At 54.1% G+C, this 57671-nt stretch carries 51 protein-coding genes (1 of these 51 running past the window's edge); 13 read left to right on the top strand and 38 right to left on the bottom strand.

All coding sequences use genetic code 11. From position 1 onward, the window contains the following. A protein-coding gene (locus AC2A1E_RS01670) for a nickel/cobalt transporter (RefSeq protein ID WP_484382277.1) crosses the window boundary here: on the bottom strand, nt 1-318 show its beginning. The gene continues 699 nt to the left of window position 1, outside the view; only the first 318 of its 1017 coding nucleotides appear in the window; its start codon is at nt 316-318; its stop codon lies off the left edge, out of view. Continuing rightward, nucleotides 309-944 (bottom strand): DUF1007 family protein, encoded by a 636-nt coding sequence (locus AC2A1E_RS01665; RefSeq protein ID WP_484382276.1) that lies wholly within the window; start codon nt 942-944, stop codon nt 309-311. Before AC2A1E_RS01665 ends, AC2A1E_RS01670 begins: the two co-directional genes overlap by 10 nt. Nucleotides 945-1122: 178 nt before the next feature. Between AC2A1E_RS01665 and csiE the strand changes: the two genes are divergently transcribed. Further along, on the top strand, nt 1123-2376 hold the full coding sequence (csiE, locus tag AC2A1E_RS01660; RefSeq protein ID WP_484382275.1) for a stationary phase inducible protein CsiE: 1254 nt from the start codon (nt 1123-1125) through the stop codon (nt 2374-2376). Here the strand turns inward: csiE and AC2A1E_RS01655 are convergent. Then, nucleotides 2373-3518 carry a 3-phenylpropionate MFS transporter gene (locus AC2A1E_RS01655; protein WP_484382274.1) on the bottom strand — a complete coding sequence of 382 codons (1146 nt, stop codon included), beginning with the start codon at nt 3516-3518 and terminating at the stop codon, nt 2373-2375. The two genes, csiE and AC2A1E_RS01655, sit on opposite strands and share 4 nt — an antisense overlap. 160 nt (nt 3519-3678) lie before the next feature. Continuing rightward, nucleotides 3679-4932, bottom strand: coding sequence for a serine hydroxymethyltransferase (gene glyA / locus AC2A1E_RS01650; RefSeq protein ID WP_484382273.1), 1254 nt, complete (start codon nt 4930-4932; stop codon nt 3679-3681). A 305-nt stretch (nt 4933-5237) separates the two neighbouring features. Here glyA and hmpA point away from each other — a divergent pair, with 305 nt between their 5' ends. Beyond that, nucleotides 5238-6428 carry an NO-inducible flavohemoprotein gene (hmpA, locus tag AC2A1E_RS01645; protein ID WP_484382272.1) on the top strand — a complete coding sequence of 397 codons (1191 nt, stop codon included), beginning with the start codon at nt 5238-5240 and terminating at the stop codon, nt 6426-6428. Between the two features lie 40 nt (nt 6429-6468). Here hmpA and AC2A1E_RS01640 read toward each other — a convergent pair whose 3' ends face one another. From AC2A1E_RS01640 to AC2A1E_RS01600, 9 genes are all read right to left on the bottom strand, one after another. Next, nucleotides 6469-7653 carry a c-type cytochrome gene (locus AC2A1E_RS01640; protein ID WP_484382271.1) on the bottom strand — a complete coding sequence of 395 codons (1185 nt, stop codon included), beginning with the start codon at nt 7651-7653 and terminating at the stop codon, nt 6469-6471. Next, on the bottom strand, nt 7650-9557 hold the full coding sequence (locus AC2A1E_RS01635) for an NAD(P)-binding protein (protein WP_484382270.1): 1908 nt from the start codon (nt 9555-9557) through the stop codon (nt 7650-7652). The genes AC2A1E_RS01640 and AC2A1E_RS01635 overlap by 4 nt, the downstream gene beginning before the upstream one ends. Before the next feature lie 190 nt (nt 9558-9747). Continuing rightward, nucleotides 9748-11172: an aminobutyraldehyde dehydrogenase gene (patD, locus tag AC2A1E_RS01630; protein WP_484382269.1), complete on the bottom strand. Its 1425-nt coding sequence runs from the start codon at nt 11170-11172 to the stop codon at nt 9748-9750. Nucleotides 11173-11210: 38 nt separating this feature from the next. Next, nucleotides 11211-12017, bottom strand: a complete 807-nt coding sequence (locus AC2A1E_RS01625; protein WP_459401689.1) for an ABC transporter permease — start codon at nt 12015-12017, stop codon at nt 11211-11213. Continuing rightward, nucleotides 12007-12945, bottom strand: coding sequence for an ABC transporter permease (locus tag AC2A1E_RS01620; protein WP_484382428.1), 939 nt, complete (start codon nt 12943-12945; stop codon nt 12007-12009). The genes AC2A1E_RS01625 and AC2A1E_RS01620 overlap by 11 nt, the downstream gene beginning before the upstream one ends. A gap of 7 nt (nt 12946-12952) precedes the next feature. Beyond that, nucleotides 12953-13981: an ABC transporter ATP-binding protein gene (locus tag AC2A1E_RS01615; protein ID WP_484382268.1), complete on the bottom strand. Its 1029-nt coding sequence runs from the start codon at nt 13979-13981 to the stop codon at nt 12953-12955. A 177-nt stretch (nt 13982-14158) separates the two neighbouring features. After that, nucleotides 14159-15304 (bottom strand): putative ABC transporter substrate-binding protein YdcS, encoded by a 1146-nt coding sequence (gene ydcS, locus AC2A1E_RS01610; RefSeq protein ID WP_484382267.1) that lies wholly within the window; start codon nt 15302-15304, stop codon nt 14159-14161. A gap of 56 nt (nt 15305-15360) precedes the next feature. Then, on the bottom strand, nt 15361-16824 hold the full coding sequence (locus AC2A1E_RS01605) for a gamma-aminobutyraldehyde dehydrogenase (protein ID WP_484382265.1): 1464 nt from the start codon (nt 16822-16824) through the stop codon (nt 15361-15363). Nucleotides 16825-16934: 110 nt separating this feature from the next. Next, nucleotides 16935-17858, bottom strand: a complete 924-nt coding sequence (locus AC2A1E_RS01600; protein ID WP_484382264.1) for a LysR substrate-binding domain-containing protein — start codon at nt 17856-17858, stop codon at nt 16935-16937. Between the two features lie 201 nt (nt 17859-18059). Between AC2A1E_RS01600 and AC2A1E_RS01595 the strand changes: the two genes are divergently transcribed. Next, the gene (locus AC2A1E_RS01595; protein ID WP_473188158.1) at nt 18060-18230 is read left to right on the top strand and encodes a hypothetical protein; all 171 of its coding nucleotides are present in this window, start codon (nt 18060-18062) and stop codon (nt 18228-18230) included. On the opposite strand, the gene AC2A1E_RS01590 is transcribed toward AC2A1E_RS01595, so the two are convergent. The 7 genes from AC2A1E_RS01590 to purL all read right to left on the bottom strand — a co-directional run bounded on the left by AC2A1E_RS01590 (nt 18227) and on the right by purL (nt 29617). Next, entirely contained in the window at nt 18227-18844 is a 618-nt protein-coding gene (locus AC2A1E_RS01590) for a Fic/DOC family protein (protein ID WP_484382263.1), read from the bottom strand. The two genes, AC2A1E_RS01595 and AC2A1E_RS01590, sit on opposite strands and share 4 nt — an antisense overlap. 124 nt (nt 18845-18968) lie before the next feature. Beyond that, nucleotides 18969-19307, bottom strand: a complete 339-nt coding sequence (gene glnB, locus AC2A1E_RS01585; RefSeq protein WP_004847623.1) for a nitrogen regulatory protein P-II — start codon at nt 19305-19307, stop codon at nt 18969-18971. A 13-nt stretch (nt 19308-19320) separates the two neighbouring features. Next, on the bottom strand, nt 19321-20943 hold the full coding sequence (locus tag AC2A1E_RS01580) for an NAD+ synthase (protein ID WP_484382262.1): 1623 nt from the start codon (nt 20941-20943) through the stop codon (nt 19321-19323). 241 nt (nt 20944-21184) lie between these two features. Further along, nucleotides 21185-22522: a two-component system response regulator GlrR gene (gene glrR, locus AC2A1E_RS01575; protein WP_459401683.1), complete on the bottom strand. Its 1338-nt coding sequence runs from the start codon at nt 22520-22522 to the stop codon at nt 21185-21187. Between the two features lie 5 nt (nt 22523-22527). After that, nucleotides 22528-23409, bottom strand: a complete 882-nt coding sequence (gene qseG, locus AC2A1E_RS01570) for a two-component system QseEF-associated lipoprotein QseG (RefSeq protein WP_484382261.1) — start codon at nt 23407-23409, stop codon at nt 22528-22530. A 3-nt stretch (nt 23410-23412) separates the two neighbouring features. Next, nucleotides 23413-24849, bottom strand: coding sequence for a sensor histidine kinase (locus AC2A1E_RS01565; RefSeq protein WP_459401681.1), 1437 nt, complete (start codon nt 24847-24849; stop codon nt 23413-23415). An 874-nt stretch (nt 24850-25723) separates the two neighbouring features. Then, nucleotides 25724-29617, bottom strand: a complete 3894-nt coding sequence (gene purL / locus AC2A1E_RS01560) for a phosphoribosylformylglycinamidine synthase (protein ID WP_484382427.1) — start codon at nt 29615-29617, stop codon at nt 25724-25726. Between the two features lie 276 nt (nt 29618-29893). Between purL and mltF the strand changes: the two genes are divergently transcribed. After that, the gene (gene mltF, locus AC2A1E_RS01555; protein ID WP_484382260.1) at nt 29894-31354 is read left to right on the top strand and encodes a membrane-bound lytic murein transglycosylase MltF; all 1461 of its coding nucleotides are present in this window, start codon (nt 29894-29896) and stop codon (nt 31352-31354) included. Here the strand turns inward: mltF and tadA are convergent, their stop codons facing one another. Continuing rightward, a complete protein-coding gene (tadA, locus tag AC2A1E_RS01550; protein WP_459401679.1) occupies nt 31355-31861 on the bottom strand; it encodes a tRNA adenosine(34) deaminase TadA in 507 nt (168 codons plus the stop codon). Between the two features lie 240 nt (nt 31862-32101). Here tadA and AC2A1E_RS01545 point away from each other — a divergent pair, with 240 nt between their 5' ends. The 4 genes from AC2A1E_RS01545 to AC2A1E_RS01530 are packed head-to-tail and all read left to right on the top strand — an operon-like array spanning nt 32102 to nt 36822. Further along, nucleotides 32102-33433, top strand: coding sequence for a vWA domain-containing protein (locus AC2A1E_RS01545; RefSeq protein ID WP_484382426.1), 1332 nt, complete (start codon nt 32102-32104; stop codon nt 33431-33433). 55 nt (nt 33434-33488) lie between these two features. Further along, a complete protein-coding gene (locus AC2A1E_RS01540) occupies nt 33489-35033 on the top strand; it encodes a sensor histidine kinase (RefSeq protein WP_484382259.1) in 1545 nt (514 codons plus the stop codon). Then, on the top strand, nt 35030-35719 hold the full coding sequence (locus AC2A1E_RS01535) for a response regulator transcription factor (RefSeq protein ID WP_484382258.1): 690 nt from the start codon (nt 35030-35032) through the stop codon (nt 35717-35719). The genes AC2A1E_RS01540 and AC2A1E_RS01535 overlap by 4 nt, the downstream gene beginning before the upstream one ends. Before the next feature lie 50 nt (nt 35720-35769). Continuing rightward, nucleotides 35770-36822: a DUF2157 domain-containing protein gene (locus AC2A1E_RS01530; RefSeq protein ID WP_484382257.1), complete on the top strand. Its 1053-nt coding sequence runs from the start codon at nt 35770-35772 to the stop codon at nt 36820-36822. Between the two features lie 47 nt (nt 36823-36869). Here AC2A1E_RS01530 and yfhb read toward each other — a convergent pair whose 3' ends face one another. Continuing rightward, nucleotides 36870-37526: a phosphatidylglycerophosphatase C gene (gene yfhb / locus AC2A1E_RS01525; protein ID WP_484382256.1), complete on the bottom strand. Its 657-nt coding sequence runs from the start codon at nt 37524-37526 to the stop codon at nt 36870-36872. Between the two features lie 32 nt (nt 37527-37558). After that, entirely contained in the window at nt 37559-38452 is an 894-nt protein-coding gene (gene murQ / locus AC2A1E_RS01520; protein WP_484382255.1) for an N-acetylmuramic acid 6-phosphate etherase, read from the bottom strand. 213 nt (nt 38453-38665) lie between these two features. On the opposite strand from murQ, the gene AC2A1E_RS01515 reads away from it, so the two are divergent. After that, a complete protein-coding gene (locus AC2A1E_RS01515; protein WP_484382254.1) occupies nt 38666-39517 on the top strand; it encodes a MurR/RpiR family transcriptional regulator in 852 nt (283 codons plus the stop codon). 43 nt (nt 39518-39560) lie between these two features. Here AC2A1E_RS01515 and AC2A1E_RS01510 read toward each other — a convergent pair whose 3' ends face one another. Further along, entirely contained in the window at nt 39561-41042 is a 1482-nt protein-coding gene (locus tag AC2A1E_RS01510; RefSeq protein ID WP_484382253.1) for a GMC oxidoreductase, read from the bottom strand. A gap of 600 nt (nt 41043-41642) precedes the next feature. On the opposite strand from AC2A1E_RS01510, the gene AC2A1E_RS01505 reads away from it, so the two are divergent. After that, on the top strand, nt 41643-41903 hold the full coding sequence (locus AC2A1E_RS01505; RefSeq protein WP_484382252.1) for a YfhL family 4Fe-4S dicluster ferredoxin: 261 nt from the start codon (nt 41643-41645) through the stop codon (nt 41901-41903). Nucleotides 41904-41966: 63 nt separating this feature from the next. On the opposite strand, the gene acpS is transcribed toward AC2A1E_RS01505, so the two are convergent. The 11 genes from acpS to rpoE all read right to left on the bottom strand — a co-directional run bounded on the left by acpS (nt 41967) and on the right by rpoE (nt 51592). Then, nucleotides 41967-42347 carry a holo-ACP synthase gene (acpS, locus tag AC2A1E_RS01500; protein ID WP_484382251.1) on the bottom strand — a complete coding sequence of 127 codons (381 nt, stop codon included), beginning with the start codon at nt 42345-42347 and terminating at the stop codon, nt 41967-41969. Continuing rightward, nucleotides 42347-43078 carry a pyridoxine 5'-phosphate synthase gene (pdxJ, locus tag AC2A1E_RS01495; RefSeq protein ID WP_484382250.1) on the bottom strand — a complete coding sequence of 244 codons (732 nt, stop codon included), beginning with the start codon at nt 43076-43078 and terminating at the stop codon, nt 42347-42349. The genes acpS and pdxJ overlap by 1 nt, the downstream gene beginning before the upstream one ends. 74 nt (nt 43079-43152) lie before the next feature. Further along, nucleotides 43153-43884 (bottom strand): DNA repair protein RecO, encoded by a 732-nt coding sequence (gene recO, locus AC2A1E_RS01490; protein ID WP_459401668.1) that lies wholly within the window; start codon nt 43882-43884, stop codon nt 43153-43155. A gap of 8 nt (nt 43885-43892) precedes the next feature. Beyond that, entirely contained in the window at nt 43893-44801 is a 909-nt protein-coding gene (gene era, locus AC2A1E_RS01485; RefSeq protein WP_459401667.1) for a GTPase Era, read from the bottom strand. Continuing rightward, complete coding sequence (gene rnc / locus AC2A1E_RS01480; RefSeq protein ID WP_037395344.1) at nt 44798-45478, bottom strand: ribonuclease III; 681 nt, start codon at nt 45476-45478, stop codon at nt 44798-44800. Before rnc ends, era begins: the two co-directional genes overlap by 4 nt. Before the next feature lie 240 nt (nt 45479-45718). Beyond that, nucleotides 45719-46696 (bottom strand): signal peptidase I, encoded by a 978-nt coding sequence (gene lepB, locus AC2A1E_RS01475; protein WP_484382249.1) that lies wholly within the window; start codon nt 46694-46696, stop codon nt 45719-45721. 31 nt (nt 46697-46727) lie between these two features. After that, entirely contained in the window at nt 46728-48527 is a 1800-nt protein-coding gene (gene lepA, locus AC2A1E_RS01470) for a translation elongation factor 4 (RefSeq protein ID WP_484382248.1), read from the bottom strand. A 385-nt stretch (nt 48528-48912) separates the two neighbouring features. Then, nucleotides 48913-49389 carry a SoxR-reducing system protein RseC gene (gene rseC, locus AC2A1E_RS01465; protein WP_484382247.1) on the bottom strand — a complete coding sequence of 159 codons (477 nt, stop codon included), beginning with the start codon at nt 49387-49389 and terminating at the stop codon, nt 48913-48915. Beyond that, the gene (rseB, locus tag AC2A1E_RS01460; protein ID WP_484382246.1) at nt 49386-50333 is read right to left on the bottom strand and encodes a sigma-E factor regulatory protein RseB; all 948 of its coding nucleotides are present in this window, start codon (nt 50331-50333) and stop codon (nt 49386-49388) included. The genes rseC and rseB overlap by 4 nt, the downstream gene beginning before the upstream one ends. Next, nucleotides 50333-50986 (bottom strand): anti-sigma-E factor RseA, encoded by a 654-nt coding sequence (gene rseA / locus AC2A1E_RS01455; protein WP_484382245.1) that lies wholly within the window; start codon nt 50984-50986, stop codon nt 50333-50335. The genes rseB and rseA overlap by 1 nt, the downstream gene beginning before the upstream one ends. A gap of 30 nt (nt 50987-51016) precedes the next feature. Beyond that, entirely contained in the window at nt 51017-51592 is a 576-nt protein-coding gene (gene rpoE, locus AC2A1E_RS01450) for an RNA polymerase sigma factor RpoE (protein WP_424839962.1), read from the bottom strand. Nucleotides 51593-51806: 214 nt separating this feature from the next. Here rpoE and nadB point away from each other — a divergent pair, with 214 nt between their 5' ends. Further along, entirely contained in the window at nt 51807-53408 is a 1602-nt protein-coding gene (gene nadB, locus AC2A1E_RS01445; protein ID WP_484382244.1) for an L-aspartate oxidase, read from the top strand. 33 nt (nt 53409-53441) lie between these two features. Here the strand turns inward: nadB and trmN are convergent, their stop codons facing one another. Then, nucleotides 53442-54221: a tRNA(1)(Val) (adenine(37)-N(6))-methyltransferase TrmN gene (gene trmN, locus AC2A1E_RS01440; RefSeq protein WP_484382243.1), complete on the bottom strand. Its 780-nt coding sequence runs from the start codon at nt 54219-54221 to the stop codon at nt 53442-53444. Between the two features lie 98 nt (nt 54222-54319). Between trmN and srmB the strand changes: the two genes are divergently transcribed. After that, nucleotides 54320-55630, top strand: a complete 1311-nt coding sequence (srmB, locus tag AC2A1E_RS01435; protein WP_484382242.1) for an ATP-dependent RNA helicase SrmB — start codon at nt 54320-54322, stop codon at nt 55628-55630. Nucleotides 55631-55750: 120 nt separating this feature from the next. On the opposite strand, the gene grcA is transcribed toward srmB, so the two are convergent. After that, nucleotides 55751-56134, bottom strand: a complete 384-nt coding sequence (gene grcA / locus AC2A1E_RS01430) for an autonomous glycyl radical cofactor GrcA (RefSeq protein WP_459401658.1) — start codon at nt 56132-56134, stop codon at nt 55751-55753. A gap of 357 nt (nt 56135-56491) precedes the next feature. Between grcA and ung the strand changes: the two genes are divergently transcribed. Further along, entirely contained in the window at nt 56492-57175 is a 684-nt protein-coding gene (gene ung / locus AC2A1E_RS01425) for a uracil-DNA glycosylase (RefSeq protein ID WP_459401657.1), read from the top strand. Between the two features lie 41 nt (nt 57176-57216). Here ung and AC2A1E_RS01420 read toward each other — a convergent pair whose 3' ends face one another. Continuing rightward, nucleotides 57217-57444, bottom strand: coding sequence for a DUF1127 domain-containing protein (locus AC2A1E_RS01420; RefSeq protein ID WP_484382241.1), 228 nt, complete (start codon nt 57442-57444; stop codon nt 57217-57219). Nucleotides 57445-57671: the final 227 nt, after the last annotated feature.

The following is a 57671-nucleotide window of genomic DNA, read 5'->3' as shown; positions in this document are numbered from 1 at the left end:
CCGCGCCGGATGGGTGGCCAGATAAGTGGCGATCACCACTTTGCCGTGGCCAGGCCCAAGCGCATGCAGCACACCGTAGCTCAGGCTGAACAGCATCAAGGCCAGCCCAGTCTGCTGCGGCGCGGCTTTAACCTGTTGCAATAATGCGGCCATTTGCTGATGCAGCTCTTTTTGCCATACCACGCTTTGCGTCAACAGTTGGGGCCAGTACTGCCACGCCAGTTGCGCTCCCGCCGCCAAGACGATAAACAGCACCCACAGCGGCCACAGGCTGAATAGCCAATGGCGTTTAGCGGGCGGAATGAAGTTTACTGACATTGCAACGTCACCCGTTGTGCAAACTGTTGCCCCAGCGCTATGTCCTCACCGGGTGAATCATTCTTATCGAGAGACAATGCATAAGCCTGCAATGATGAATCCGGCTTCGGCGTAACCAGGCTGAACTTGCATCGCTGCGCTATTTCTGGCGGCAGATGCAGCGCTTTTTTATCCTGATAGGCCATATCGACAAAATAGGTGGGATCGTAAGTAGAAATCTCAAACGGCTTACCGGCCAGCGCCTGCGGTTCAGCCAGGGGCATCACAAATTCCAGCACCGCTTTATGACCCTGGCGAGAAAGATGATATTCAGTTGGCAGATTCAGATACTTCACCGGCTTACCATCGCGATAAATATCGGTGAAATAGTGTTGCCCCAGCACATTGGCCATCACTTCTGCCGCCAGTTTCTTCCAGATTTCCGAGTCACTTTTGGCATTTTCCGCGTCATACAGCAGATCTGCCGAGGTCATTTCATCCATAACCCAAACCATTTTCAAACCGATCAATTTCTGATCTTTCGCCACAAAGGTGGTGTTCATATCGATAAAACTGTGTGGATGGGCCACAGCCCCCACGCAGAACAAGCTTAACAAGCCGGCCAACAAGCCACGTAGATTCATCATCAGATCATACTCATTATTGTTATAAAGTAACATAAACCACGCTTCAACCAACCGTAAAGCACAGAAGAACTGTGACGAAAGTTATAAGCCGAACGAAAACCGGAGGCAACAACCGTGCCGCCACAATGCCTTTTGCTATGCTTAAGCAGAATTTAAACATAACCTTCCAGAAGGTGATATGAGCCTAGACACTTCTTCTGTGCCTGAGCTCTCCGGTCAACAACGGCGCTGCAATCTGCTACTGATGCTGTACACGCCGGTGCCTGCGGTACAACTGGAGACTATCAGCCGAATCAATGGCGTCGACCTCCCCACTGCCCGGCAAGATATAGCCGAGGTTGCCAGTGAAATCCAGCGTTTCCACCATCTGGCAATCGGCGGTAATCCCGATGATGGCTACCAGATTCTAGGGAGTACGCTCAACCAGCGCCTTTGCCTGCTGCACTGGCTGCGGCGCGCCTTGCGTTGCAGCCAGGAATTTGTCGAACAGCATTTTGGCCCGCAGCTTCAACAGGCCATCTCACTCAATCACCAGCAAATACCGGCGCTGGAATTGTGCATCAACCAGTGTGAGCAATGGCTTAACCGCTGTTTCGACCAACGCGATAGGCAACTCTTGCAGCACTATCTCTGCTATTGCGCCTGGGATAGCCAACACCAGCATCACCCCGATTTCGACCGAACCCAACATGAGTGGCTACAGTGCAAGCCGGAGCAACCTGCCGCTCATGAACTGCATCAAGCGCTGAGCCGGTTGTTCAACCTGCCTACAGAGACTTGCGAACGCGATTTTCTGGTGCTGATGCTGGTCATGATGAAAAACCACAGCTATAAAAGCAGCGATTCGGCGGAGGATCGGCGCTTGATGGCCGCCATTGAGCGCATGGTGGAACGGTTTCAACAACTCTCCGGTATGAACTTCAGCAGCAGGGAAGAGCTCATCAGCCAGCTGTTCGCCCATCTGGCTCCGGCCGTGGAACGCTGCCGCTTTGCTATCGGCATCGACAATCTGCTGTTGGAAGAGGTGGTGCGTAAATATCCGCGCTTGATGCGTACCACGCAGGGAGCATTAACACCGTTTGAACAGGAATACGGTATTCGGTTTTCACGCGAAGAAGCCGGACTGGTCGCCATCAGCTTTGGTGCTTGGCTGATGCAGGATAATGCATTGCAGGAAAAACAGCTGCTGTTGCTGACGCTGGATAACCCGCAGTTGGAAGAGGAAGTGGAATACCAACTCCGTGAACTGACGCTGTTGCCGCTCAACATCAAATACCTGCCGCTGGCGGATTATCGGCACTCTGGTGCGCCGCCAGGGGTCACTCTGGTGATCAGCCCTTATGCAACGGAAGATCCATCGCTGATTAATATCGAACTGCCGTTAGCACGCCAGCAGCGCAAGGTGCTCCGTGCGCTGCTGGAAAAACCTTAACGATTGCTAGCTGCCGCCGGTGGACGGATAAATAACGCGGGCAGTACCACTGCGGCCATTACCCAGAATACCCCGCCCTGCAAGTGCTCAAACAGGAAACCGGCCAATACGGTCATGATCGCAATACCGCCCCCCATCGCCAATCCAGAATAAACCGCCTGTAAACGGATCACTTCCACCCCCTGACGTGCAGCGATAAAGCGCATCGCCGCCAGATGGCAAACGGTGAAAGTGCCGCAGTGCAGCACCTGCATCAACAGCAAACCCGTAATTTCCGTGGTAGACGCCATCATGCTCCAACGCAGCAGGCCGCACACTGCCGAAAGCAGCAGCAGGTTACGCGCGTTCCAGCGCCGGAACAGGAAATTGCTGCTGGCAAAGATAATCACCTCGGCCACCACACCCAGCGACCACAGGTAGCCAATGGTGGCAGCAGAGTATCCCGCCTCTTGCCAATAGATGGAAGCAAAGCCGTAGTAAGCGGCATGTGCCCCTTGCAGTAAAGTGACGCACAGCAGAAAACGCCATACCGGCCCTTCGCTGAGCAACTCACGCCAGGAACGGGTGATTTCACTCTGGGCACGCGCTTCTCCCTGTGGCATTACGCTGGGTTTCAGCAACATCCCCAGCAGCATCGCCAGTACGCTGAGCAGCAAGCTGTACAAAATCGCATTATGGCCCCAGACGGAAACCAGCTTGCCGGTTAACGCCGAACCGATCACAAAAGCCAGCGATCCCCATAAGCGTACCCGGCCATAATCCATCGTTATCTGCCGCTGCCAAGTAGCAGCCAGCGCATCGGTCAAGGGTACTAGCGGTGAGAAGAACAGGTTGAAGCCGGCAATCACCAGCATCAGCCAGGCCCAGCCGTTACCAAAACAGAAGCCGATGGCAAATGCCAGCGTCAGCAGGGCTAAAAGGCGCAATGCGGTAACGAGATGGGAAGGATCCTTGACGCGCGGTGCAATCAGCAAGCTACCCAGGAAACGCGCCACCAGCCCGGCCCCCAGCAAGATACCGATAGTTTCCGGTGGGATGCCTTCGCCGTTTAGCCAAACACTCCAGAACGGAAGAAAAATGCCATAAGCAAAAAAGTAGGTGAAATAGCTGAGAGCGAGCCAACGCGTTGATTGCAGAACCATGTTCCCTCCGGGGTGAGGGCGATACTTTGACAGAGCTCACACTCTGTAGCAATCTTCATTCACGCCCAAAGGGTTAGAGTGCAAAGCAGTTCACAGTTTGCTGGCAATAAGCGTAAAAAAACCCGCCGCAGCGGGTTTTTTGGTATGCAGCTCAGCGTAATTACGCGTAAACCGGCAGACGCGCACAGATATCGAGCACTTTTTTCTTGGTGCGTTCGATGGTGGCTTCGTCGTTGATATTGTCCAGCACGTCACAAATCCAGCCAGCCAGCTCACGCACATCGGCTTCCTGGAAGCCACGGCGGGTTACCGCTGGCGTACCGATACGGATACCGGAAGTCACAAACGGGCTCTTAGGATCGTTTGGTACACTGTTCTTGTTAACGGTGATATTGGCACGGCCCAGCGCGGCATCGGCTTCTTTACCGGTCAGGTTTTTGTCCACCAGATCCAGCAGGAACAGGTGGTTATGCGTACCACCGGAAACCACTTTGTAGCCACGCGCCAGGAACACTTCTACCATCGCTTTAGCGTTGCTCGCCACTTTCTGCTGGTACACCTTGAACTCAGGCTCCATCGCTTCTTTTAGCGCTACCGCTTTACCGGCGATCACGTGCATCAGCGGGCCGCCCTGGCCGCCAGGGAACACCGCAGAGTTCAGCTTCTTGTAGAATTCTTCATCACCACCCTTCGCCAGGATCAGGCCGCCACGCGGGCCCGCCAGGGTTTTATGGGTCGTGGTGGTCACGACGTGCGCGTGAGGAACCGGGTTAGGGTAGACATCGGCCGCGATCAGGCCAGCCACGTGCGCCATATCCACGAACAGGTAGGCACCGATGCTGTCGGCGATTTCACGCATTTTTGCCCAGTCAACAATGCCGGAAAACGCGGAGAAGCCGCCGATGATCATTTTTGGCTTGTGAGTCTGCGCCTGCTTTGCCAGATCGTCATAGTCGATCTGACCTTTTTCGTCGATACCGTAAGGCACCACGTTATACAGTTTGCCGGACAGGTTGACCGGTGAACCGTGGGTCAGGTGGCCACCGTGTGCCAGGTTCATCCCCAGAATGGTGTCGCCCGGTTGCAGCAGCGCGGTGTAAACCGCAAAGTTGGCCTGCGAACCGGAGTGCGGCTGAACGTTGGCGTAATCTGCGCCGAACAGCGCTTTGGCACGATCGATCGCCAGTTGCTCAACGATATCCACGTATTCGCAACCGCCGTAATAACGCTTGCTCGGATAGCCTTCTGCGTATTTGTTGGTCAGTTGAGACCCCTGAGCCTGCATCACGCGCGGGCTGGTGTAGTTCTCAGACGCAATCAGCTCAATATGCTCTTCCTGACGCACCACTTCCTGCTCCATGGCTGCCCACAGTTCAGCATCATAATCAGCAATGTTCATTTCACACTTTAACATCCGGCATCTCCTGACTTAAATCACCAAATAACTACCCGTTTGGGTTCTGAGCAACAGTGTAAACTGTTTCCCCCTGCCGAGGATAGGTCTTGACAGAGGTTTTTACGCAAACGATTGGCTTTAGGCAGCGCAAGGCTTTGAGCCACTCAATACCCCTTTATTGGCAACGGACTTTTACTCATAATGATTGTGCGGTTTTTTCATGTTTGGTGAATCGCCGACAGACACGGGTATTTACAAGTTTAATTGAAGCCAATAAGATGCATTTAAAATGCATCATTAAAATCACCCCAAGGAGCGCTTCCATGCTGGATAGCCAAACCATCGCCACCGTAAAATCTACTATCCCTCTACTCGTAGCAACCGGCCCGAAACTCACCGCCCACTTCTACGATCGTATGTTCGCCCATCATCCTGAATTGAAAGATATTTTCAATATGAGCAATCAGCGGAATGGCGATCAGCGCCAGGCTTTGTTTGATGCCATCTGCGCCTACGCCAGCAACCTGGAAAATCTGGCGGCGTTGCTGCCAGCGGTGGAGCGCATCGCGCAGAAACATGCCAGCTTCAATATTCAGCCGGATCAGTATCAGATTGTCGGCAGCCATCTGCTGGCAACGCTGGACGAAATGCTCAGCCCAGGCCAGGAAGTGCTGGACGCCTGGGGCAAAGCCTATGGCGTGTTGGCGAACGTTTTTATCCAGCGCGAAGGCCAGATCTACCAGGAAAGTGAAAACAGCGACGGCGGCTGGCGCGATCTGCGTGCATTCCGCATCGTTAAAAAACAGCCAGAAAGCGAAGTGATTTGCAGCTTCACATTGGCACCGGTAGACGGCGGCAAAGTAGCGGATTTCAAACCGGGCCAGTATCTGGCGGTATATATCAACGACAGCAGTCTAGAAAATCAGGAAATACGCCAGTATTCACTGACCGCTGCGCCGAACGGTGAATATTACCGTATCGCGGTAAAGCGTGAGGATCAGGGCGCGGTTTCCAACTTCCTGCACCAGCAGGCCAAAGAAGGCGACATCATTCATATCGCACCGCCATACGGTGAGTTCTTCCTGGAAGTTGAGCCTACCACGCCGGTAGCGCTGATTTCCGCAGGCGTTGGTCAAACGCCGATGTTGGGCATGCTCAATAGCCTGCACAAAAATCAGCATCAGGGTGAGATTCATTGGCTGCATGCGGCAGAGAACGGCGCGGTTCATGCCTTCGCCAGTGAAGTAGCCGAGATCGCCGGGCGCATGCCAAACCTGAGCCGCCATGTCTGGTACCGGGAACCTGGTGCAGATGATATGGCTGAGCGTGATTACCACCGCCGTGGCCTGATGGATCTCAGTCCGTTGCGCCCCACCTTGGAAAATCCGCAGATGCATTACTACTTCTGTGGCCCGGTGCCGTTTATGCAGTTTATTGCCCAGCAGTTGCTGGCGATGGGTGTGGCAGCCGAGCGTATCCACTACGAATGCTTTGGCCCACATAAGGTGCTGTAAGCAGAGTGTCAGGGTGCGATATAAACCGCACCCTGCTGTTTTACTGCGCTTTCAACGCACGTGCCGCTTTCACCTGATCGGCCGTGACTGGCGCAGCCTGATTTCCCCAACTGCCACGGATGTAACTCATCAACTCCGCTGCATCCGAATCGGTCAGCGCCCAACCATAGCCCGGCATAATCACGGTGGTCCCCTGCTGGGTGATTGGGGTATGCGCACCTTCCAGTACCACTCGCAGCGCAGTCAGCGGATTCTCTGCCGTCACCGTCAAGTTGCCTGCCAAGGCGGGAATCACATAATCGTTGCCTCGCCCCGCGTCACCATGGCAGGTTGAGCAATAGTTCGCGTAAGTCTGCCTGCCAGCTTCCAGGGTGCTAATCGCGGCAAACGGTACCTTAGCCGTTTTCGGTTTAGCCACCGTCAAACTATGCAGATATTGCGCAATGCTGTTCAGATCGGCATCGCTGAGATACTGGGTACTGTGAACCACCACATCGCTCATCGGCCCAGCCACCGCCGCATGCTGGCTGCGCCCGGTTTTCAGTAGATCGACCACCTCATCCTGCTTTAGCCCACGGATGCTCGGCGCATACCAGCCGTCCAGTTCTGCTCCGCTTAAGAACTCCGGCGCTTTGCTGTCTAACCCTTTTTCCTGCATTGCCCAACCGCGTGGCGTGTGGCAACTGCCGCAATGGGCAAGCCCTTGCACCAGATAAGCACCACGGTTCCACTCGGCGCTTTGCTTGCTATCCGGTTGATAGGTTTGATCCTCATGGAATAGGCTGTTCCATACCGCCAACGGCCAACGCATGGAGAGCGGCCAACTGATATCGTTTTCCTGATTAGCCACGGGCTGTGCCGCAACCTCCCGCATCAGATAGTCATACAGAGCACGCATATCCTCAGCGCTCATTTTGGCGTAAGAGGTATAAGGCATCGCCGGATATAAACGATGGCCATCTTTGGCAATGCCTTGGCGCATCGCGCGATCGAACTCGGCAAAGCTATAAGCGCCGATACCATGCACCGCATCCGGCGTGATATTGGTGGCATAGATATCCCCCAACGGGGTTGGGAACTTCATCCCTCCCGCCAAGGTCTTGCCACCTGGCATGGTGTGGCAGGCACTACAGTCGCCCGCTTTGGCAACATATTCACCCGCAGACATGGCCTGCGCCGAACCTGCGGCCAACAGCAATATCAGATACAGTGGACGCAGGCTCATGCGCCCTCCTTAGCGGCAACGTTGCCGTAGGCCAGTTCATTCACTGCGCGCCAAGCCTGATCGATGGCCGAGTTGGCATAAGGGCTCCAGTCGGAGTCTGAATTGGCGATCACGATCTTGCCAATCGGTTGCCGTGCCGTGGCGATAATTTTTTTCGATTCATCTTCATCATCGAACATCCCATTAAGGAAATACGAATAGCCGTGTGACCAGCGGTTAACGGTGATCGCCTGAATATCGCGCTGATGATCGAACCCAGCGGAACCCAGCATGCCCTGCAATTGTTCACGGATCATCTGTTCATGCACCTCGAAAGGTGTTCCCAACAATAAGGCTCGCCCTTTGCGTGATTGTTCACGCGGGCTGAGGCCGCTGCCAGCCAAGGTAGGAACATACACCATATGCAGGCCAATCGGCTGATTCGGATCGCGTGGATGCTGATAGCCGCCCATATTCACCGGATAGTCCAGCTTAACGCGGCTGTATGGCGCGGTCGGCGAATAGACCTCATGCACGCCCAGCTTGATAAACGGCTGCCAGTTACTGATCACCACCTTGCTGTAGACCAAGGGGGATTTCACGTTCTGCTTCAGCGCTGCCTGCTGCGCCTGGGGCATTTCCGGCACCAGATAAGGGATCATCATATTATAACCGGCCATCACCACCTGCCCGGCGCGCACCTTAGAAATATTCACCCCGCTGATGTAAGACACTTCTACCTTATCGCCTACGTTAGCCACGTGCAGGCCGGTACTGCTCAGCCGCAGTTTCACCGGCGATTCAGGGCGATCGAGCTGGCTGTAATCAAACTGCGCCATCACGATATCGTTCATGTCGTTGCCCGGTGCAACCGCCGGGATCAGGTGGCGCACCATCAGGCGCGCCAGCGAGGCATTGCCATCAGGGAAATGGAAAACGTAAGGATCGTCGAGATCCGCCTGCGACTCTTCATCCAGCGGCGGCAGGTTCATGCCGTTCAGGCCCGGTAAATCACAAATCCGCGCGTCGCTACAGGAGGTGGCGTCAATGCCAACCGCCTGGAAATCATTGGTAGTCTGTTGGAAATAGCGGATGGCCATTTCGCTCAGCCCCACTTTCTCACGCAGGAATTGGCTGTAACTGTGTTTATCCAACCAAGCGACCTTTTCTTCCTGGCTCATGCCCGGCAAGTAATCCTTGTCGATGGTATGTAAGGCAATCAACGCCTGTCGATCGCTTTCCGGCAGCGGGAAGTCACCGATAAAAGCTTCATAGGAACGGCCGTTGAGGCGATCGCGCGGAATATCATCTGCCACCACCCGGCCCGGATCGCCACTCACCACTTTATCGACGCCAAAGTTTTTGCGATCGAAGTAAACACCACGGCTCAGGTTCAGATCTGGATAGAAGGTTTTATCGAATGACTTTTCCAGATTATCGATACTGACACCCAGTTTTTGCAGTAACCCCAGCGCCACCGGGCTGAAGTTGGAGCGCGGCGACTGTAGCGATTCACTGCCGCCGTAACCAAGGATCATGCCGTTTTCGCTGCTGAATTCGTTACGCTTGGCGTGCCCGCCAAAGTCATCATGGTTATCAATCAGCAAAATGCGCTGTTGCCCACCTTTCATCTGCTGCCAGAAGCAGGCGGCGGCCAGGCCGCTGATACCGGCACCAACCACTACCAGATCGTACTCCTCCTCAACCGGCACCGAACCAAAGTCAAACGCTTTACCATCGCGCCCCAGTTGGTGAGCGCGCTCGAATGAGCCGGGATGATTACCCCGCAAGCCGGTTAAGGCTGGCGGGTAATAGAGGGTTTTGTTGGCGGTTTGCGGCGATGCACGCAGAATTTGCATCGGCGTTAAACCGGCAGCGATGGTAATCGCCACTCCATTAAGAAAATCACGACGAGTGATAGCCATTAATGACATCCTTCAGTTTTTATCAGCCTGAAAACCGCGTTATTTTGCAGAGAAAATTCAATTTATACCCTAAATAATTCGAGTTGCAGGAAGGAGGCAACGCAGCGAATCCCCAGGAGCTTACATAAGTAAGTGACTGGGGTGAGTGAGGAAAGCCAACGCACCTGCAATTTGAAGTATGACGGGTATATCAATGCTTAAACATCACATGACGGATAGCGGTATAATCCTCCAGCCCATACATCGACATGTCTTTGCCATAGCCAGACAACTTCTGACCACCGTGCGGCATTTCGCTGACCAGCATAAAGTGCGTGTTCACCCAGGTGCAGCCGTACTGTAGGCGTGCACTCAGGCGGTGCGCGCGGCCAACGTCACGCGTCCACAGCGAAGAAGCCAGACCATAGTTTGACGCATTCGCCCAGGCCAACACCTGCGCTTCGTCATCAAACGGCGTCACCGTCACCACCGGGCCAAACACTTCGCGCTGTACGATTTCATCTTCCTGACGTGCCCCGGCCAGCAGCGTTGGCTGGAAATAGAACCCTGGGCCATTCACCTTCTCACCGCCGGTCACCACCTGCACATGCGGCAAGGCTTTAGCCCGCTCAACAAAGCCAACCACCCGTTCCAGATGCTGTGCCGTAATCAACGGCCCCAATTCGGTGCTGCTATCTTCCGGTGGCCCAATTTTCAGGCTGGCTACCGCCGCCCCCAAGGCTTGCACCAGGCGTGGATAAATCCCTTTTTGCGCATAGATACGGCAGGCGGCGGTGCAATCCTGCCCGGCATTGTAAAAACCAAAGGTGCGAATACCCTCCACCACTTGCTCCAGATCGGCATCATCAAACACCAACACCGGTGCTTTGCCGCCCAGTTCCATATGCGTGCGTTTAATGCCCGGCGCGGTGTGGGCAATAATATGTTCCCCGGTCGCGATAGAGCCGGTAAGCGATACCATGCGTACCTTATCGTGGCCCGTCAGCACATCACCGACGCTAGCCCCACGGCCAAACAGCACGTTCAGCACGCCCGGCGGGAAAATACCTGCCGCCAGCTCCGCTAGTTTGAAGGTAGTCAAAGGGGTTTGTTCAGAAGGCTTAATCACCACGCAATTTCCCGCAGCCAGTGCCGGAGCCAGCTTCCAGGCCGCCATCATCAGCGGGTAGTTCCAAGGGGCGATCGAAGCCACCACGCCCAACGGATCGCGGCGGATCATCGAGGTATGCCCGGCCAGATATTCACCGGCGGCCAATCCGCTCAGGCAACGGCTGGCACCGGCAAAAAAGCGGAACACATCGGCCACCGCAGGCAGTTCGTCATTCAACACGCAGTGATAAGGTTTGCCACAGTTGAGGGACTCTAATTTGGCAAAAGTTTCTGCGTGCTCGTCAATCACATCGGCCAGTTTCAGCAAATGTTCGGCCCGCTCTTTCGGCGTGGTTTGCCCCCATTCAGTAAACGCAGCATCTGCCACCAATACCGCCTGATCCACCTGTTGTGTGCTGGCTTCTGCTACCAGCACGATGACTTCTCCCGTCGCCGGGTTAATTACCGGCAGCTTCTCACCTTGGCCTGCAACCAGTTGGCCGTTAATCAGCAGTTGGCTTTGCATAAGGTTTTCCTTTAAAAAAATGGACATAAGGGTTCAAACTACTTGCCGCTACCTGCGACGCTTTCCCCACCTTTAGTCAGGTAGTACGCCCCCAGAATCGGGATCATGGTCAGCACCATCACCGACAGCGCCACTACGTTAGTGATCGGCACATCACGCGGCCGACCAAGCTGGTTCAGCAACCACAGCGGTAGCGTGCGCTCATGCCCGGCGGTAAAAGTCGTGACGATGATTTCGTCGAATGACAGAGCAAACGCCAGCATGCCGCCCGCTAACAGTGCCGAGCCCAGGTTAGGCAAAATCACGTAACGGAAGGTCTGCCAACCGTCGGCCCCCAGGTCCATCGAGGCTTCGATCAGACTGTGCGAGGTTCGGCGGAAGCGGGCGATCACGTTGTTGAACACGATCACCACGCAGAAGGTGGCATGGCCGATCACAATGGTCATGATCCCCGGTTCAATATTCAGCGCCTTGAAGGCCGCCAGCAGCGCAATACCGGTGACGATCCCCGGCAAGGCGATCGGTAACAGCAGCAGCAGAGAAATACTTTCTTTACCGAAGAAATCTCGACGGTACAGCGCCGCAGCGGCCAAGGTGCCCAGCACCAGCGCAATGGCCGTCGCCAGGCAGGCGATCTGCACCGAAAGCAGCACCGCATCGATAATATCCTGCCGCCCGGCGGCCACGCTGAACCAGCGCAGCGTCAAACCCTGCGGCGGGAAGCTGAATGCCGCTTCCTCGGTGTTGAAGGCGTAGATGGCGATAATCGCCAGCGGGAAGTGCAGGAAGATCAGGCCGCCCCAGGCAGCCAATTTCAGCCCTAACGGCGCGCGTTCAGAGTGCATCGAAAGCCCCCAAGCGTTTAACAATCGAAAGATAAATCGCAATCAGCACGATCGGCACCAGGGTAAAAGCTGCCGCCATCGGCATATTGCCGATGGCCCCTTGCTGGGCGTACACCATACTGCCGATGAAATAACCCGGCGGGCCCACCAGCTGCGGCACGATAAAATCCCCCAGCGTCAGCGAGAAGGTGAAGATCGAACCGGCAGCAATCCCCGGCACCGCCAGCGGCAGGATCACATAGCGGAACGTCTGCGCCGGGCGCGCGCCCAGATCCGCAGAGGCATGTAACAGCGAAGGAGGCAAACGCTCCAAGGCAGCCTGGATCGGCAGGATCATGAACGGCAGCCAGATATAGACAAACACCAGGAACCGCGCCAGGCCGGAGGTGGACAACGTATTCCCCCCCACGCCGGGAATGCTCAGGATCCCCACCAACAACGGCTCCAACCCCATATGTTGCAGGAACCACTGCGCCACGCCGTCTTTAGCCAGCAACAGCGTCCAGGCATAGGCCTTGACGATATAGCTGGCCCACATTGGCATCATTACGGCGATATAAAAGAACGCCTTCACTTTGCCGCTGGTGTAACGCGCCATGTAATAGGCAATCGGGAACGCCAGCACCGCACTGGCCAGCGACACCAGCACCGCCATGGTGAGCGTGCGCACGATGATGTCGTAATTGGCCGGGTTGAACAGCGCACGCAGGTTGGCGAAGGTCAGATCCGGCGTCACCGTCATGGTGAAATCGTCGAAGGTGTAAAACCCTTGCCATAGCAGCGTCAGCAGTGATCCCAGATACACCGCGCCAAACCACAATAATGGCGGCACCAGCAACAACAGCAGATACAGCGTCGGCTTGCGGTACAGGTAGGTGGAGAGCGCGCGGATTTTGCCACCCTGTGAAACTGGATTCTCGATACTCATCTCCATCTCACCTCTCCTCCAGCAGCGGCACCATCGCCTCACGCGCCCAGCAGGCGGTCACCGGCTGGCCGATCAGGCGCTGCTGTTCAGCCGCCTGCCACTGTGGGTTGGCCTGGCTGACCAGCAATTTCTCACCGCTGTTCAGGGCGACTTCATAACGGGTAGCCGCGCCCTGATAATGGATATCCTGCAATGTGCCCTGAACCTGAATTTCCCCCTGCGCAGCCGTGCTGTGATCCAGCAAGCGAATATGTTCCGGGCGAATCGAGAAGGTAGCGCTCTGCCCCAGCAGACGTTGCGCCAGTTCGCTGCGCACCACGTTGGAGGTGCCGACAAATTCGGCGACAAACGGCGTTCTTGGCCGCATATACAACTCACGCGGTGAGTCCACCTGTTCAATACGGCCGTTGTTGAATACCGCAACGCGATCAGACATCGACAGCGCTTCGCTTTGATCGTGAGTGACAAAAATAAAGGTGATGCCCAGTTGGCGTTGCAGCTTTTTCAGTTCGCCCTGCATCTGCTCGCGCAGTTTCAGATCCAACGCCCCTAAGGGTTCATCCAGCAGCAACACGCGCGGGCGATTGACCAGCGCTCGCGCCAGTGCCACACGCTGGCGTTGGCCGCCGGAAAGATGCGCTGGCTTGCGTTCGGCGGCAAACCCCAGCGCGACGCTTTCCAGCGCCTGCTGTGCCCGCGCCAGCCGCTCACGCTTGGCTACGCCTTTCACCATCAGCCCATAGGCCACGTTTTCCAGCACCGACATATGCGGGAACAGCGCGTAATCCTGAAATACGGTATTCACATCGCGCTGGTACGGCGGCAGGTTGGCGGCCTCTTGCCCGTGAATGCGAATCGAGCCAGAACTGAGTTGCTCAAAACCGGCGATCAGCCGCAGGCAGGTGGTTTTACCCGAACCGGAAGGCCCAAGCATGGAGAAAAACTCTCCATCCTGAATGTCGACAGAAACCCGGTCAACGGCACGAACATCGCCGAAAATGCGCGAAACGTCGATAAACTGTACGGCAATGGTCATGATGCACGCTCCACGTTGATACTCCTAGCTCATTAAAGTTGATTCAGTAGGCGTAGCGAGCGTAGGCAGGTTGGGTGCGGACAGCGCGCAGGCCCCGGAGCGTACACGTAGTACGTGAGGAGGCCGAGCACTGCCCAATCCCAAGATGCCAAGCGCAGTAGCCTAATGAGTTAACTTTTATCTGCCGCCCATAATGGCGATATAGTCCTGCGTCCAACGGCTGTAGGGGACAAACTTGCCACCCTCTGATTGCGGTGTTTTCCAGAAAGCGATCTTGTCGAACTGGTTGAAGCCGTTGGTTTCGCAGCCTTTGTCACCGAGCAGGGTGCTGGCTTTACAGCCTGCCGGCACCGCTGGCAGTGAACCGAACCAGGCGGCAACATCCCCCTGCACTTTTGGCTCCAGCGACCAGTTCATCCACTGATAGGCACAGCTTGGGTGCTTGGCCTCTGCGTGCAGCATAGTGGTATCCGCCCAACCGGTGACGCCCTCTTTCGGGAAAACGGTAGCAATCGGCTGGCCTTCACCTTTCAAAGCATTAGCCTGATACGGCCAAGCGCCAGAGGCCACAACCCCTTCGTTCTTGAAATCGCTCATCTGTACCGAGGTATCGTGCCAATAACGGTGGATCAGCGCGTGCTGGCTACGTAACAGCGTGAGTACCGCCTGATACTGTTCTTCGTTTAATTGGTAGGGATCGGTGATGCCTAACTGCGGCTGGGTCGCTTTCAGGAATAGCGCCGCATCGGCGATATAAATCGGGCCATCATAGGCCTGCACCCGGCCCTGGTTGGTTTTGCCATCGGGCAGATTTTGCTGCTGGAAGACCACCGCCCAACTGTCTGGCGGCGTCGGGAAGGTTTTGCTGTTGTACATCAGCAGGTTTGGCCCCCACTGATAAGGCGTGCCATAAGTTTTGCCCGCCACGGTATACCAAGGCCCGTTCAGCAGACGTGGGTCGATATTCTTCCAGTTAGGGATCAAAGCAGGATTGATCGGCTGCACACGTTTGCCGTAGATCAGACGCAATGACGCATCGCCGGAGGCGGTCACCAGATCATAGCCGCCCTTGGCCATCAGGCTGACCATCTCATCGGAGGTGGCGGCGGTTTTCACGTTCACCGCACAGCCGGTTTGTTTCTCGAACTGGGTTACCCAATCGTAATTTTTGTCCGACTGGCCGCGTTCGATATAACCGGGCCAGGCAATGATATCCAGCCGCCCTTCGCCTTTGCCAAGCGGCTGATCGGCGGCCTGCGCCATGCCGCAAACAACGGTGATACAGAGCGCGGAAAGTGTGGTGACTGCGGTTGTTTTTCCCATCGTAATTACCCCTGTGTTGCGTATCTGAATGTGGCTGATTTTTATAATGTGACTGGCTAGAAAGTGGATTTGAATTTCGCCATCACATGCCTGACAACGCTGTAATCCTGTAATGAATCGCTGGAGAGATCCTTACCGTAGCCGGAGCGCTTCAGGCCGCCATGGGGCATCTCGCTCGCCAGGGTAAAGTGGGTGTTGATCCAGGTGCTGCCGTACTGCAAATGCGCGGCGATGTGCAGCGCGCGATCGATGTTCTGCGTCCAGACCGAAGAAGCCAGACCGTATTCGGAGTCGTTTGCCCAGCTCACCGCCTGCTCCAGCGTGTCGAAGCGCGTTACGCTGACCACCGGGCCAAATACTTCACGCTGGACGATTTCGTCGGTTTGCAGGCAACCCGCCAGTAAGGTGGGTTGATAGTAGAAACCGGGGCCGGAATGGGCTGCTGCACCGGTAATCAGTTCGATATGCGGCTGGCTGAGAGCGCGTTCGACAAAGCTGGCCACGCGATCGCGCTGGCGGCTGCTGATCAGCGGGCCGATCTCGTTGTCTTCATCGCGCTTGCGGGCGAAACGCAGGTTGGCGACCGCTTCGCCCAAGGCATCGACCAGTTTCTGGTAAATACCCGCCTGCGCATAGATCCGGCAGGCAGCGGTGCAATCTTGCCCGGCGTTGTAATAGCCAAAGGTGCGGATGCTGCTGACAACCTCGTCCAGATCGGCATCATCGCAGACGATCACCGGGGCTTTACCGCCCAATTCCAGATGAGTGCGTTTCACGTTTTTTGCCGCAGCCTGCATGATCTTTTGCCCGGTGACGATATCGCCGGTGACGGAAACCAGCCGCACCTGCGGATGCCCCACCAGATGACTTCCCACCCCTTCACCACCGCCATAAACAATGTTCAGCACGCCCGGCGGCAGGATCTCCTGCAAGGCAGGCACCAACGCCAATATCGTCAGCGGCGTATGTTCGGAAGGTTTGAATACCACGGTATTACCTGCGGCCAGCGCCGGAGCAATCTTCCAGGCCGCCATCATCAGCGGGTAATTCCAGGGTGCGATAGAAGCCACCACCCCAAGCGGATCGCGGCGGATCATTGAGGTGTGGCCTGCAATATATTCACCGGCCAGTTGCCCTTGCTGAGTACGTACCGCCCCGGCGAAGAAGCGGAATACGTCGACAGCCGCGGGCAGATCGTCCTTCAACGCCTGATGGAAGGGTTTACCGCAGTTGAGCGCTTCGAGCCGTGCCAAGCGTTCAGCCTGCTGCTCAATGGCATCGGCGATACGCAGCAAGATAGCCGCGCGAAAAGCGGGCGTGGTGCGTGACCAGTGGGAAAAAGCCTGCTGCGCAGCGGCAACAGCATTATTAACCTGGGTAACCGAAGCCTCGGCGATAGAAACCAGCGTTTCGCCGTTGGCAGGATTAACAATCTGCTCATAATGGCCTTCGCCTTCCACCGACTGGCCATTAATGAACTGCTGACAGGACAAACCTGAAACGAGGTGTACATCTGCCATTACGGATCGCCTTGTGACAAAAACGTTAATCAAATGTGATTATTTGGTTTTATCAGCCTAGGCGAGCACGCTGCGGACAACAAATACTAAATACCGAAGGCAGCGTTCGACTAAATCGAATGCTTTAGGCCAGCCACATTCATCTTGCTGTTCTCACGCGCAATGGTGAGGAACGGCGTTACCAATTCCGGCCGGGCGCTGCCCCGCCGCCATGCCAGGCCGATATCCAATGGCTCCAGCAGATCCACCAGTTTGCGCGCCTCGATCATATTGCCCTCCAGCGACCAGGCGCGATAAGCCATATCCGGCAGAATGGCAATCCCCATTCCTGCCGCCACCAGGCTGCGCACCGCTTCGGTGGAGGCAGTCTTCATCGCAATCTCTGGTTTAAGGCCCGCACGCCCCCAAATCCGCCGGGCATGCACATCCATTTCATCCACGTTCAGCTGGATCAGCGGCTGTTTTGCCACGTCGGCTAAACCGATGCTTTCGTGCTCCAGCAACGGATGCAGCGGCGGCAGCCATAGGCGATACGGCGAATGCATCAGCACTTCGGTTTGCAATGCATCACGGTCTTCGATGTTAGACAGGATCAGCACCCCGATATCTATCTCACCGCTCACCAGCAAGTGTTCGATATAGGGCCGCTCGTCCTCAATTACCTGGATCGTCACGTTGGGATAGGCTGATTTAAAACGCTTGAGCAATTCCACCAGAAAATAGCCCGCCACCAGGCTGGTAACGCCGATGGTCAGCTTGCCGGTCAGGCTTTCGGTGCCCAGTTGCAGGCTGCGCTTGGCATTATCAACCGTGGCGAGGATCAGATAGGACTGGCGCAGAAACTGATGGCCTTGATGCGTGAGGTTCATCCCTTTGGCGTGGCGCTCGAACAGCCGGACGCCAATCTCGGTTTCCAATTGCTGGATCGCCAAGGTTAACGAAGATTGTGAGACAAACACCGCCTGCGCGGCAGCAGAGATTGAGCCAGTTTCTGCCACAGCAATAAAATGGCGGATTTGGCGTAACGTCATCATGGCAAAGAAACCTCGGTCAAAACGGTTGTTTTGAGTGTAGGTGCTTACCAGAGAGCTATCGGGAAAAGTGTGCAAAACGCGATGGCGTTCGCTTTTTTAGCATGATAGATAGATCCATAGATAGGCCCAAAATACCGGCACATCTGCATCAGTTTTAACTTATAATGTGTTCTGGTGACTGGATATACTGATGGGATAGTGATGAATAGTGCTAAAAAAACGGTGGTATCTTATATCAAACCTTCCCGTGAACAGATTGTTCGTTCTGTGGTGACTTCCACAGCCATCGAAACAGGTCAATCATCGGATAAAATTGAAGCCTCTCTCAAAATTCAACGTGAAAAATTTGCTCATCTTCGCCTGGGGATTTAATCATTTTCTAGCGCTCTGCTGACCCAATACTTCATCGGTTCATAGTCCATGCCCATTCCTGCATGAATGGCTGATATGTAATGAGTTTTGTTTTGCTCCCAACTTTGGTAATCCAAAGGTTTGAATCCTCCTTGAACAGCCATTACATCAGCTAGAAGCCGTGATAAACGCCCATTACCTTCTCTGAACGGGTGGATCAGTATCAACTCTACGTGGATAACCGCAATTGCCTCTATAACTCCTTCTTTGTTCATTCCTGAGCATGGCGTATATCTAGCGAGATACTTTGTTTCGAATTCACTCAATAGCTTTGGCAACTGTGTAGAAGGCGCAAACATAAAGCCACCTTTACTGATATTCACTGTTCGCTCTTGTCCAGCCCATTTATAGATATTTGCCAGCCAGCGGCGGTGCCAATCTTTTATCATTGAAAAAGTGATTGGCCCCTGAGGAAATTGCTCTTCAAAAACAGCTTGATAAAGCTTCTCCAACAGGACCAATTCAGCGCCATCGATTTCATCAAGGGTAGAAATCCCCAGCCTATTTGACAAGACTTGCTCAGCAGAGTCTTCAGCATACTTTCCTTCACTGCTTGAAACGTCGTATCTGCTCATTGGAGTTCCGATTTGCGATTGCGACCATCGAGGGTAAGAACGGATAATGTTCATCAGGCCAGAATCAATAAAGGCGCAGCAATGCTACGCCCCTATGGCATCAGTCTACTCAAGACCGAACAGATCAAATCGCTTCTTCGTCTTGCTCGCCGGTACGAATACGCACCACTCGCGCTACGTCGAAGACAAAGATCTTACCGTCACCGATTTTGCCGGTCTGTGCGGTTTGCATAATGGTTTCTACGCAGGTATCCACGATATCGTCAGCCACGACGATTTCGATTTTGACCTTCGGCAGGAAGTCGACCATATATTCTGCACCCCGGTACAGCTCGGTATGGCCTTTCTGACGGCCAAAGCCTTTAACTTCAGTGACAGTCATCCCGGTGATCCCAACTTCAGCCAGCGCTTCACGCACGTCATCCAGTTTGAACGGTTTGATAATAGCGTCGATTTTTTTCATCTTTATTCCTTAATTACCAATTTTTACGGCCAAAACCGGAGGTGATCGGGTAGCGGCGGTCTTTACCAAAACTACGGGCGGTAATGCGCGGCCCAACGGCAGCCTGACGGCGCTTGTATTCGTTGATATCCACCAGGCGAATCACCTTACGCACGATGGCCTCTTCAAAACCTTCGGCCACCAGATCGGCGACGGATTTATCGCGCTCAACGTAGCCTTCCAGAATGGCATCCAGAATGTCGTACGGCGGCAGGCTGTCCTGATCGAGCTGATCCGGGGCCAATTCGGCAGACGGTGGACGATCGATCACCCGCTGCGGGATCACGTAAGAGACGGTATTACGGTACTCAGACAGTTTAAACACCAGCGTTTTTGGGACGTCTTTCAACACGTCAAAGCCACCCGCCATATCACCATACAGCGTGGCATAACCCACAGCCATCTCGCTTTTGTTACCCGTGGTTAACACGATGCTGCGGCGTTTGTTAGACAATGCCATCAGCACCACACCACGGCAGCGCGCCTGTAGGTTTTCTTCGGTGGTGTCGCGCTCGGTGCCAACAAACATCGGTGACAACTGGCCCATAAAGGCATCAAACATCGGCTCAATAGAAACAATATCAAACTCGATGCCGAGGATTTCGGCTTCTTCTTTAGCATCGGCAATGCTGATATCCGCCGTGTAGCGGAACGGCATCATTAACGCCTGAACTTTGTCTTTACCCAATGCATCAACGGCAATCGCCAGCGTCAACGCCGAGTCGATACCGCCGGACAGGCCCAGCACCGCGCCTTTGAAACCATTTTTGGTCACATAGTCGCGTACCGCCAGCACCAGTGCTTCATACACCTGCGCCAACTGCGGCAGCTCCGCCGCCGGGGCGGTCATCGGTACCACTTGCAGCCCGTTGAATTCTAACTGCGTGACCTGCTCAGCAAACGCCGCTAGGCGATGGGTCATATTGCCTGCGGCATCAAACACTTTTGAGCAGCCATCAAAAATCAGCTCATCCTGCCCGCCGATCTGATTGAGATACACCAATGGCAGGCCCGTACGCTGGCAGTGGCCCGCCATCAGGGTTTTACGGATATAAGGTTTTTCACGGTTATACGGCGAGGCATTGATCGACAGCAGAATTTCCGCCCCAGCCGCTTTTGCCGCATCCACCGGTTCCGGGAACCACAGATCTTCACAAATCAACAGCCCCAGACGATAGCCTTTCAGATCCACCACGCAGCTTTTATCTCCTGCATGGAAGTAGCGTTTTTCGTCGAACACACCGTAGTTCGGCAGTTGCTGTTTGAAGTAACGCGCCAGCAACTGCCCCGCGGAAAACAGCGACAGGGCGTTATACAGTTTATCGCCTTCACGCCACGGGTGGCCTACCAGGATCGCCACATGGGCCGATGCCTGTTGCAAGCGGCTCAACTGGGTATCACAGCGCTGATAAAAATCGTCACGGTACAGCAGGTCTTCCGGCGGATACCCCGACAGTGCCAGTTCGGTGAACATGACCAGATCGGCTCCCGCCTTCTGCTGCTCTTGCACGGTTTGCAACATGCGTTCCGTGTTGCCTTCAATATCGCCCACCAGCAAATTCAGCTGGGCCAACGCAATGGAAAGTGATCTGCTCATATCTCTCTAGTCTGCCATGCCACAACAAAGGAAAAGGAGTTTCAGACTGCTGACAAAACCCGTTGTTAGGGAGAGCGTGCCGATGGGGTCGTAGCGGCGTAAGCCGCCGGAGCGCCCCTCGGTACGCTAGGCCCGGGTATCTCGGGCTCAAAAACTCTTTGTCATTAACCTCAAACGGAGTTTATACCCTTCCGGCTTGTTTGTTGAGAACCTGCACTAGGCAGGTTGATGAAAGAAAACATCATTCTTTGAAATCGTTGGCGTCCAGTTCGTGGCGCGACAACAATTTATAGAACTCAGTACGGTTACGGCCCGCCATGCGCGCGGCCTGGGTGACGTTACCCTTGGTGATCTGCAACAGCTTACGTAAATAGTGTAATTCAAACTGGTTACGTGCCTCGACAAAGGTCGGCAACGCGGTGTTTTCCCCTTCCAGGGCCTGCTCTACCAGCGCTTCGCTGATCACCGGAGCCGTGGTCAGCGCCACGCACTGCTCGATCACGTTCACCAACTGGCGCACATTGCCCGGCCAACTGGCGGTCATCAGGCGTTTCATCGCATCGGAGGAGAAGCTACGCACAAAAGGCTTATGGCGCAGAGCCGACTCGCGCAGCAAATGATTGGCCAGCAGCGGGATATCTTCCGCCCGCTCATTCAGCGCCGGGATCTTCAGGTTGACAACGTTCAGGCGGTAGTAGAGATCTTCGCGGAACTCGTTTTTCGCCATCGCCTTGGGTAAATCACGGTGGGTCGCGGAAATGATACGCACGTCGATGTCCAGATCGCGGTTGCTGCCCAGCGGGCGCACCTTGCGCTCCTGCAGAACGCGCAACAGCTTCACCTGTAGCGAAAGCGGCATATCACCAATCTCGTCCAGGAACAGCGTCCCACCTGCTGCGGCCTGGAACAACCCCTCACGGCTGCTCACCGCACCGGTAAATGCGCCTTTGGCGTGCCCAAACAGCTCGGACTCCAGCAGTTGCTCGGGCAACGCACCGCAGTTAATGGCAATAAAGGCCTTTTTCGCTCGCGGGCTGGCACCGTGAATCGCCTGCGCCAGCACTTCCTTACCGGTACCACTCTGGCCGTTGATCAGCACGCTGACGTCCGACTGCGCCACCATCTTGGCCTGCTCCAGCAGGCGCAGCATGATTGGGCTGCGGGTCACAAAGTCTTCACGCCAGCTTTCATCACCGGCCGGTATCGACAACGACAGCGCATCATCGATAGCTTTATACAGTGCATCGCGATCGACCGGCTTGGTCAGGAAACTGAATACCCCTTGCTGGGTGGCAGCAACCGCATCCGGGATCGAACCGTGAGCGGTAAGAATGATCACCGGCATACCCGGCTGATACTTCTGGATTTCAGCGAACAGCGCCATGCCGTCCATTTCATCCATCCGTAAATCGCTGATGACCAGGTCGATCTTTTCACGTGCCAGCAGGCGCAGGGCCTCTTGACCGCTTGCGGCAGTAGTAACGTGAAAACCCTCGCTTGTCAGGCGCATCCCCAGCAACTTGAGCAGGCTGGGATCGTCGTCAACCAACAGAAGATTGGCCGGTTTGCGAGCTGTCATTGCGCTTAAGGTTCCTTATGAACAGGTGGCGGTGCGTCGGTTTCTTCCGGTTCTACTGGCACAGCAGTCCCTTTTTCTACCTCAGGCTCAGCCTCTTTGGCTTTAGCTTTGGCCGGCACTGGCGCTGTCGCCGCCCCCTTGCTGGCAGCATCCGCTTTTGGCTGTGCTGCGCTGTTTTCCGGGATTTCACCCTGCATTTGCTTACGCGAAGAGAGCTGGCGTTCGATATCGGTCAGATTCTCCAGCTTGCGTGACGTTTCCTGCAATTGGTTCTGCAAATGAGCCTGGTTTTGGCGAAGCAAGTCTATCTGGTTGTCTGAGCTTTCCTGCAGGTGCTGATAGCGAGCCCGCTCGTCAAACAGTGAGACCTGCAAGGCCTGCTGCTGGCGCCATAGCTGCAACAGTGGGCGTAATGAGTTTGGAAAATCAAGACGATAACTGTTCAGGCGCTCGATAATCTGGCGGCGTTCAGCCGAGGTCGGTTCAGCGCTACCCAGCAGAATGCTTTGTTTGAAAACGCCTTGCCAGTTGCTGCCCGGCAGGGTTTTTACCAATGCACGAGCCTGAGTGGAACCGATACGCTCGGCACAATCCATCACTCGCAGCCAGTAGAGAGGGTTTTCCAACACCTCTTTTTCATCAAGCGGCAGCAGGGTTTCACAAGGTGCAATGCGGTAATCCACGACTTTAATGTCTGGAATGGACTCCTGCTGCTGCTGGGCCAAATCAGTACTGGCGGCACGTTCAACACAACCGGTCAGCAGAAACGGGGCCAAAAGCATCGGGCCCAGAAAAGAGAGTGGGCGCTTGCCGAGCGGTGCACGTTGAGAAACACGTGGTGAACCTTCGGTCTGCGGTAAAGAGGCGCGTTTAGACCATGTGTACATTATTTATTCATTCTCGGCGGTTAATGGCAATTCAATTCGGAAACAGACATCAGCGTCAGCGACGTTGACCAGTTTCAGCTCTCCGCGCATACGGCGGATACAGTCCTGAGCAATGCTCAGCCCCAGCCCGCTTCCTTTTACCGCCCCTTTTCGCTGGTGACTACCTTGGAAAAAAGGCTCAAATATCATGGTATGTTCCGTTTCGGGGATCGGCGTACCGCTATTAGCGACGTCAATCTGCACCCGTTGACCAACTTGGCGACTGCGGATCCAAATGTTACCGGATTCCTCGCCGTAGTGCACCGCATTGGAGTAGAGATTATCCAGTACGCGCATTAATAGCGTAGGTTGTGCCCAGCAGATTTCCGCATCAAGCTTCACCTCGGTGCGAATCATTTTAGCCCGAGCAGGCAAACTGTGGGCAGCGACGACCATATCGACCAATTCTTCCAGCTCGACATTCTCATGTTCTGACGGGCCATCGGCCAGTTTGCGGTTGTAATCCAGCAATTGCTCAATCAGTTGTTGCAGGTGGCGGCTGCTTTGATCGAGGATCGCCACCACTTCTTTTTGATCGGGGGTCAGCGGGCCCGCCACTTCATCCGCCAGCAGTTCGGTCCCTTCCCGCATACTGGCCAGCGGCGTTTTCAGCTCATGGGAAATATGGCGTAGGAACTCATGCCGCTGCGACTCCAGCCATGCCAGGCGCTCACTCAGCCAGATAATCCGTTGCGCTAGCGATCGCAGTTCACGCGGGCCCTTGAACGAGGCAGTCATACCGATTGGCCGCCCTTCTCCCAAACGGTTAATCATACGCTCAACCGCCTTGACCGGCCCGATAATCATGCGGGTAAACAGCACCACCAGTATCACGCTAACCAGAAACAGCAACAGCGCCTGCCAGCCGAAAAATTGACCGCGTTCGGCGATCGCCTGTTGCAACTGCTGACCACGGGAAAAGATCACGCTGCGCGTGGCCTGAACCATTTCTGCGTTGGAACGCGAGAACGACTCCAGCAACAGCGAAGAATCCTTATCGGGGCCGCTGCTCTGGCATTTGATGGTGGCAAGCTGAGTGAGCAGATCGCGCAGTGTCTGGTAGTAACGCTCATCTGGCAGGATCGGCGCATGGGAGTCCAGCATCTGTGAATATTGTTTGCGCTGATTCTGGTAAAGCCGCTCCAGCGTAGGATCGACCAGCACGCAGTACTGGCGATAGCTGCGCTCCATTTCCAGCGCCATGCTGGTCATTGCTTCACTGCGCCTGGCATCCACCAGCGTGGTGCGGTTGATATCTGCCGCCTGCGCACTGAGATGATCCAGGCTCTGGTAGGCTTGATAAGCCAGTACCAGCAACGGTAACAGCACCAATAGAAACGCCATCAGCACCAATTGACGCAGCGAGCGTGGGAATAAACGCCATCTTTTCAAAGAAATCATCTCATTATCTCTAGTCTGCCTTGATGCTAACTGACTCGACGGGGAGAAAAAAGCCCGATGAAGGAGAATCCGCGATCTGGCACGCAAAGAGGGTCGTTTAGCGCACAAGAAAGCCTGTTCTCGCGTTGAATACCGGAAAGCAGAATGGAAAAGAGATTGAGGTGTTTTGCCAGAAGGAGTAAGACAATATAACAACAGCGCGAATGCGGTTTTGATATTGACGCTGGGGCAAAAATGCCCCATCGCAATAAGATGTGTGGATGCCCTTACACCTCGTCCCCAGGGTGATGTAGCACAAGGCTGGCATCGAATAGGACGAATAGCATCCTTAAGTATCCGGAATTGATGAACACATCATCACAGTTGGATACAAGGCGGTGCCTCACTCAACGTGTCGTCCGATGCTTGATAAAGCCGCTTACGCGTCTGTTATCGGTTTAGTTGGACGATAGGCACCATTTCTTTGGCATCATTCGGAGGCTTATGAGGCAGAATTCCGTCTAAATACGGGGCCGTCATAAAAAGTTGAATGAGCAACTGAATGATATAATGCACTACTCGTGCCAAGTTTTAAATTAATTTATTAATTAATTGATTTTATTGATTAATTTATTTTAAACCCATTTAAACCTACCAATCTGGGTTATACCTTATGAGTTATAATCCATCGTACCGTCGCCAAATACCGACAACTTATCCCTGTAAAATTACTCATCAATAAAATCAACACGTTATATGTCTCTTTTTAGAGACACCCAAGATGACGTTTGTCGCAAAAAACCGACACCACCCGTAACCCATTAAAATATAAGACAATAAAAAGGGCGCAATATTTTGCGCCCCAGCCAATTAAGCCTCAAGCGAACAGAGTCAATCAGCCCAGTTGTTTACGCGCGTTGCGGAACATGCGCATCCATGGGCTATCTTCCCCCCACCCTTCCGGGTGCCAGGAGTTGCTGACAGTGCGGAATACTCGTTCTGGGTGCGGCATCATAACGGTGGCGCGTCCATCGTTGCTGGTCACTGCGGTGATGCCGTTCGGTGAACCGTTCGGGTTCGCCGGGTAAGCCTCGGTCACCTGACCGGCATTATCCACAAAGCGCAGAGCCACCAGGCCATGATGTTCCAGCGCCGCCAGATGTGCCGCGTCGCGCACTTCCACATGGCCTTCGCCATGAGAAACCGCGATCGGCATACGTGAACCGGCCATTCCCTGCATAAACAGCGATGGACCGGCAGCCACTTCTACCAGGCTGAAACGGGCTTCAAAGCGATCCGACAGGTTACGCACAAAGCGCGGCCAGTGCTCAGCCCCTGGGATCAGTTCACGCAGGTTGGACATCATCTGGCAACCGTTGCAAACACCCAATGCCAAGGTTTGTGGCCGATGGAAGAACTCGGCAAACTCATCGCGTACGCGATCGTTGAACAGAATCGATTTCGCCCAACCTTCACCGGCGCCCAGCACGTCACCGTACGAGAAACCACCGCAGGCAACCAGCGTGTGGAACTCCCGCAGATCGCGACGCCCTGCCAGTAGATCGCTCATATGCACATCAACCGCGTCGAAACCGGCCCGGTGGAACGCAGCCGCCATCTCAACGTGGGAGTTGACGCCCTGTTCACGCAACACCGCCACTTTCGGACGTGCGCCCTTGGCAATGTAAGGAGCAGCAATGTCTTCATCCGGTGCGAAGGTCAGCTTAACGTTCAGACCCGGATCGCGATCGTCCTGCTTGGCCTGATGTTCCTGATCGGCACACTCTGGGTTATCACGCAGGCGCTGCATCTGCCAGGTGGTTTCAGCCCACCAGGTGCGCAGCGTATTGCGGCTTTCGCTATACACCGGTTTGCCTGCGCAGGCGATCTCAAAGCGATCGCCGCTCTGCGCGCTGCCAATAAGATGTACGTTGTCGGTCAAGCCCTGCTCGGCAAACACCTGCTGCACGGCGGCCAACTGCGCGGTACTAACCTGAATGACTGCGCCGAGTTCTTCGTTGAACAGGGCAGCCAGCACGTCATCACCCAACGCCTGGATATCAACATTCACACCGCAGTGCCCAGCAAAGGCCATTTCTGCCAGCGTAATCAGCAGGCCACCGTCGGAACGATCGTGATAAGCCAGCAGTGCGCGATCTGCCACCAGTCGCTGCATCGCATTGAAGAAACCGGCCAATTGCTCAACGTTGCGTACATCGGCAGGTTTGTCACCCAGTTGGCGATAAACCTGTGCCAATGCCGTCGCCCCCAACGCGTTGTGACCATTACCCAAGTCGATCAGCAACAGCGCGGTATCGCCTTTATCCGTACGCAGTTGCGGCGTCACGGTGTGGCGCACATCTTCAACACGGGCAAACGCGGTGATCACCAGCGAAAGCGGTGAGGTCATCTCGCGTTGTTCATTACCTTCCTGCCAGCGGGTTTTCATCGACATCGAATCTTTACCCACCGGAATGGTGATGCCTAACGCCGGGCAAAGCTCTTCACCCACGGCTTTTACCGCTGCATACAGGCCAGCATCTTCACCCGGGTGACCCGCTGCCGCCATCCAGTTGGCAGAAAGCTTCACGCGCTTCAGCGAACCGATTTCGGTCGCCGCCAGGTTGGTTAGCGCTTCCCCCACGGCCAAACGGGCTGAGGCGGCAAAATCCAGCAATGCCACTGGCGCACGTTCGCCAATCGACATCGCTTCACCGTAGTAACTGTCCAGGCTGGCGGTAGTGACCGCACAGTCGGCCACCGGGATCTGCCATGGGCCAACCATCTGATCGCGCGCCACCATACCGGTTACGGTGCGGTCGCCAATGGTGATCAGGAAGGTTTTCTCCGCCACGGCGGGCAGATGCAGCACGCGTTTCACCGCCTCGGCAAGGGTGATCTCTGCGCGTTGCAGAGCTTCACCTTGCGCCTGCTGGCGCTGAACGTCGCGCGTCATTTTTGGCGTTTTACCCAGCAACACGTCCAGTGGCATATCAATCGGCTGATTGTCGAAGTGACGATCGTTGAGCGTCAGGTGCAACTCTTCTGTGGCTTCACCAATCACCGCATAGGGCGCACGCTCGCGGCGGCAAATGGCATCGAACTGCGCCATCTGTTCAGGAGCCACCGCCAGCACATAACGCTCCTGCGATTCGTTACACCACACTTCGAGCGGGCTCATGCCCGGTTCATCATTGAGGATGTCACGCAGTTCAAAACGGCCACCGCGACCACCGTCGCTCACCAGCTCTGGCATCGCATTCGACAAACCACCGGCACCCACATCGTGGATAAACAGGATCGGGTTGTGATCGCCCAACTGCCAGCAGCGATCGATCACTTCCTGGCAACGGCGTTCCATTTCCGGGTTGTCACGTTGTACCGAAGCAAAGTCCAGATCGGCATCAGACTGACCAGATGCCATAGAAGAGGCTGCACCGCCGCCTAAACCGATATTCATCGCCGGGCCACCCAACACCACCAGTTTGGCACCCACGGTGATTTCGCCCTTCTGCACGTGATCGGCACGGATGTTACCCAGACCGCCCGCCAGCATGATCGGCTTGTGGTAACCGCGCAGTTCAACACCGTTGTGGCTATTGACGCGTTCTTCATAAGTACGGAAGTAACCCACCAGCGCCGGGCGACCAAATTCGTTATTGAACGCAGCGCCCCCCAATGGGCCGTCGGTCATGATATCCAGCGCGGTGACGATGCGATCCGGCTTACCAAAATCCTGCTCCCATGGCTGTTCAAAACCAGGGATACGCAGGTTGGAAACCGAGAAGCCCACCAGACCGGCTTTCGGCTTCGCGCCGCGGCCGGTAGCCCCTTCATCACGGATCTCGCCACCGGAACCGGTAGCGGCACCCGGCCACGGCGAGATCGCCGTCGGGTGGTTATGAGTTTCTACTTTCATCAGGATATGTGCCTCTTCCTGATGATAGTCATAGAGGCCGTTTTCCGGCGCAGCAAAGAAGCGGCCCACCTGCGAACCTTCCATCACGGCGGCGTTGTCTTTATAGGCTGAAAGCACGTAGTCCGGCGTCTGTTCGAAGGTGTTTTTGATCATTTTGAAGAGCGATTTAGGTTGCTGCTCGCCGTCGATGATCCAATCGGCGTTGAAAATCTTGTGGCGGCAATGTTCGGAGTTAGCCTGCGCGAACATATACAGCTCGATATCCGTTGGGTTGCGCCCCAAACCGGTAAACGCATTCAGCAGGTAGTCAATCTCGTCCTGTGCCAGCGCCAGGCCGAGCTTCGCGTTGGCCTGCTCCAGTGCGCTGCGGCCTTGGCCCAGCATGTCGACCGTCTGATAAGGGGCGGGTTGGTGATGAGAAAACAGTTTTTCTGCCTGCTGCAACTCGCTGAAGACGGTTTCCATCATGCGATCGTGCAGCAACGCAGCCAGTGTCTGCCACTGGGTTTCATCAAGCGCAGGCGCGGTGACATAAAATGCCAAACCACGCTCAAGGCGAATCACCTGGGCCAGGCCACAGTTGTGCGCAATGTCGGTGGCTTTGGAAGACCAGGGGGAAATGGTGCCTGGACGCGGCGTGACCAGCAGCAGGCGGCCTTCCGGGGCATGTTCAGCGAGAGAGGGGCCATACTTGAGCAACCGCTGAAGCTTGGCATGTTCTTCAGCACTTAGCGGTGCGCTAACATCGGCAAAGTGGACGTATTCGGCGTAGATATCACTGACCGGGAGTTGAGCGTCCTGGCAGCGGGACAGCAGTTTGGCAATACGAAAAGCCGACAAAGCGGGCGAACCACGCAATATTTCCATAATCAAAGTTCTCTCGTCTTCGAAGCAACTGAACTTCAGTACTTCATTGGGCGCAACAGGGGAAAACGCGCGCCATTATAGAGAATCCGCGCCGCCGACGAAACCGTTTGCGTAGCTATTATTGATAAAAGCGCTTTCCGCTATCGATTTACCATAACGTGTCAATAAAGTTGCACGCTGACGTTTAGTTACGCAAAATGCCCCCAACACTGGTGATTTAACCATGATAAATCCCGTAATCCAGCTAACTGAAAGCGTGCATTTATTTGAGATAACTATTTGAAACGAATAAAAATAAATTACATTCTAATCGGTGTTGTCACCTTGCTTCTGGCACTCGCCCTGTGGCCCAATATTGCTTGGCGCGGTGGCTTGGGTGGCCAACTCGAAGCGATCAAATCACGGGGAGAGCTGCGGATCAGTACGTTGAATTCGCCATTAACCTATTTCACCACCAAGCAGGGGCCGAGTGGCCTTGACTATGAACTGGCAAAAAGCTTCGCCAACTATCTGGGAGTGAAACTGGTGGTGATCCCACACCAGAATATCAACGATCTGTTTGACGATCTGGATGATGATAACGCCGATCTGCTGGCCGCAGGTCTGATCTACAATCCGGATCGTCTCAGCCGCGCCAGCACCGGCCCGGCCTACTACTCGGTTTCCCAGCAAGTGGTTTACCGGCTCGGTACTTCGCGGCCAAAAACCTTTGCCGATATGAAAGGCAAGCTGGCGGTAGCTTCAGGCTCGGCGCACGTCAGCACGCTAAAACAGCTCAAGCAGAATAAATACCCCACCCTGAGTTGGGAAGCCTCGAGCGATCTCACCTCCAAGGAACTGCTGGAACAGGTCGCCGATGGCAAGCTTGATTACACCATTGGTGATTCCGTCACCATTGCTCTGCTACAGCGTATTCACCCACAACTGGCGGTGGCGTTTGACGTGACCGATGAAGAACCGGTGACCTGGTACCTGAAACGCAGCAGCGATAACAGCCTGTATGCCGCACTGCTGGATTTTTACAGCCAAAAAGTGGAGGACGGTACGCTGGCGCGGCTCGAAGAAAAATACCTTGGTCATGTGGGTAGCTTCGATTACGTCGATACCAGAACCTTCCTGTCGGCGATCGACTCAGTGCTGCCTAACTTCCGTTCATTGTTTGAAAAGCATGCCAATGAGATCGACTGGAAGTTGCTGGCAGCCATTGCCTATCAGGAATCCCACTGGAACCCGCAGGCCACCTCCCCGACCGGCGTGCGCGGGCTGATGATGCTGACACGCGCCACCGCCGATGGCTTAGGCGTCAATGATCGGCTTGATCCGGAAGAGAGTATTCAGGGTGGCGCTCTTTATCTGCAACGCCTGATGGCAAAAGTGCCGGACAGCGTACCGGAAGACGAACGTATCTGGTTCGCTCTGGCGGCCTATAACATGGGTTGGGGTCATATGCTGGATGCCCGCAAACTGACCAAAAGCCAGCAGGGCAACCCCGATCGTTGGGTGGATGTCAAACAGCGTCTGCCAATGCTCAGCCAGAAACGCTATTCCCCCTTACTGACCTATGGCTATGCCCGTGGTCATGAAGCCTATAACTACGTGGAAAATATCCGCCGCTATCAGGTCAGCCTGGTGGGCTATCTACAGGAAAAAGAGAAGAAGGCGGCGCAGGAAGCCATGAAACAGACTGAACTGGCGCAAGGTTATCCGGCGGTAGAAGCAAAACTGGCGCTGAACTACTGATTATTCTGGATCTTTCTCGCTACGCAGCGCCTGCTTCAGCGCTTTTTTCTGTTCACGGCGCCAACGGAAGAAGTTGCTGAGCGTCGCGGCGCACTCTTCTGCCAACACGCCCGCCACGATCTCGACCTGATGATTCATACCCGGATGGCGCAGGATGTCCACCAGCGAACCGGCAGCACCGGTTTTCTCATCCGCCGCACCGTACACCAGGCGGCGGATGCGGCTATGGATCATCGCTCCGGCACACATCACGCAGGGTTCCAGCGTGACGTAGAGTGTGGCGTTCAGCAGGCGATAATTTTGCAAGACCGTGCCCCCTTGGCGCAGCGCCATGATCTCCGCATGAGCGGTAGGATCATGGCGGCCAATCGGCCGGTTCCAACCTTCGCCAATCACCTGATTATCCAGCACCAGTAGCGCCCCCACCGGCACTTCACCCTCTTCCTGCGCACGCAGGGCCAGGCTCAACGCCTGCCGCATCCAGTATTCGTCATTATATTCATTCATTACATCAATCCTCGTGCGCTTTTTTGCGGCGGGCATTATACACAGTAGCCCCCTTTTATCGCAGCAGCACTGCAACAAATCGGTCTGTGGCCCGTTTGGGGTGTGTTCACAGAAGCTCGCCCCTGCAATAAGTCGCTGTTTTACAAAATTTTGACAACTTTATACAGCGAACAGACAACTCAGCCCATGATAAGGTGAATAATCGCTGCACTACTCCCAGAGTCCTGCATAAGAGGCACTATCGTGAAAATAAAACAGGCAGCAATCCTATTAACTCTCACTCTGTTCCCGCTGTTCGGCCTGGCAAAAACGGCATCCCCCGTGGTCAGCGTCAAGTCAGAGCTCGCCGCCCCGGTGATGCTGGTGAACAGTGAAGATAAAAACTATCTGAAGATCTCCCTAACCGGTTTCAACCTTGACAGCCAACGCCGCAGCCCGATCAACCTGGCGCTGGTGATTGACCGATCCACCTCGATGAGCGGTGATCGGATCGAAAAAGCCAGAGAAGCGGCGATTCTCGCGGTGAATATGCTTAATCCAACGGACACGCTGTCGGTGGTGGCTTACGATAACAGCGCCGAAGTGATCATCCCCGCCACCAAGGTCAGCAACAAACCCGCGCTGATCGCCCGCATTCAGCAGCATATTCACCCACGAGGCATGACCGCGCTGTTTGCCGGTGTCAGCAAAGGTATTGGTCAGGTGGATAAACACCTGAGTCACGAGCAGGTAAACCGTATCATTCTGCTCTCTGATGGCCAGGCGAACACCGGCCCAACCTCCATCAGCGAACTGGCCGATCTGGCCCGCATCGCGGCCAAGAAAGGGATCGCCATCACCACCATCGGGCTGGGCGACGACTATAACGAAGATTTAATGACCGCTATCGCCGGTTACAGCGACGGCAACCACGCCTTTGTCGCAAACTCGGCCGATCTGGAAACCGCTTTTACTAGAGAGTTTCAGGACGTCATGTCAGTAGTGGCGCAGGACGTTATCGTCCAGATCAAGACCAACGATCGCGTAAAACCGGTACGCTTGCTTGGGCGTGATGGTGAAATTTCCGGCAATGTGGTTAACGTTAAGCTGAATCAGCTCTATTCCAATCAGGAAAAATACGTCCTGCTGGAGGTGATTCCAGAAAAGGGCGTCGACAATCAGCAAAAAGAGCTGGCCGATGTCAGCGTCAGCTACCTGAATCTCAGCAGTAAGCAGCAGGATCGTGTCAACGAACGGGTCACCGTCAGCTACAGCCGTTCCGCGGCGAAGGTCAGCGATGCCGTACAGCAGGAGGTGCTGGCCGAATCAGAGATTCAGAAAACGGCGCTGGCCAACGACGAAGCTATCCGGCTAATCGATGCGGGCCGCAAAGATGAAGCAAAGAAAGTGCTGGAATCTAACGCGACCAAACTCGGCGGCCTGTCGTTCTCCAGCCCGGTTGCGGAGAAAAAGGTGAGGGAGAGCACGGAGAAACAACGCAAGCTGGCAGAGGACATTGACAGTAAAGAAGCCGCCACCTACCGTAAGGCACTCAAAGAGCAGAACTACAACGTCAAACAACAGCAGAAGTAAAGGTCAACTCCGCGCTGAGTCAGTAAACGGGCTCAGCGCCGCCATGGGATGGGTCATGAAGTCGTCAAGAAGTCTGTTTCTCTTTACCTTTACCACGTTGCTGATCTGCGCGGCGATCGCCTACTTTGGTTATCGTACCCTGACCCACGAAGCCCTGTTGCGTCACTACCAGAATCAGCGTCTGGCACAGAGCCATACCACCCAAGTCAGTACCTTCATTATGGACCTGCTGAATCAGCACGCGGTACGCCTCAGTTCTATCGCCACCTATATTCCGTTGGACAGTAAAGCGCTCAATGAATTAGTCGCCCAAGAGAGCAGCATTGATGCGCTTTTTGTGCTGGAGAAAAACCGGCTGCTGTTCCCCAATGCTCAGGCGGCGCTGACCGAGAAAGAAAAAGCCTGGGTACAGGCTATCACCCCCATCACACAAGATCCGAGTCTGCTTTACAGCCACTACTTTACCAATGAGCGAACCCAGCCGACCTCAGGTTGGTACCTCAGCCGTGAGTTCGGCGCGCCGCTGTTGATTTACTGGCAGCAGCGCGGCAATCAACTGATCGGTTTTAAGTTTTCCTACGTTAAGCTGTTGTCCGACGTGATTAACTCGCTGACATTCGACTATACGCCGAATACGGTACGGGTACTGGATGATGGGCGCCTGATCTATCAGAGCGGCGAGGCGCAGTTGCCTGACGGCCAGACGGCGCTGGACTCCCAGCGCCTGCCCTACCCATTGAGCGCCTGGCAGATAGATTATTACGCCAAAACGCTTAACGGCTATACCGCCTATCTCTGGGGCGGTCTGCTGATCCTGCTGCTGATCGTGCTCGTCGGGCTGGCCATGCTGTACCTGTACCGCGAATATACCCGCCAGTTGCGGCTTGCCCAACAGCAGGTCAACTTTGTTGGCCAGGTCTCCCACGAGTTGAAGACGCCGTTGACCAATATCTCCCTGTATGCGGAGATGTTGCAGGAGTTGCAACAGGAAGAGAGTTCACCGAGTTCCCCGAGTCAGCGCTATCTTGAGGTGATTCTCAATGAGAGCAAACGCCTCTCACGTTTGATCCAGAATATCCTCAGCTTTACCAAAGCCCCCAAAGTACACTTACAGCCGGTAGCCCTGAGCCCATTGCTGAACAAGATTTACCACGCCTTTATCCCCGCCTTCAGCGCCAGACAAATGGAGCTGGTGCTGCTCGTCCGCGCCGAGATTCATCTTACGACTGACGTGGATCGCCTGACGCAGATTATCAGCAACTTTCTTAGTAACGCTGAAAAGTATGCAGCACAGGGTAAACGGGTAGAGCTGATTGCCGAACAAAGCGATAGCCATGCGCTGATCCGGGTGCGCGACTACGGTAGCGGCATCGCGGCAAAAGAGTTGAAGGCCATTTTCCAACCGTTTTATCGGGTGAAAAGCAGCATTACCGAAGGTGTTTCCGGCACCGGTATTGGCTTGACCATCTCCAGGCAACTGGCGACCAGTTTGCAAGGGGAAATCTCCGTCACCAGCGGCCCAACCGGCAGTTGCTTTACCCTGACACTCCCGCTAGCCGCTGGGCCAGAGGCCATCACCGATAAGGAACAGTGCCAATGAAAATATTGATCGCAGAAGACGATGCCCACATCCGCAACGGCCTGATGGAGGTGTTGGCACATGAAGGTTACCGCCCTATCGCGGCAGAAAATGGGGCGCAGGCGCTGGCACTGTATCGCCAGCAACAACCCGACTTTATTATTCTCGACATCATGATGCCGGAGCTTGATGGATATAAAGTGTGCAGGGAGATCCGCAAACACAACCAACAGATCCCCATCGTTTTCCTGTCGGCCAAAGATGAGGAGATTGATCGGGTGATCGGGCTGGAACTCGGCGCAGACGACTACATCAGTAAGCCCTTCGGTATTCATGAAATGCGGGCCAGGATCAAGACCATCGCCCGGCGCTGCCTGCGTCAAACGCCAGATGCAGAAGAAGATGCCAGCTTCCCGTTTGGCGACCTGACGGTCTTTCCCAATGAGCTGTGCGCCATGCGTATGGAGCAGCGTATTGAACTGTCGCTACGCGAGGTCAATATCCTGCGTTATCTGTATCAACATAAAAACCGGGTGGTCACTCGAGATATGCTGTTTGACGCCGTTTGGGGATACGATCATCTGCCGCAAAGCCGCACGCTCGATCAGCATATTTCCAAGCTGCGCAAAACCATTGAACGAGATCCGCTCAATCCGGTGCTGGTTCGCACAGTGCACGGTATGGGCTATCGCTACCAATCAAGCTAGCTTAGCAGGTATATACTGGCAAAAACCGGTGTTATTCAAGGACGCAAAACATGAAACTCAGCAAGAAAAATGCCGTGGTGGTGCGCAAAGCGCTCAGCGGCTGGGTGGACGAAGGTACGCTCAGCGCCGAACAGCAACAACAACTGCTGCAAAATATGCAGGTGCAACCTTTTGACTGGCGTCGGCTGGCTCGTTACGCGTTTCTCGCCGCGCTGGCTTCGCTGGTGATCGCTATCACCAGCCTGTTTACCGACAGCTGGCTGCTGGAACAGCTCAGCGAACTGTTCCGCTTTGATGCACCAGTGCGCATGGCGATCGCCGCCGTGCTGGCCGCTTTGGCCTATCTTTGGGCATTTCGCCGCCGCATCGCTTACCCCGACAAACGTTACAGCAACGAAGCCATTCTGTTTATTGCCATTCTGCTCACCGCATGCGCGTTGTGGCAACTGGGCGTCTGGCAGGATAACGGCAGTGGGCGGGTATCAGTGCTGCTGATGTTGGGCGCAGTGTTGTATGGCGTTATCGGCTGGTTCAGCCGTTCCGGGTTGGTATGGTGGTTTGCCTTGCTGTCACTCGGCAACGCTTTTGGGGCGGAAACCGGCTACCTGTCCGGCTGGGGAGCCTACTGGCTGGGCATGAGTTTTCCGATTCGTTTTATTGCTTTCGGCCTGGTGTTGATTGCTGCGGCGCTGCTGCTGAAACCCGCGCTGGCCCAACGCGGGCTGGATCGAGTTTCGCTGGCCATGGGGCTGCTGTATCTGTTTATTGCGCTGTGGATCCTGTCGATCTTCGGTAACTATGGCGATCTGGACAGTTGGTACAGCGTGCATCAGATCGAGCTGTTGCACTGGAGCCTGCTGTTTGGCATCGCTGCGGCCACCGCTATCTGGCTCGGGCTGAAGCATGACGACGGCATGCTGCGCGGGTTTGGTTTGACCTTCCTTGGTATTAATCTGTACACCCGGTTCTTTGAATTCTTCTGGGACAGCATGCCAAAGGCATTTTTCTTTGTTGTGCTGGGGTTAAGCCTGTGGGCATTAGGCCACTATGCGGAAAAAATCTGGCAGTTGGGGCGCCAACCGCAGGATGTGACCGATGACTGATTGATATCACTCCTATTAGGGCTGTGTCACGAAAAGCACAGCCTTAATTACTCCAACTGCTGCAACTCACCTTGTTTACTGACCCGCCAACGATGCTCGCAGAAAAACAGCAGCGGGTTATCCTGCTTGCTGTCGCTGTAACCACTGTACAGTTTCAGTGGTGAACCGAGACGTTGTTCCAGTTGCAACACTTTCTGCCTGCCCAAGCAACGCACCGTCAGCACCCAACCACCGTAACGGCGTGCCGTGCGGCTGCCAATCAAATGCATCCGCGGCAGAAAAGTGGAATCCTGATAGACCTGCTGCACCAGTTGCTCCGGGGAACCGGTAATCAGCCAGACTTGGGCATCCTGTTGGTCAAGATAGTGACGCAGGCGCATCTGCACCACCGGAAACGCGGTCACTTTCTGACGAAAATCAGTGACAAATCGCTGTTCCAGCGCTTTCAGCCGGGCCTCAGAGCGGCCAAACGTCATCGCCCATAACAGCAGGCTCACCGGCCAGCGCGCGGCACGCCCACCAATCAGCATGCCCAGCCCCACTAAGGGCGACAACGGCAGTACCAGCGCTAAATTCAGCGGCAAGTGCCGCAGCAAAAAACGCAGGAAACTGCCAAACATATCTTCCTGATGCAGCGTCCCATCCAGGTCAAAAAACACCACGCGGTGAGCTGGTATCGCCGTCTGACTTGGTTTATCGGTCAAATGCTGCTCCTCAAGAATACGATTAGGCCGATTTAACGCGTCAATGCTGCACGCAAATAACCCTGATGCTGCTGCAACCGCTGCTGCGCTTCGGCAGCCGTAACGTCCGCCAGAATCATCAGGATAGCGGGTTTTACCTCAAATCCAGTTTGGGCCAATGCCTCTTCCGCCTGGCTGCGAACGGCGCCGGTGGCCTCCATCACGATGCGGCAGGCACGATCCACCAACTTGTCATTGGTGGCTTTCACATCCACCATCAGGTTCTGATAAACCTTGCCCAACTTGACCATCGCCCCGGTAGAGATCATGTTCAGAACCAGTTTCTGCGCGGTGCCTGATTTCATGCGGGTAGAGCCGGTCAAGGCTTCCGGGCCAACCACCGGCGAGATAGCCACCTGAGCTTCTTTAGCAATCGGAGAGTCTGGGTTACAGGAGATCGCCACCGTCGGGCAGCCCACCTTGCGGGCAAACTGCAATGCGCCAATGACATAAGGCGTGCGCCCCGAGGCGGCCAGACCAACCACCATATCACGCGCCTCCAGATTCAACGCCTTCAGGTCGGCTTCACCTAGCGAAACATCATCTTCAGCGCCTTCTACCGCTTTAAACATTGCCCCCGTTCCACCCGCAATCAAACCGATCACCAGATCGTGTGGTACACCGAAGGTCGGTGGGCATTCGGAGGCATCCAGCACGCCTAATCGGCCACTGGTACCCGCTCCCAGGTAAATCAAACGCCCACCGGCCTGCAAAGCGGCAGCGGCTAAGTCCACCGCCTGAGCGATCTCCGGCAATACCTTGGCAATGGCTTCTGGGACTTTACGATCTTCGTTATTAAAGCAGATCATCATCTCGAGCGAGGACATCTCATCCAGCATCATGGTTGCAGGATTGCGGGTTTCTGATACTAATGCACCTAAATTCATTTCATCACCTTGAATTTTTAATTCATAAAATTAAATCAATATCTGAATATTTTATCAACATAATGGGGACTATTTGCTATTTTAAGGATGAAATTACAAAACTTTTCGTTAATCCTTTCACTACCACATGGCAGAATACCTGCTGGCTCAAAGGAAAAAATCATAAATTGTGGTTTTTCCGTCGACTAACAGCCCATTACGGAATACAACCTGATGAGTACCCTTCTTCGCATTCGCCAGATGTACCCGACACTGGCGCAAAATGACCGCAAACTGGCAGATTTTCTGCTGCATAACGCCGAGCAAGCACGGCATCTCAGTTCACAGAAACTGGCCCAGTTAGCAGGCGTCAGCCAATCCAGCGTGGTCAAATTTGCTCAGAAAATGGGTTATAAAGGTTTCCCTGCTTTAAAGCTGGCCCTGAGTGAGGCACTGGCTCAACCGCAGGCTGAGCCTATCATCACCGTCCATAATCAGATCCTCAGCAGCGATTCGCTGAAAACCGTGGGTGAAAAATTACTGGCTGAAAAGCAGGCAGCGTTACGCGCAACGCTGGATATCAACAGCGAGCAACGGCTGAATACTGCCTTGGATATGCTGCGTGCGGCACGGCGGGTGGTGCTGGTGGGGCTCGGTGCCTCTGGGCTGGTTGCGAAAGATCTTTCGTTTAAGCTGCTTAAAATTGGCGTGATGGCCGTGGCAGAAGCGGATATGCACGTTCAGTTGGCCACCGTGCAGGCGTTGAGTAAAGAAGATCTGCTGTTGGCAATCTCATTCAGCGGCGAACGGCGTGAAATCAATCTGGCCGCAGAAGAAGCCCGGATAACCGGTGCGCAGGTGCTGGCCTTGACCAGTTTCTCCCCCAATAGCCTACAGCAGCGCGCCGATCACTGCCTGTATACCATTGCCGAAGAACCCAATACCCGCAGTGCTGCTATCTCTTCCAGTACCGCACAATTTGCCCTGACCGATTTGCTGTTTATGGCGCTGATCCAACACGACATTGAACATGCCTGCGATCGGATCCGCCACAGTGAACAATTGGTGAAAAGACTTGGGAAATAGGCTGCGTTATACAACGCAGCCCGTGGATTGAGCCTAGGCTGTATTAACCCCCAGCAGCAATAATCCGCTCAATGTTGCGTTCTGCAAGCGCAGTGATAGTCAGAGATGGGTTAACAGAACCGGTCGTACCAGGAATAGCTGCACCATCCATCACGTACAAGCCGTTATAGCCGATGACCCGCCCTTCATTATCCAGTGCTTTATCCAGCACGGCTCCGCCCAGAGGGTGCGCCGTCCAGTTCATACCGGCAACATCCTCTTTAAAGATCGGTACACCAGGGACAACGCCGTTAGCATCACAAATCCGGTTATTCACATAGCGGGCAGCTTCCACGATGTCGGCATTACCATTAGCCGCCCAACGCAGATTGACCTTGCCTTTCGCCTTGTCGTAAACGAAGTTCCCACGATTGGTTTCATCAAACGCCATACCCAGCGAGCCAATAATGCCCAAGTTGACCGGAACACCCGGCACGTACCAGTTTTCTAAGGTCACCGGCAGGCCAGCATTTTTGTCATGTATGCGTGAAGCACTTGGCGAAGCCTGCTGTAGCCCTTTGATCGGAGAGAAACTGCGCGTCACAATCGTATCACCGTTGGTCCCCCAACCTTGGCCGATCTCTTCGTTGAGGTTTGGCAACGTGCCCTTGGCCTGTGCCTTGACCAACAACTCTGTCGTACCGATCGAACCCGCAGCCAACACGAGGCGATCGCAAGACAGTTCATAACGGTTCAGTTGCTTACCTTCAGGTGAACTTTGAGTCACGCTGATCAGATAACGGCGGCCATCCCAAGAAATATCAGAAACCTCATGCCCAGGGTAAATCGTCGTTAACCCGGTCGCCTCTGCCTGCTTCAGGTAGTTCTGGTTTAAGTCGTACTTGGCGCCATTACTGTTGCCATGATTACTGGCACCGGAGATCGCGGAAGGTAAACTGCGCCCTGTCAGTTCGGCTCTAATTACATCCCAGTTAAAGATCGAGTCGATCGGTGAAGTGGTATAACCCGCTTTTCTTGACTGTTGATCCCAGATGCGTGAATGACCGAATGGCGCGCTGTTATAAATATCCAGTGGTATTGAATTAAGATTCAACATTTTACGCACCAGCGGAAAATATTTTTTATCCATTTCGTCGTAATTGACACCACCACCAAAGATTGCATCAAAATACTGCCGTTCCGGTTGAATCATCACGCCGGTAAAAATAACCGAGCCACCGCCGACTGCGGCTCCCCGCCATACCGTCATGTTGGCATAATCAGTGGCATCCATTACACCGGCAAATTTATCAAAATAAGCGGTATTGCCAGCGATCATCTTGGCGCTATTACGGTGCCAAAATGCCCTGCCATCGGGTAAGGTATCGTTGGTAAAGGCGGTACGGAATGGCCCGGTTGGCCATTTGAAGCCCCTTTCCAGCACCGTCACTTTCTCGCCAGCCTGCGAGAAACGTAAAGCCGAAACGGCTCCGCCAAAACCTGAGCCGATAACAATAACAGGTGTATAAGCCGGGGGGCGTTTCACGGTTTGGAAAATTTCAGGAGCGTGAATTTTATACTTCAGCGTATTGATTGCCGATATTGTGGCATGTGCCGACGTTGAATTTAAACCAGTGAGGCTTCCTGCACCTATAGCACCACAACCCATAAGAAATCGTCTACGAGATACCATATTAAAACTCCATTTATTTTAGTCATTACCTTGCGTCACTATTGATGCTGTCCCAGTTACAACAACAAAAGTATTAGAAAAGTTTAATATTAGCATAGGTTTAAAGTCCAAAAAACAAACAAAAAAACGCCAAAATTACGCAGATTGATTTTTGATCAGTAATTTTCTTATTAATAAATAAGAAAATAAGAATAAAGTCGGTTTTAATTAACACCCAGCATGATTTTCATAATGCTAATTAATTAAGAAAATTTAAATAATATCCGAAATTAACTAAAAAATAAGTGAAGAAATGCAACTGATGGGGGGATGGACGCAGGTTTAAAAAGGTGCGGGCATATCGATTCGGCCCAAAGGGAGAGTTTTACCACCGCAACACCGATGCTTATGTACCCGGTTCTGTGATAAAGTGCGCGGCGTTGAAATGACAAGATAGAAAGGTAAATGACTGCAATGGCCCTATTGATTACCAAGCGCTGTATCAATTGCGATATGTGCGAACCGGAATGCCCAAATCAGGCCATTTCGATGGGGGATGACATTTACCAGATCGACGTCAATCGCTGCACCGAATGCGTTGGTCACTATGATACGCCAACCTGCCAGCAGGTTTGCCCCATAGATAACACCATCATTACCGATCCGCAGCACGTCGAAACCCAGGAACAGCTGTGGGAAAAATTTGTGGTGCTGCATCACGCCGATCGGCTGTGAGCAGAAGTGCAGTAGCGGAATATCGGGCCCAAAATGCTGAGCCCTTGCATTAGCTGAAGTCCATCACCCTTCGATAATCACGGTGGCACAGGCATAGCGGCGTTCGTCAGCCAGAGAAACGTGGATCGAAACCACCCCCATTTTCTGCGCCAGTTCAGCGGCTGCTTGGTGCAGGCGGATATTGGGCTTGCCCAGACCATCGTTAAACACTTCAAACTGATTGAAAGCCAAGCCGTTGCGGATCCCGGTGCCAAAGGCTTTAGCGACCGCTTCTTTCACCGCAAAGCGTTTAGCCAGAAAACGTATCGGCTGTTGATGCTGCTGATAGGCTTCCCATTCGGCCTGGCTCAACACCCGCCGCGCCAAACGGTCGCCGCTGCGTTCCACCACCGCTTCGATGCGCGCTATCTCGACGATGTCGGTCCCTAAGCCAAGGATCGCCATCAGCGACGTGCTTCGCGCATCAGCAGTTTCATATCCGCCACCGCCGCCGGTAAACCGCTCATCACCGCCTGGCCGATAATCGCATGACCGATATTCAGTTCGTGCATTTCCGGCATCGCTGCAATCGGTTGGACGTTGTGGTAAGTCAGGCCATGACCGGCATTCACCTTCAGCCCTTTACCTGCGGCGTAGGTTGCCGCCGAGGCAATGCGTTTCAGCTCAGCCTGAACGGCCAATTCACCTTCGGCCTCAGCATAGGCACCGGTGTGGATCTCGATATAAGGAGCACCAACCGCAACGGCGGCGTCGATCTGGCGGCGATCGGCATCAATAAACAGTGAAACCAGGATCCCGGCCTGAGCCAAGCGCTCAACCGCCACGGTCATTTTGTCCAGTTGCCCGGCCACGTCCAACCCACCTTCGGTGGTCACTTCCTGGCGTTTTTCCGGCACCAGGCAGCAAAAATGCGGCTTCAGCTCAAGAGCGATGTCCAACATTTCGTCGGTGACCGCCATTTCCAGGTTCATGCGCGTCTGAATCGTCTGGCGCAGAATACGCACGTCACGATCGGTGATATGGCGGCGATCTTCCCGCAGGTGAACGGTAATGCCATCGGCACCGGCCTGCTCAGCAATAAACGCCGCCTGAACCGGATCCGGATAGTGAGTTCCGCGCGCGTTACGTAACGTGGCGATGTGATCGATATTAACGCCCAGCAGCAAATCAGCCATGACAATCCTCTAAATAACGATTTTCAGTAGCAGCAGTTTACACGCCTGCGGAAACCGGCAAAAGCAGAAAGAAATCAGGCTTCGTCGACGGGAGTATCGGGTTGTTTGCGCACAAACTGGCGGAACAGTTCGCGGCTCTTCAGCGGTTTGCCGCCAAGGTAGGGTTTCAGCGCCATGCGGGTAAAGCGTTTGGCCGCTCGCAGGGTGAGTGCATCAGGGAATTGCCGTTCGGCCAAGGCGCGCAGTTCACGGCCGGTAAAACTGTAGTGATCTACCACCAGGCTGGCGATAAAGCCTTTTTCCTCGCGATAGCGGTAGGTCATGCCATCGTCCACCGGCTCACCGCTGCCAGCACAGTGTAGAAAATCCAGGCCGTAGCCGAGGTGGCCTAACAAGGCTAATTCGAATTGGCGCAGGGCATGTTCCGGCGAGCTATCTTCCGCCGCGAGTGCTTGCAGGCACTGCAGATAATCGAAGAACAGTACAGAGTAATTGCCTTCCTGCTCCAGCACGCGCGACAGTAATTCGTTCACGTACAGGCCGCTGTAAAGCATCATGCCACTGAGGGGTAAACCGAGAGAAACCGCTTCGGCGCTACGCAGCGTTTTAACTTCGCCACGCCCGCCCCAGCGTACCAGCAGAGGGGTGAAAGGTTGCAAGCATCCTTTCAGGTTGGAACGGCGGCTGCGCGCGCCTTTTGCCAGCAAGCGCACCCGCCCATGACTTTCCGTGAACATATCCAGCATCAGGCTGGTTTCACTGTACGGCCGCCCATGCAGGACGAAGGCGCGCTCCCAGCCATCCATCAGATGTGTTACTTCAAGTCGTCAACATAGCCCAGGCTACGCAACGCACGTTCATCGTCTGCCCAGCCAGATTTCACTTTAACCCACAGTTCCAGATGCACTTTGGCTTCAAACATCTGTTCCATATCCTGACGGGCTTCAATGCCGATGGTTTTGATCTTCGAACCTTTGTTGCCGATCACCATTTTCTTCTGGCCTTCACGTTCCACCAGAATCAGGCCATGAATGTTGTAACCACCGCGTTCGTTCGGCACAAACTGTTCGATTTCCACCGTCACCGAATAAGGCAGTTCCTCACCAAGGAAACGCATCAGTTTTTCACGGATGATTTCCGACGCCATAAAGCGCTGGGAACGATCGGTAATATAGTCTTCCGGGAAATGGTGTTCCGCTTCCGGCAGCAGTTTACGCGCGATACTGGCAATAGTATCCACGTTCATGCCCTTTTCTGCGGAGATAGGCACCACATCAAGGAAATTCATCTGCTGGCTGAGGAACGAGATGTGCGGCAACAGCTTGGATTTGTCGGTCACGTTGTCGACCTTGTTGATCGCCAGCAATACCGGGCATTTCAGGCTGCGCAGTTTATTCACCACCATTTCATCATCGGCGGTCCAATGGGTACCTTCAACCACGAAGATCACCAACTCTACGTCGCCGATCGAACTGCTGGCCGCACGGTTCATCAAACGGTTGATGGCGCGTTTTTCTTCGATGTGCAGCCCTGGAGTATCCACGTAGATAGCCTGATAAGGCCCTTCGGTGTGGATCCCCATAATACGGTGACGGGTGGTCTGTGGTTTACGCGAGGTGATGGAGACTTTTTGCCCCAACAACTGGTTCAGTAACGTGGATTTGCCCACGTTAGGACGACCCACGATCGCGATAAAACCGCAGTATTGTTTTTCTTCGCTCATTCAAGCTCCAGCTTTTTCATTGCTTGTTCCGCTGCCGCTTGCTCGGCTTTACGGCGGCTTGAGCCAGTGCCCATCACAGGCTCGCTCAAACCACTCACTTGGCAGTGGATGGTAAACTCCTGATCGTGCGCTTCACCGCGAACCTGCACCACCAGATAAGAAGGCAACGGCAGATGGCGACCTTGTAAAAACTCCTGCAAACGGGTTTTCGGGTCTTTCTGCTTATCACCGGGGCTGATTTCGTCCAACCGGCTACGATACCAGTCTAAAATCAGGCGTTCGACGGTCTGAATATCGCTATCCAGGAACACGCCGCCAATTAATGCCTCCACCGTATCCGCCAGGATCGATTCGCGGCGGAATCCACCACTTTTCAACTCTCCCGGCCCGAGGCGCAGGCACTCACCCAGATCGAATTCGCGTGCCATCTCCGCCAGCGTATTACCCCGCACCAGCGTGGCACGCATGCGGCTCATGTCGCCTTCGTCTACGCGAGGAAAACGGTGATAGAGCGCATTGGCAATGACAAAACTCAGAATAGAGTCACCCAGAAACTCAAGACGTTCATTATGTTTACTACTGGCGCTACGGTGAGTTAACGCTTGCAGTAAAAGCTCCTGCTGTTGAAAAGTATAGCCCAGCTTCCGCTGTAGCCTGTTTATTACGATGGGATTCATGAGTTACCAATAGATCAAGAATGCGTCAAAAACTTGCAGCATACGGAACAGGCCTGCTTCGCCAAAAACCAATCCAAAGCTGTTTCGTTTGCAGTGGCTCCGAAAGGGGCCAACTTTTTATCGCTCGAGAAGGTATTCTACAACGAGTGGAAATATAATGCTGCGTTTATATATACCCTTGATCTTTTTAACCGCAGCCGGTTTGGCGACGGTTAAAAAGACCAAGGGTAAAAACGCTTATTAATGAATTCCACCAATACGGCTCAATCTTACGCCGGTTGGCCATTCACCTTCTTGTTTTTCAAAACTCATCCAGATAGTCGTCGCTTTACCCACCAGATTTCGCTCAGGCACAAAACCCCAATAACGGCTGTCAGCGCTATTATCACGGTTATCACCCATCATGAAATAATGGCCGGCAGGAACCACCCACTCAGCTAATTGCTGGCCTGGTTGCTGATAATAACCACCGAGCTGATCCTGCGCACCGGGCACGGTCAGAATACGATGAGTCACATCACCCAAGGTTTCTCTGCGTTCACTCAGGCGAATACCGCCCGGTGGCACATTGTCGGTCAATGGGATCTGGAAGAAACCACTGCTGGCTTCACCCATGCCGCTGCGGCTGAACATCTGCACAAAATCGCTTGGCTGTACATCGCTGTAGGTCACCGCCAATGCGCTATCGCAAGACTGGCCGTTATTACAGGACGGTTGCACCGTGACGCGCTTATCCACTGGATCATAGCTCACGCGATCGCCCGGCAAACCAATAACACGCTTGATATAGTCCAGTTTCGGGTCACGCGGATATTTAAATACCGCAATATCACCACGTTTTGGCTGGCCAGTAGGAATTAACGTCGTCAGAGTAATCGGGTCTTTAATACCGTAGGCAAACTTTTCCACCAGAATAAAATCGCCAATCAGCAATGTCGGCATCATTGAACCGGAAGGGATCTGGAAAGGTTCGTAAATAAACGAACGCACCACAAACACCAGTAACAATACCGGGAAGACCGAGGCCCCCGTTTCAACCCAACTCGGCTGCTTCGCCACTTTCGCCAGCACGTTTTCGTCAACGTCACCCGTGGCTTGCGCATTGATCGCTGCAACTTTCGCCCGACGTGCAGGGGCCCATTTAAAGCGCTCAAAGCACCAGATGATCCCAGTCACCAGCGTTGCAATTGCCAAGATCAGGGCAAACATATTCGCCATGCAAACTTCCTCGTTAAACGAGCTTTCGCTCTTACTTGCTGTCTTTGCCTACGTGCAGAATGGCCAGGAAGGCTTCCTGTGGCAACTCAACGTTACCCACCTGCTTCATGCGTTTCTTACCGTCTTTCTGTTTCTGCAACAGTTTCTTCTTACGACTCACGTCACCGCCGTAGCATTTCGCCAGGACGTTTTTACGCAGCTGCTTCACTGTGGCACGCGCAATAATGTGAGTGCCAATCGCCGCCTGGATTGCAATGTCGAATTGCTGGCGAGGGATCAGCTCTTTCATTTTCTCTACCAGGTCACGACCGCGATACTGAGAATTGTCACGGTGAGTGATCAACGCCAGCGCATCCACACGCTCGTTGTTGATCAGCACATCGACACGCACCATGTCAGAGGTCTGGAAACGTTTGAAGTTATAATCGAGCGACGCGTAACCACGCGAAGTCGACTTCAGGCGGTCGAAGAAGTCGAGCACCACTTCTGCCATCGGAATTTCGTAGGTCAGCGCCACCTGGTTACCGTGGTAAACCATGTTGGTCTGCATACCGCGTTTCTCGATGCACAGCGTAATCACGTTACCGAGATATTCCTGCGGCATCAGCATATGACATTCCGCGATCGGCTCACGCAGCTCGGCAATATTGTTCAGCGGCGGCAGCTTGGAAGGACTGTCAACGTAGATGGTTTCTTTACTGGTGGTTTCCACTTCATACACCACCGTCGGTGCGGTAGTGATCAGCTCCAGATCGTATTCACGCTCCAGACGCTCCTGAATGATCTCCATGTGCAGCAAGCCCAGGAAGCCACAGCGGAAACCAAAGCCCAATGCCGTTGAGCTTTCTGGCTCATAGAACAGCGAGGCATCGTTCAGGCTCAATTTACCCAGTGCATCACGGAAGGCTTCATAATCGTCGGAACTGATCGGGAACAGGCCAGCGTAAACCTGTGGCTTCACTTTCTTGAAGCCTGGCAGCATTTTTTCTGCCGGTTGACGTGCCAAGGTCAGGGTATCCCCTACCGGTGCACCAAGAATGTCTTTGATGGCGCAAACCAGCCAGCCAACTTCGCCACAGTTCAGCACATCGCGATCGACACGTTTCGGGGTGAAAATCCCCAGACGATCGGCGTTATAGGTTTGACCGGTACTCATTACCTTGATCTTGTCGCCCTTACGCAGCGTACCGTTCTTGACGCGGATCAGGGAAACCACACCCAGGTAGTTATCAAACCAGGAGTCAATGATCAGCGCCTGTAGCGGTGCTTCAGGATCGCCTTCTGGCGGTGGGATATCGCGCACCAAGCGCTCTAGAACCTCAGGTACACCTACGCCGGTCTTCGCCGAACAGCGCACGGCGTCGGTGGCATCAATGCCCACGATATCTTCGATTTCCTGCGCTGCGCGATCCGGATCGGCGGCTGGCAGATCGATTTTGTTCAATACCGGCACCACTTCCAGATTCATATCCAGTGCGGTATAGCAGTTGGCCAGCGTCTGGGCTTCTACGCCCTGCCCGGCATCCACCACCAGCAGTGCGCCTTCGCAGGCGGCCAGCGAACGGGAGACTTCATAAGAGAAGTCAACGTGCCCTGGGGTATCGATAAAGTTAAGCTGATAAATTTGGCCATCAGGGGCTTTATAATCGAGCGTCACGCTCTGTGCCTTGATGGTAATACCACGCTCACGCTCCAGATCCATTGAATCCAGAACCTGCGCGGCCATTTCACGCTCGGCCAAGCCACCGCAGATTTGAATAATACGGTCTGACAGCGTCGACTTACCGTGGTCAATATGGGCAATAATGGAGAAATTTCGTATATGCTTCATTATAAAAGTTTTTCTGCCTTGGTATTTCTAAATTACTCGCCTATGGAAACCCGCATGGACATAAAGCGACAGTGAATGGGTTCGGCCGTCTTTCGCCTGAATCGCAGCATTCTACATGCCACACCACTGAAAACCTAGCGATCGGTGCAGTGATGGCATTCTATTATGCTTACTTTAGTGTTGCAGAGCGCCGCAAGTTTTGAAAGCCACGGCTAGCAAATAACAGCCATGACAGACTCGCTGATTCAAATGCGATAAATGGGGAAAGCCGCTAGAGAAGGTTTTGCTCAGCAGCAGACTGAACGGAGCCATATCGTACTGACAGAAGGTCTGAGCTATAACCGCATCCTGCCTGCATAATTCTGACGATAACGCGGTTAAAATTTTAGCGCGGGGCTTCGTTTTCTGTTTGCAAACGCAGGGTTCCCGGGGGCAAACCGATTTGCAGTACCACCGGTTGGTAATCGGCCTGTTCACCGAGGCGCGTTGCCAACAACCGAGCCACGAAGAAAGCCGCTGTGCCGCCAACAACCGCACCGAGCAGCGCTGCTGCATCACTGCCAGACCACCCTTGCAGCAAACCACCGCCGAGCATCATGCCAAACAGCGGAGTCATATAGACCAACATCGCCGAGCGCAGCAAGCTGCCTTCAGCAATGCCAACCTCAACGCGCTGCCCTGGCTCAAGTGGTTGCTCAATCTGCACCTGCAAATGGTGTTCGCTTTCCGGCACCAGTTCATTCAGCGCACGTGCACCACAGCCAGAACGCGCCTTACAGCTGCCACAACCTGCTTTAGGTTCACAGCGCAGCAACGCCACGCCTTGCTGCCATGAGACAACCGTGGCCCACTCTTTCATCATTGTGGCGATACCTTGAAGGAAATGCTGTCAGCAATCCGTTTGGCCGTTGAGGGTGGTAATTCACCGACCACGGTAATTTCATTACCATTACGAATTTCGGTCTGGATGGTGCGGCGGCCCTGACGATAAAACTGCTGGCTGGTATTACTGCCAGAGGGAGTCACGTTCACCGAAAAGCTGAAGAGGCCGTCGCTGTAGAGACGCGACTCAACGGGCTGCTCTACATTGGGCAACTTGCGGCGATTGCGAGCCACTTCATTGACCCCGGCAGGCAACCAGCCCGTACTCCAGCTCAGTTGAATATTTTCTGCTGCAGGCAACGACAGCAATGGCGGCAGGTTAGCCTTGAGCAATCCCTGCATGACGTTTTTCACCTGATCTCCCACCACGAACGAGATCACACGATACTGTTCTAGCGTTTCACCATCACGATCGAGCAGATCCACACGCAGCGGTAGCTTGCTCTCCGTGTCCATCCAGACAACATAGCTGTAGCGGGATCCGTCACGTGCAACGATGCGGAACACCTCGCTCGGACGATCGGAGATACGGGTTTGCCCGACGGCAATGAAGTCGTAGTATTTCGCCAAATAATTGAAGTCGGCATAAACGATGGAAGGCAACACATCGACGATATGATCGCCAGATAAGGTGAAAGGCTCCAAGCCCGGTTCGAAATAGCTGATCCCGCCACCGCGCTGCAACACTTCACGGCGTGCGCCGTCCATATGCAGCAATTGCCCTAAAGGTTGTTTATCAATCACCGCATGGCGATAGCGTAACGACTCTATCCCCTGCTTGCTGATGCTGATATAGGCGAGTTCATAATTGAGTGAACGGCTAGCGCTGCTCATTTGTTGCAATATCGCCCCAGATGCAGGGGCGATATTTGAATAGAGCAGGCTGCCCGTCAGTAGACAAACGGAGAACCAGATTTGCTTCATTACTGCTGCTGCGTTCCTAAAGACTGGGTTCCGGGAACCTGAACAGCGGCTTGTTGCGGAGTACCCTGTTCAAATTGCAGTTGATCAGAATGCAAACGGCGTTGCAGTTCATAATCCTGCAGCATAGCGTTGATACGCTTGCGCTGTTCCTGCACCTGTTGTTGCTGACCACTGCCGGTAGAGAAACTATCGGCTGGAACGCCCAGGCTGACTGGAGAAGGCTGCCCCATGATCGGTAACGTATTGAACACTGGCGTTTCAGAGGCACCAGATTCTACATTTGGCTGGTTGTAATGCTGCACACCCACGATCACCGCCAAGGAGACACAAGCGGCCACCCCAACTTGCGTGAGTTGGCTGGCCCAAGGACGAACCTTGTTCCAGAAAGGCATTTTTTCCCAAGTACGAGGCTCTGGTTGAGACTCGGGAACGGCTGAAGGAACCAGACGAGCGGGTTCTTTCTCCAGCGCAGCAGCAACACGATCTGCGATATCGAGATGCATGACTTGCCCTATATCACCCCGCAATGTGTCACGGATCAGGTGATAGCTCTGCCAGCTTTGTTGAAGCGCTTTGTCTTTGCACAACGAACTTAACAGCTCATTGTCGAGCGTTTCTCCATCCATCAGAGCGGAAAGCTTTTCTTTCTGCATACCTAAGTACCCTTCCTGTGTCCGCCATCGCTAGCGTTGGATCAGCGGTTGAACTTTATTATCGATAGCCTCCCTGGCACGGAAAATACGCGAACGTACTGTTCCTACCGGACAGTCCATGATAGTAGCTATCTCTTCGTAGCTTAGACCGTCTAACTCTCTCAAGGTAATCGCCATGCGAAGATCCTCGGGAAGCGACTCAATAGTACGGAAAACTATCTGTCTCAACTCTTCTGACAACATTAAGTTCTCAGGGTTCGAAATTTCTTTCAGTGCACCCGCACTTTCGTAATTTTCAGCATCGTTAGCATCCACATCGCTTGAGGGTGGACGCCGCCCCTGAGCAACCAGGTAGTTTTTTGCCGTATTCACAGCAATGCGATACAACCAGGTATAAAAGGCGCTATCTCCGCGGAATGATTCCAGTGCGCGATAGGCTTTAATAAACGATTCCTGCACCACATCGGGCACATCACCCTGCGGCACATAGCGGGAAACCAGGCTCGCAACCTTATGCTGGTAACGCACGACCAGTAGGTTAAAAGACTTCTGATCGCCCTTTTGGACTCGCTCAACCAGCACCTGATCCGTTAACTGCTCGCTCATCCGAGGTAAATTCTCCCCAAATCTGTCTCCACGCGTAAAATTGTACTGCCAGCCATACATTCTTTTCCTGAGCAAGCACTCGCTTGGAGTTCATATGGAACCATGAAGTTCCATATCGCCATTGTTTTTCTGTCGATGTCATCCTATCCGTGGCTTTTGCCCGGACAAGTAGGCTAACATGAATTTCACTCTTCTTCTGCACACATCATACGTTATGCAACCATCATCTGAACATGTTAGCGATGTACTGATCGTCGGCAGCGGTGCTGCGGGCTTGTCACTGGCGTTGCGCCTGGCGCAACATTGCAAGGTTACGGTACTCAGCAAAGGCCCACTCAACGAAGGCGCCACCTTTTATGCCCAAGGCGGGATCGCCGCGGTGTTTGACGAAACGGACAGCATTGCCTCGCACGTTGATGACACGCTGATTGCCGGGGCAGGTTTGTGCGATAAAGACGCCGTCGAATTTATTGCCGGAAATGCACGCCACTGCGTACAGTGGCTGATCGATCAGGGCGTTCTGTTCGACACCGAAACCAATTCCCAAGGCGAGGAACGTTATCATCTGACGCGCGAAGGCGGACATAGCCACCGTCGTATCCTGCATGCCGCAGATGCTACCGGTAAAGAAGTAGAGACCACCCTGGTAGGGAAAGCAAGCGCACACCCGAATATTTGTGTCATGGAGCGCCGCAATGCGGTTGATCTGATCACCTCCAATAAAGTCGGCCTGCCGGGCACTAAGCGCGTAGTGGGCGCTTACGTCTGGAACCGTGAGCAGGAGCAGGTAGAGACTTACCGCGCCAAAACGGTGGTGCTGGCCACCGGCGGCGCGGCCAAGGTCTATCAGTACACCACTAACCCGGATATCTCCTCCGGTGACGGCATCGCCATGGCCTGGCGCGCCGGATGTAGGGTAGCCAATCTGGAGTTCAACCAATTCCACCCAACCTGCCTGTTCCACCCGCAGGCACGTAACTTTCTGCTGACCGAAGCGCTACGCGGCGAAGGCGCCTATCTGAAACGCCCGGACGGCAGCCGCTTTATGCCGGACTTCGATCCGCGTGGCGAACTGGCTCCGCGCGATATTGTGGCGCGTGCCATTGACCATGAAATGAAGCGGTTAGGTGCCGACTGCATGTATCTGGACATCAGTCATAAGCCAGCCGAATTCATTACCCAGCATTTCCCGATGATCCATGAAAAGCTGCTGACGCTGGGTTTTGACCTGACCAAGCAGCCGATCCCGATTGTGCCTGCCGCCCACTACACCTGCGGTGGTGTGATGGTCGATCAGCATGGCCGCACCGATTTGGATGGCTTATATGCCATCGGTGAGGTCAGCTATACCGGCCTGCACGGTGCTAACCGTATGGCGTCCAATTCACTGCTGGAATGCCTGGTTTATGGTTGGTCCGCCGCCGAAGATATTCTGACGCGCCTGCCTGCCATCAAGTTGACCAAGCAGCTGCCACTGTGGGATGAAAGCCGGGTAGATGATTCCGACGAACGTGTAGTGATCCAGCATAACTGGCACGAACTGCGGCTGTTCATGTGGGATTACGTGGGCATTGTGCGTACTACCAAGCGTTTGGAGCGCGCCCTGCGGCGCATCAATACGTTGCAGCAGGAGATCGACGAGTACTATGCCAACTTCCGCATCTCCAACAATCTGTTGGAGTTACGCAATCTGGCGCTGGTAGCAGAACTGATTGTACGCAGTGCGATGGAGCGCAAAGAGAGCCGTGGGCTGCATTTCACATTGGATTACCCTGATATGCTGCCGGAACCCAAACCCACCATCCTGCAACCTTGAACCTTATTCCCCTCTTGTTATGAGAGGGGAATCTCAATAGTTCAGATAAAAATCCGTAATCAACTGGCGGAAATCCGCGGTATAGCTGCCATCCGCCAATTTTATCGCTAACTCAGTTTCTTCCTTCTCTGCCGGACTGCGAGCCAGTGCCAGCAACATCCGGTGCTTCTGCGTATCGGCCCGATCGCTGATATTCAGCCGCCGAGCAGTATGCCAGCCACGTTGGTGTGCATTCACTTCAAAGGCTTCGCCGATACCATAGGGCAACACCACGCAGAAATGGCCGTTCTCACCGATCAAACGCTCGGCACAATCCAGCAGAGCTTCGTGAGTCAGGGTTTCGGTATAGCGAGCGTTGGTGCGGGCCAGATCGCGGCAGGCGACGGAAGGCTCAAAATAGGGCGGATTGCTGACGATCAGGTCATAGCAATGGGTGTGCTGCTGGGCAAAATGGTGGATATCTTGGCTATACACGTTAATTTTCTGCGGCCAAGGCGATTCCAGCACGTTTTCGAGCGCTTGAGCGGCGGCGTCATTATCCAGCTCAACTGCGTCGATGGTTACCTCTGCGGCCGTTCGCTGAGCCAGCATCAACGCGATTAACCCGCTACCACAGCCGATATCCAGGATCCGCCTTGCCTGCCCTAGTGCCACCCAGGCACCAAGCATGACGCCATCGGTGCCCACTTTCATTGCGCAACGATCGTGAGCCACAAAGAATTGTTTGAAGGTAAAACCGCCACGGCGCGGAGTCTGTTGGGTTGTCGTTTGATTACTCACAATAGTCACCTGGAGACAAAACTGGCGTAGCATAAGGCAATCTGATTTAGGGTAAAAGAGATGCTTTCCTTAAAAAGGGTGAACCCTGAAGCTAACCCGTCTATAATCGGCGCCCCAAGTAGAGGTAGACCATGACAGCAACCCAATTTTCCGAACTCGAACTCGATGAACGCCTGATCACCGCCCTGCGCGATAAAGGCTACGATCGCCCCACCGCAATTCAAGCCGAAGCGATCCCGCCGGCAATGGATGGGCGCGACGTCTTGGGTTCGGCTCCGACCGGCACCGGCAAGACCGCAGCATTTTTGCTGCCCGTTTTGCAGCACCTGCTCGATTTCCCGCGTAAAAAATCCGGCCCACCGCGCGTACTGATCCTCACTCCAACGCGTGAACTGGCAATGCAGGTGGCCGATCAGGCGCGTGAATTGGCTGCTCATACCTCGTTGGATATTGCCACTATCACCGGCGGCGTGGCTTATATGAACCACGCAGAAGTGTTCAGTGAGAATCAGGACATCGTAGTAGCGACCACTGGCCGCCTGCTGCAATACATCAAAGAAGAAAACTTTGACTGCCGCGCGGTTGAAACCCTGATCCTCGACGAAGCCGATCGCATGCTCGACATGGGTTTCGCCCAGGATATCGAAACCATTTCCGCCGAAACCCGCTGGCGCAACCAGACGCTGCTGTTCTCCGCAACGCTGGAAGGCGAGGCCATTCGTGAATTTGCCGAGCGCATTCTGAAAGAGCCGGTGGAAGTAGAAGCCGACCCTTCACGCCGCGAACGTAAAAAAATCCTGCAATGGTATTACCGCGTCGATGACGTGAAGCATAAAACCGCCCTGCTGGTGCACCTGCTGAAGCAGCCGGACGTGCAGAAATCCGTTATCTTTGTGCGCAAGCGTGAGCGGGTGCATGAGCTGGCTGGCTGGCTGCGCGAGGCAGGTATCAATACCTGTTATCTCGAAGGTGAAATGGTGCAGGCCAAGCGTAACGAAGCGGTCAAACGCATGATGGATGGCCGGGTGAACGTGCTGGTTGCCACCGACGTTGCCGCGCGCGGTCTGGATATCCTAGATATCACCCACGTGTTCAACTTCGACATGCCGCGTACCGCAGACACCTATCTGCACCGTATCGGCCGTACTGGCCGCGCCGGGCGCAAAGGCACCGCGATCTCTCTGGTGGAAGCACACGATCATCTGTTGCTGGGCAAAGTTGGGCGTTATCTGAATGAACCACTGAAAGCCCGCGTGATTGATGAACTGCGCCCGACCACCAAGCCGCCAAGCGAGAAAAGCAACGGCAAACCTTCGAAGAAGGTTATGGCCAAGCGTGCGGAAGACAAACTGAAGAATAAAGAAAAGGCCAAGGTCAAAGTGCGCCATCGCGACGCGAAAAACGTCGGTAAACGCCGCCAGCCAAAAGCCAAACCCGAATAATAGCGTTGCCTATTATCAGAAAACCGCCTTTTTCCGGGCGGTTTTTTATGAGCTCAGCGTTTTCTACACAACCTGCATTAAAAAAGGGAGCCGAAGCTCCCTTTTGCACTCAGCCCGAAATTACAGGCTTTCAGTAAAGGTACGTGCAATAACATCACGTTGCTGTTCTGGCGTCAGTGAGTTGAAACGCACGGCATAACCAGAAACACGGATGGTCAGTTGCGGGTATTTTTCCGGGTTCTTGACCGCATCTTCCAGCGTTTCACGGCGCAGCACGTTCACGTTCAGGTGCTGACCACCTTCAACACGCACGGTAGGCTGCACTTCCATCGGCACTTCGCGATACTCGATCTGGCCCAGTTCGCTGACAGGAACGATCTGATCTTCAGAGTAATCAGCTTTAGCGCACACGCAGCGAGCTTCTGATTTCTCTTCATCCAACAGCCAGAAAGAGTTCACCAGTGCCTGATTGTTCGCTTTAGTGATTTGAATACCAGTAATCATTTTGTTGCCTCCGTAATAAGGGAGAAAAATTTCTACGTTGTCGAAACTCACTTTGAGCTCCGGCTATTTGGTAAAACCAATGTTGTCTTGTTGTTCTGTATACCAGTCTGACCCAGTGAATTCTTTGATTAAAGTCAATTTTTACGGGGTGCTGTTACGGGCACCAAAGGCAAATTTATGTTTTATATCAATTTTACCCTTTTTGGCCCTTCAAATTATTTTTGTAAATTTTAAAAAATATTTGTATTTTTTGTCGTCCAAGACGTTAAGGCTATTAATAAAAGCGGGTTCCACTGTACCGAGGTAAACGGTAAGCTATGCACAGTGAATTGCTAACGAAAACAAAGGAGAGCGTTTATGTCCACCTCCCTCACCTGGCATGACGTCATCGGCAAAGAAAAAGAGCAGCCCTATTTTCTTGAAACGCTCGCCTTTGTTGCCGCCGAGCGTCAGTCTGGTAAGACCATTTATCCACCACAGAAAGACGTGTTTAATGCCTTCAGATTTACTGAACTGGCGGATGTCAAAGTGGTGATCCTCGGCCAGGATCCTTACCACGGCCCGAATCAGGCTCATGGTTTGTCGTTCTCCGTGCGCCCCGGCATCCCGGCACCGCCGTCGCTGGTCAATATGTATAAAGAGCTGATGACGGATATCCCCGGTTTTGAACGCCCTGACCACGGTTATCTGCAAAGCTGGGCCGAGCAAGGCGTGCTGCTGCTCAATACCGTATTAACCGTTGAGGCTGGCCGGGCACACTCTCATGCCAATCTGGGCTGGGAAACCTTTACCGATAAGGTGATTGCCGCGCTGAATGAACATCGTGAAGGGGTAGTGTTCCTGTTGTGGGGCTCACATGCGCAAAAGAAAGGGAATTTCATCGATCGCCAACGCCATCACGTGCTGAAAGCCCCTCATCCATCCCCCCTTTCTGCACACCGGGGTTTTCTCGGTTGCCACCATTTCTCGCAGGCCAACCAACTGCTTGAACAGCAAGGCTCAGCGCCAATCGACTGGACGCCACGTTTACCACAAGCTTAGAGCTACGATCCCTATGCCCCTATTTTAGGCATAGGGATTAGCTACCACGGCCTATGCCCATAGTTCCTATGGCGGTCTTCCCGTTCCACATCACTGCGCCTGAGCCCGATATCCCGTAATTGTGCATCACTCATTGCTGCCAGAACTTTTCTTGTTGTATATCTGTTCCACCAAGCTCGCCAACGCAATAGCAACCAGGCACCGCACTTTCTAATCCTGGCAGCCTTGTTTTGCTGACTCTCCCTGGGTTCCTCCAGTAGGTTATCCATCACACTCTCCCTTTTCGCCTGACTCACCGCTAATTAGTGTGCCGTCAGGCAAAAAAGTAATACAGATTTATAGCTTTAATTTTTAAGGCATACAGATAAGGGGATTTTGAGGCTGTATCACAAATAAATGTGACATCTGTAACGGAGTTATTAAGAGTAGAGTAAGGTTTGTAACGAGAGAGAAAGGGTGCACAGATAAAAAACAATAAGGGCACCCGAAGGTGCCC

The organism is Serratia sp. HNCC26DJ206, assembly GCF_057180605.1.
Note: the sequence above shows the minus strand (reverse complement) of the source record. Positions and strands in the feature narration are given on the sequence as shown.

Excerpts from the sequence above, each read along its gene's own strand:
- AC2A1E_RS01530 (WP_484382257.1), top strand. The coding sequence starts at position 35,770 with ATGAAACTCAGCAAGAAAAATGCCGTGGTGGTGCGCAAAGCGCTCAGC.
- trmN (WP_484382243.1), bottom strand. The coding sequence starts at position 54,221 with ATGCTACGCCAGTTTTGTCTCCAGGTGACTATTGTGAGTAATCAAACG.
- lepB (WP_484382249.1), bottom strand. The coding sequence starts at position 46,696 with ATGGCGAATATGTTTGCCCTGATCTTGGCAATTGCAACGCTGGTGACT.
- rnc (WP_037395344.1), bottom strand. The coding sequence starts at position 45,478 with ATGAATCCCATCGTAATAAACAGGCTACAGCGGAAGCTGGGCTATACT.
- AC2A1E_RS01505 (WP_484382252.1), top strand. The coding sequence starts at position 41,643 with ATGGCCCTATTGATTACCAAGCGCTGTATCAATTGCGATATGTGCGAA.
- glrR (WP_459401683.1), bottom strand. The coding sequence starts at position 22,522 with ATGACAGCTCGCAAACCGGCCAATCTTCTGTTGGTTGACGACGATCCC.
- AC2A1E_RS01635 (WP_484382270.1), bottom strand. The coding sequence starts at position 9,557 with ATGGCTATCACTCGTCGTGATTTTCTTAATGGAGTGGCGATTACCATC.
- AC2A1E_RS01615 (WP_484382268.1), bottom strand. The coding sequence starts at position 13,981 with ATGACCATTGCCGTACAGTTTATCGACGTTTCGCGCATTTTCGGCGAT.
- AC2A1E_RS01420 (WP_484382241.1), bottom strand. The coding sequence starts at position 57,444 with ATGGATAACCTACTGGAGGAACCCAGGGAGAGTCAGCAAAACAAGGCT.
- AC2A1E_RS01625 (WP_459401689.1), bottom strand. The coding sequence starts at position 12,017 with ATGCACTCTGAACGCGCGCCGTTAGGGCTGAAATTGGCTGCCTGGGGC.
- AC2A1E_RS01595 (WP_473188158.1), top strand. The coding sequence starts at position 18,060 with ATGAATAGTGCTAAAAAAACGGTGGTATCTTATATCAAACCTTCCCGT.
- acpS (WP_484382251.1), bottom strand. The coding sequence starts at position 42,347 with ATGGCGATCCTTGGCTTAGGGACCGACATCGTCGAGATAGCGCGCATC.
- pdxJ (WP_484382250.1), bottom strand. The coding sequence starts at position 43,078 with ATGGCTGATTTGCTGCTGGGCGTTAATATCGATCACATCGCCACGTTA.
- rseA (WP_484382245.1), bottom strand. The coding sequence starts at position 50,986 with ATGCAGAAAGAAAAGCTTTCCGCTCTGATGGATGGAGAAACGCTCGAC.
- AC2A1E_RS01665 (WP_484382276.1), bottom strand. The coding sequence starts at position 944 with ATGATGAATCTACGTGGCTTGTTGGCCGGCTTGTTAAGCTTGTTCTGC.
- ung (WP_459401657.1), top strand. The coding sequence starts at position 56,492 with ATGTCCACCTCCCTCACCTGGCATGACGTCATCGGCAAAGAAAAAGAG.
- murQ (WP_484382255.1), bottom strand. The coding sequence starts at position 38,452 with ATGAATTTAGGTGCATTAGTATCAGAAACCCGCAATCCTGCAACCATG.
- lepA (WP_484382248.1), bottom strand. The coding sequence starts at position 48,527 with ATGAAGCATATACGAAATTTCTCCATTATTGCCCATATTGACCACGGT.
- tadA (WP_459401679.1), bottom strand. The coding sequence starts at position 31,861 with ATGAATGAATATAATGACGAATACTGGATGCGGCAGGCGTTGAGCCTG.
- rseC (WP_484382247.1), bottom strand. The coding sequence starts at position 49,389 with ATGATGAAAGAGTGGGCCACGGTTGTCTCATGGCAGCAAGGCGTGGCG.
- AC2A1E_RS01565 (WP_459401681.1), bottom strand. The coding sequence starts at position 24,849 with ATGATTTCTTTGAAAAGATGGCGTTTATTCCCACGCTCGCTGCGTCAA.
- AC2A1E_RS01515 (WP_484382254.1), top strand. The coding sequence starts at position 38,666 with ATGAGTACCCTTCTTCGCATTCGCCAGATGTACCCGACACTGGCGCAA.
- AC2A1E_RS01620 (WP_484382428.1), bottom strand. The coding sequence starts at position 12,945 with ATGAGTATCGAGAATCCAGTTTCACAGGGTGGCAAAATCCGCGCGCTC.
- hmpA (WP_484382272.1), top strand. The coding sequence starts at position 5,238 with ATGCTGGATAGCCAAACCATCGCCACCGTAAAATCTACTATCCCTCTA.
- AC2A1E_RS01605 (WP_484382265.1), bottom strand. The coding sequence starts at position 16,824 with ATGGCAGATGTACACCTCGTTTCAGGTTTGTCCTGTCAGCAGTTCATT.
- AC2A1E_RS01580 (WP_484382262.1), bottom strand. The coding sequence starts at position 20,943 with ATGAGCAGATCACTTTCCATTGCGTTGGCCCAGCTGAATTTGCTGGTG.
- patD (WP_484382269.1), bottom strand. The coding sequence starts at position 11,172 with ATGCAAAGCCAACTGCTGATTAACGGCCAACTGGTTGCAGGCCAAGGT.
- AC2A1E_RS01535 (WP_484382258.1), top strand. The coding sequence starts at position 35,030 with ATGAAAATATTGATCGCAGAAGACGATGCCCACATCCGCAACGGCCTG.
- AC2A1E_RS01540 (WP_484382259.1), top strand. The coding sequence starts at position 33,489 with ATGAAGTCGTCAAGAAGTCTGTTTCTCTTTACCTTTACCACGTTGCTG.
- nadB (WP_484382244.1), top strand. The coding sequence starts at position 51,807 with ATGCAACCATCATCTGAACATGTTAGCGATGTACTGATCGTCGGCAGC.
- ydcS (WP_484382267.1), bottom strand. The coding sequence starts at position 15,304 with ATGGGAAAAACAACCGCAGTCACCACACTTTCCGCGCTCTGTATCACC.
- rpoE (WP_424839962.1), bottom strand. The coding sequence starts at position 51,592 with ATGAGCGAGCAGTTAACGGATCAGGTGCTGGTTGAGCGAGTCCAAAAG.
- qseG (WP_484382261.1), bottom strand. The coding sequence starts at position 23,409 with ATGTACACATGGTCTAAACGCGCCTCTTTACCGCAGACCGAAGGTTCA.
- rseB (WP_484382246.1), bottom strand. The coding sequence starts at position 50,333 with ATGAAGCAAATCTGGTTCTCCGTTTGTCTACTGACGGGCAGCCTGCTC.
- AC2A1E_RS01600 (WP_484382264.1), bottom strand. The coding sequence starts at position 17,858 with ATGATGACGTTACGCCAAATCCGCCATTTTATTGCTGTGGCAGAAACT.
- recO (WP_459401668.1), bottom strand. The coding sequence starts at position 43,884 with ATGGATGGCTGGGAGCGCGCCTTCGTCCTGCATGGGCGGCCGTACAGT.
- AC2A1E_RS01655 (WP_484382274.1), bottom strand. The coding sequence starts at position 3,518 with ATGGTTCTGCAATCAACGCGTTGGCTCGCTCTCAGCTATTTCACCTAC.
- csiE (WP_484382275.1), top strand. The coding sequence starts at position 1,123 with ATGAGCCTAGACACTTCTTCTGTGCCTGAGCTCTCCGGTCAACAACGG.
- era (WP_459401667.1), bottom strand. The coding sequence starts at position 44,801 with ATGAGCGAAGAAAAACAATACTGCGGTTTTATCGCGATCGTGGGTCGT.
- grcA (WP_459401658.1), bottom strand. The coding sequence starts at position 56,134 with ATGATTACTGGTATTCAAATCACTAAAGCGAACAATCAGGCACTGGTG.
- AC2A1E_RS01640 (WP_484382271.1), bottom strand. The coding sequence starts at position 7,653 with ATGAGCCTGCGTCCACTGTATCTGATATTGCTGTTGGCCGCAGGTTCG.
- glyA (WP_484382273.1), bottom strand. The coding sequence starts at position 4,932 with ATGTTAAAGTGTGAAATGAACATTGCTGATTATGATGCTGAACTGTGG.
- srmB (WP_484382242.1), top strand. The coding sequence starts at position 54,320 with ATGACAGCAACCCAATTTTCCGAACTCGAACTCGATGAACGCCTGATC.
- AC2A1E_RS01590 (WP_484382263.1), bottom strand. The coding sequence starts at position 18,844 with ATGAGCAGATACGACGTTTCAAGCAGTGAAGGAAAGTATGCTGAAGAC.
- glnB (WP_004847623.1), bottom strand. The coding sequence starts at position 19,307 with ATGAAAAAAATCGACGCTATTATCAAACCGTTCAAACTGGATGACGTG.